The following is a 55,967-nucleotide window of genomic DNA, read 5'->3' on the forward strand; positions in this document are numbered from 1 at the left end:
ATTCTTTTAAGAAATCCACGACTTCCCCCCCTTATCTCATCATCATAGTTAAATTTCCTGCTGCCACAATGACCGTAATACTTAAAAAGAACATAAGTGAGACAATCCCTAGGGCTGCAAATACATAGATGACACTTTTACTGATAATATCAAGGCATTTTATAACTGGACCGCCCCCTAATGGCTGTAGAATGGCAGCTGCAAATTTATAAATAAACGAAATCATTAATATTTTTAATGCCGGAAACGCCACGATGATTAACAAAATCGCGACACCTGCAATACCAACTGTATTTTTTAACAACACAGAAGCACTAACAACCGTATCCGTTGCATCTGTAAACATTCTTCCGATAACAGGAATAAAATTGCCAGTAACGAATTTAGCCGTTCTGATTGCCACTCCATCAGTAACTGCCGCTGATGCTCCTTGTACCGAAATCACACCAAGAAATACGGTTAAGAAAAGTCCCATTAACCCGATGCTCCAATTTCGTAACAGCGCTGCTAACTGCGACACCTTGTATTGTTCAGACATTGTACTGACAATACTCAGTAAAGTAGCTAAAAAGAGGAGCGGCAGAATAATATATTGCATAATTAATCCGCTTGAATTCATTAAAAATAGGATGACGGGGTGAAAAAAGGCAGCAGAGACAACTCCTCCTGACGCTGCAATTAAAGCGAGCAGAAGAGGAACAAGGGCCAGGACGAAGGAGATCATCGTTCCAATCGCTTCATTTGTGTAGCTGATGGCGATATGGAAACTATTTAGAGCTAAAATAACTAGGACCATATAGATGATTGAATATGCTACTTTACTAATCGTGCTCTTCTCAAAGGCATTTTGCATCGACTGTAGAAACATGCTGAAAATGGTTAACATGATTAAAGAACCCAACAATTTTCCATTCGCAATAAACTCATGAAAAGCGAATTTAAGTATTCCTTGTCCCCATTGTTTAAAAGAAAATTTTTTATCTCCTTTTACAAAATCATAGAGACTGCCCTTTTGACTCTCCGGCAGGAAGCCGCCATATTTATTGGTAATATCCTCCCAATATTGTTGAAGCTCACTTATATCCAGTGACTCTAACTGTTGGTTTACCAAATCCTGAGCCGAGAGTGTTTCTTGAGTGTCTTTAGATTCTTCCGCAGCTTGTACACTTGGAATATAAAAAAACAAGAATAAGAGAATCATAATAGGAATAAACTGCAGCTTTTGCTTCATTACTACACCTCTTTTAGGAGCTGTCCTCAACTTGGAATAAGTTTTATAATGGTTTCGATTAATACGGTTAAAATAGGGATGGCCATGGCTAGAATGATAATTTTTCCGGCTAATTCTATCTTGGAAGCAATTGCCCCTTGACCGGCATCCTTTGTAATTTGGGTGGCAAATTCTGCAATATAAGCAATTCCAATGATCTTTAGGATCGTCTCGACATAAACCATATTTACCTTTGCATTTACGGCCAGCTTTTCAAGCATATGAATAATCTCAAATATTTTATCGACTAAAAAGAGAAAAATCACACAGCCTACAAAAACAACTAAGAGAAAAGCAAAATTAGGTTTTTGCTCTTTGATAATTAAGGCAAGAAATGTGGCGATCAGGGCTACACCGACTATTTTGATGATTTCAATGGCTGAGCCCCCCTTTCTATTGAAACAAGAATACAGATTTTATTTTTTGGAAAAGATCATCCACAATGGTGGCTACCTGGAACAAGATATAGATAAACCCAAATAACGTAACCCATTGGGCATATTCTTTTTTGCCTACCTGATCCAAGACTGTGTGCAAAAAGGCAACAACGATTCCTACCCCAGCAATTTTAAAGATAATATCCACTTCTAAACCCATTGCATTTCCCCCTAAAATAATAAGATAATCAGTAACAATCCGGATAAGAATCCCAAACTCTTGAGCATCTTTTCATATTTTGCCTGGCGATCGACAGCATCAGCTTCTTCTCTTTCAAGATGGGAAAGCGTAAGCAAAATATGCTTTTGCTGGGAAATGCGATCATGACGGCCTAATGTTTCCCCAAATTGCTTCATTATTTCGAATTCTCCCTGTTTTAAAGCAGTTAACTTCCAAATCTCTTGTAAACTAGTTTCCCAGGCATCTTTTACCGTTGTTTCTGTTTTCGTTAATCTACTCGCAAAGGTTTCAAAGAACTTTGACAGCGGATTAGTAAGCTGGTCGGCTAATCTCCTTGCCGCCTCATGTAGCGGTGTATGGCTGTACATAATTTCAGCCTCGAGTGATTGCAGTGCTGAGCGTAATGCCCGTAACTGCTTAGGGCGGTCACTAAAATTTCGTGCCGCTTCAAACCCTGTCCAGGTGGTCGCAACAATAATAATAATGGCACCGATTAACTTAATCATTTTATGTCACTCTCACTTTTTGCGGCATTTCATTGCCATGGGCATCCAGGATGCGGGTTATCGTTCCAGGTCCCGATGCCCTGCTCAGAATTACAAACCGTTCAAATATCTTTTGGTCCATGATTTCCATTAAAGATGGACGCTTTCTAATTTCTTCTATATTTGATCCATGGGTAGTCATCATTAGTTTTATTCCTGCATGTACCGCCTCTTGAATGGCCTCTGCATCTTCTCGGCGGCCGATCTCGTCAACAATCAATACATCCGGACTCATCGAACGGATCATCATCATCATTCCCTCAGCTTTCGGACAAGCGTCTAAGACATCAAGGCGATGGCCAAAGGTTAACTGTGGCACTCCATTAACACAGCCCGCAATCTCACTTCGCTCATCAACAATTCCCACTTTACTTGCTTTATTACCGGTTGGATGATTACCAGATGAAATGATCCTCGCAATATCTCTTAGCAGTGTGGTTTTTCCTGTTTGCGGCGGTCCAATAATCATGGTGTGCATCCAATCTTCTCGAAAAATATAGGGAACAATCGCCTCTGCTATTCCGACCTTTTCTCTGGCAATTCTAATGTTGAATGAGGAGATATCTCTTATCGCCTTGACCTTTCCTGCTTCGAGAATGACCTTTCCTGCTAGTCCAATACGATGTCCCCCGGATATAGTAATATAACCGCGTTTAAGTTCTTCTTCCAATGTATAAATGGAGAATTGACTTATTTTATTCAGTAGATTTAGGGCATCCTCAGGCTGAATAATATACGATAAAAACCTCGGAGCACCCTTTAGGGTGATTTCGATTGGACGATTAATCCGGATGCGGATTTCCTCTACTTCTTCTTTTTGATTAGGAGGGATTTGGCTGATTAGGCTGGCAAGATTTTTGGGTAAAAAGGTGAGAATCGATTCCACGTATACGTCCTCCTCAAATTTCCTTTCTCATTATTTAAAATGTATGCCTGCTTGGACACAATATGACATGCACGTCTGTTAATTTCATTCTATTTTTTGGTTATTGTTAATAGAACAAAATACTGCTTTTACTAGACTTGTAAGATTAGAGGAACATTATCCGGGGACAGCCATATTTTATATAGAAAAAGCGTAAGCGCCCGTTTAGTGAAGTCCAATAGTCGCTGGCTACTGGAACTGGACAATTCTCAATGTCATATCCATAAGAAAAGTATGAAGGGAGGAAGAGTAAAATGTATCCATATCCTGTACCAACTCGAAATGGACTGCATCCTAAAGGTCATTTAATAAAAGTGATTGGCGAAGGGGAACTGCTCCTATCACCCGATTCAGCTTCGGTGACCTTAGGAGTAATAACAGAAATGAAAGAACTTATACCCGCTCAGCAGCAAAATTCTGTTGAGGTGACAAAAGTGATTAATGCGCTTAAGACACTGGGTATCCCCCAAAATTCAATCCAAACATCTGATTATCGAATTGACACTGAGTACGATTATGAACAAGGGAAACAACTTTTTCGTGGTTACAAAGTTACACATCTTTTAAATGTTAAGATAGACGATCTATCTTTAGTAGGAAAAGTAGTGGACACTGCGGTTCAAAACGGGGTGAATTATGTTTCAAACATCCAATTTACCCTAAAAAATAAAGAAGGTTTTTATTTACAAGCCCTGGCTCTTGCACTTAACAATGCAAGTGAAAAAGCGAAAACGATTGCGACAACACTTCATGTCACTTTAAATCCGACACCTAGTTCAGTAGTTGAGAGCGGTTCTACCGTGCAACCTATTCATTATCCAGCTGAAACCTTAGCAAAAGGGTTTAGTTCGACTCAACTTGAGCCTGGGCAGCTAAAAGTTAAGGCCGTAATATCAGCAGAATTTCACTATCATACCACCGTATGACAGAAAACAAAAAAGGACTGAACCATATAGGTCTCAATCCTTTTTTGTAAGTATAAATTATTTATTATATTTCTTTGCCCAGTTATATAATTGCATCTCCGTAACAGGGCCATTAAAATGCTCTCTGATGATTCCTTGTTTATCAATGACAAAGGTCTCAGGCTGTCCTGTTACATTATACATTTTCGAAACCTTGGCATTATAGTCAAATAAATAGTTCATTCCTTCGTGGTTGTTTTTGGTCGACTTTTTTATCCGATCAATTGTTTCGCCGCGGTTTATCATAAGAAATGGATATTTGTCTCCATAATCCTTTTGAAATGCTGCCAGCTCTGGGAATTCTTCTTTACAAGGTTCACACCAGCTCGCAAAATAATTGATGATAACCACTTTTCCTTTGTATTCAGAAAGTTTCGCAGTACCCCCCTCATATTTTGGCAGTTCGAAGTTATAAGCCTGATCGCCAACATCGGTGTTTTTACCTTTTGTAACCAAACTATAACCAAAAAAACCAAACATACCTACAATTAGAATTAATACGAGTAATTTGATGACTCGCTGGTTCATCATGCTTCCCCCTGACACCGATAGGCTTTTTAAAAAGGGCTTGGAAATGCTTCACAGGCCCTTCATAAAATCACTTATCCAGTTCCTTTAAAAACTCAATTTCCTTTTTAAGTTTTGTGTGTCTTTTTCCTAGAATTAACATGTAAGCAAAAATAACCAACCAAGCAACAGAATAAGCACCGTACATATATTCATAACCCATAATTCATTCCTCCTATTTTTCCATGTCTGCTCTTAATTTTTCTTTATAACGTTCAACCTTAATTTTCATATTTTCGAAGGTAACACCTTTTTGTAGAAGGTAACAATAAAGAATGGTGAATGCTGCAAGAGACACAAACAATGCCGTCAGCATCGTGCCCTCAATTCCTCCACCTTGTTGTAAAGGTCCACTCCCAAAAACAATTGGATGGAATTTTGTCTGCCACCAGCGAATAGCAAAGAATACAATCGGAACGTCTGCAAAACCTATAATTCCAAATACAGCAGCAAGTCTTGCTTTTTTATCCCAAACACCATCCATTTGGCGTATCATAATGTAGGCAATGTAGATAAAAAATAGGATTAACGTGGTGATTAACCTTGGTTCCCAAACCCACCAGGTATTCCATGATGATTTCGCCCAAATTGGTCCTGTTGTTAACACAATAATCGTAAAAACAATACCAATCTCTGCAGACACATATGCATAAGTATCTAAAATTCTTTTTCGCTTAATCAAGAATAAAATACTAAATACAAATGTAACGAAAAAGGCCATAAATGCCAGCCATGCTGAGCTTACATGGAAATAAAAGATTTTTTGTGCTGCGCCCATTGTTTGTTCTTCCGCAGCATAAATAAAAATAAAATAGAGAGCAATTAACATGGAGACAACTGTCCCGCCAAACAAAATACTCGATATATTGTTTGGCTTCGTTTTGGTCAAATCAGCTCCAGGAAGTACAGCTTTCTCTCGTTCGAGATTCATACTCATCACTTAAACCTCCAGCACATAATCTATTAATAAGAAACAAACAACAAAGAAGATCATATCGTAGGCAGTAACGAGTTGGATCCAAGCTATTGCACTTGAAATTTTCTCCATATTCGTTAAGATAATCTTTGTTGCTTGTACGACACCAATTAAGATTGGTGTTGTGATTGGGAAGAGCAATAATGGCAGCAGCATTTCACTGCTTTTGGAATTTGCTGCAAGAGCGGCTAAAAATGTCCCAATTGCGATAAAGCCAAAACTCCCTAAAAAGACGACTAAGATGAAAAAAGGGAGACTGCCAAGAAATTTAAAATCAAACAGCAAAAACAGAAAGGGTATTGAAACGATTTCAACCACTAACATCATCGTGAAATTTGCTAGGAATTTACCTAAATAGATACTTGCCGCTTCCATTGGGGCTACCAGCAAACCCTGCATGGTATCATTTCGCTGCTCGGAAATAAAAGATCGATTAAGTCCAAGAATCCCGGCAAATACGATAATGACCCAAATAACTCCTGGAATGACAGCCTTTGTTGTATTGTTAGCAGGGTCAAAGGCAAAACTGAAAACTACAATAACAAGTCCTGCAAAAATAATTTGTGTTGTCAGAATTTGTTTTGTTTTTAACTCTGAATATAAATCCTTCTTTGCTAAGAAGAGGGCTGTTCGGAAAAGGTTCATGATACACCCTCCACTAGAAGTTCATATTTTTCTGTAACAAAACCAAGATTGTGATTTTGAATCCTAAAGTCATCAACAATTTTTCCATTCTTCACAATGATTACACGGTCACAAATTTCTGCTGCTTGTTTAAAATCATGAGTAACCATTAGTGTTGTAGTACCTTTATCTTTCATAGATAAGATGACATTGTTTAAAATAGATATGGCCCCTTGGTCCAATCCAGTGTGAGGTTCATCTAAAAGAAGGATCTCTGGATCATGGATAATAGCCCTTGCAATCGCAATCCGTTGAATCATGCCGCGGGAAAAATTTTTGACTGGCTCGTTCAAGAAAAAGGATAATCCAACATCTTTTACAAGCTTCCTCGCTTTTTGTTCGACATCTTGCACCCCGTATATATCCCCAAAGAATACGAGATTCTCTAGCGGAGAGTAATGATCATAAAGTAAGCTGGAATGGGGTAAATATCCCAATAATTTTTTTATTTCTATTTGGTTTTTTCGGAGTGCCAAGCCATTAATCAAGACATGACCGGATGTCGGTTTAATTAAAGTAGCTAGTACCTTTAGAAGAGTACTCTTCCCCGCACCGTTTGGCCCTAAAATCGCAATAGTTTCCCCTTTTTTTATTGAGAGGTCTACGCCACGTAAGATCAGCTTATTATCAGCTTGTTTCGTCAACTTTTTTAATTCAATCATCGTGCAGTCCCTCCCATCCCAGCTGTTACTCAATAATACTGCGTAAATTTAGCTTAACTTGTACTAGATGTTGTTTGTAGGCAGCAAGCTTCGCATGATACTCATCTTCTGAGAGGTTACCATCACCAAAAGTTTCTTCTAGTTCAATAATCTTTTCCATAATTGCTTTTTGTTTTGCCATTAATTGTTTGAATGCTTTTTCTTCTTTATCAGCCCCTAGTCTTTCCTCTTCCAATCTAGCTTTTCTCTTAAAGTAGATAAAATAAGAAATACCTGCAATAATGATCGCTCCAATAATAATTAGAAAGATGTGTGGATTAAAACTGTGTAATGGCGATTGTGCCCACATCCTAAGATGTCCAGGGTTATGAAATGCTGGTGCGGTATGTGTTACACCGGTAGTGCTTTCTTTATCAGTAGTTGTTGCAGATTGTTTTGTTTCCTCTAATGGCGGTTGAACATCTTTCTTATAGACTAGCGTAAATGCCTGGTTTTCCTTCAAACCTTCGATGCTGTATCCAAAATAGTTTTGGTCATCAAATTTAAATAGACCTTGGCTAGTAGCTTCTGCACCAGTAACTACAACACTGCCCATGCCTTCTGGTACAAGAATTTGCATCATTCCAACAGGGTAATTCATTGTTAATTTAATTTTTTTCCCTTTTGGAATTCGATAACTGTATGGGAGCACAGTTGTTTGATTTGCTGGAACTGGGGTTGTGGTAATAAACCCCTTATCTACTTGTTTATAGGCGATTTTACTATCTAAAAAATTAAGATCCTTGGCGTTTTCCGGCAGCGTCACTTTTAAAACAGCGTTACTCTTTCCATCACCTTTAAATTCCACGGAAGATGTATTCGTATAATTGACCATATTCATCATATTGGTTGACCCATCTTCTGCCGGGCTTACCACAAGGTAGTGCAAGTCAATGGATATTTTTGTATCTGTTGCTGCTAATCCATGAAATGGTACTAGCAGCAGAAGTCCAAGGAAGAATATGGTGATTTTTTTGATCACTTTCCTTCCCCCTCTTTCTTTGCATAGAAATTCATTTGTGCCTCAATTTCTTTTTCTACTTCTGCCATTAAGTCTTTATCAATATTTGTAGCTATTATTTGTTGTTCTTCTTCCTTCATAATTTTGGCAACTTCTGTTTCATATTGTTTTTTTAAGTTTTTATAATCAGCGTGTGAGATTTTATCCATCTTGTACTCAAACTCAATTTCATTGAGTGTGGTTAATAGGGCCTGTTTCGTTGTGACTAAATCTTGGTCCTTTGAACCAATTTGGATAAACGTATCCAACTTAAAAAATGGAGCCAAGATTAAAAACAAAGCTATTAACGCCAAAGCTGAAGTGAAAATCATTGAAATGATTGAGATATCATGCATTTTTTTCACATCCTAAAGATACTTTTTGCGTTCTTCATCGATCATCGAGGTAAGGATTTCTCCCTCTACTTCATCCGCAGTGCTTTCGTAAACATTGATTTCAACTTCGGTACCTTTTTTCTTTACCCACTTACGGATAATAATGAATACAGCCACTGCTGCTAATCCTAATACGACAAACGGAAGAACCCAAGCTGTTAAACTAAAACCGCTTTTCTCAGGGGATGTTAAGATTTCTTCACCATAAATATTGACATAATATTGACGAATTTTATCCTTGTCCCAGCCTTTATTCATCATCTCAACTAAGTCTTTCTTAAACTCAGTCGTAAGATTACATGTATTAGGATCACATTCATAATGATCCTGACCACAGCCGCACGTACAGGCAAATTGCTGGGCAACAGCTTTAAACTCTGCCGATTTATAATCAATCTCCTTTGCTTCCGCTCGAATGAATGAACCCTGAAAAATAATTGCAATTAAAAGGAGCCCAAGATATAGTTTATTTCTCATTTTATGATACCTCTTTGCGTACTCCTGTGTATCTCGGAGTGACATTTCCATATTTTCCGTTCCATACTGCAAATAGCGCACCAATTACAATCATAAAGGAACCTACCCATAACCAATCCATCATTGGATTAACTTTGACAACAAAGGTTGATTTCCCATCATCTTCCCAAGCGCTTAATACAATATATAAGTCCTCCTTCAGAGAAGAAATAATCGCTACCTCTGATGATGGTTGTTCCCAGTTACCATAAAACACCTTTTCCGGCTGAAAGGTACCAAGTTTTTTACCATTGTTAAATACAGTAACGTCGGCATAGACGATATCGTTAATTCCCTCTTTCTTTTGATCCAGGCGATCATAATTGATCCGGTAATCCCTTAGTTCAATGGATTGCCCTAGAGCAACAGTTTTCATTGTTTCCACATCATAGTTTTGTGAACCGATAATCCCCATCGTAATGAAGGCAATGCCGAGGTGAACAATATATCCTCCATAGCGGCGGCGGTTACGGATCATTAACCGATATAAAGCAACTATTGGCGATTCTTTTGTCATCTTTCTTCTAGCTTTTACACCTCTATAAAACTCTAAGAAATGGGTAGTTAATAATAGAATAATCACTCCGTAACCGATGACAGCCCATGCCTTTTGGATGCCTAATACAACCATTAAAGTCATTCCAATTACGGCAAGAATCGCTGGAATCATGAAGTTCTTTCTAAGATTTTTCACAGTAGATTTCTGCCATGCAAGAAGTGGACAGACAGCCATCACAAACATCATCGACAATAGGATTGGTGCTTCTACCTTGTTAAAGAATGGCATCCCTACTGTTACTTTCGTACCACGGACAACTTCAGAAACAAGCGGAAAAATAGTTCCCCAAAATACTGCGAATGCCGCTCCAACTAGTAATAGATTATTCACTAAGAAACTGCTTTCTTTTGAGATAAAAGAATTAAATTCCCCGGCACTGCGTTTAAGCAGGTTATAGCGGCTCATTAATACATATAAGGATAGAATGACAGCTACACCCATGAAGATTAGGAAATATAAACCTAGATTTGAGTTTGCAAAAGCATGAACAGAAGTTAAAACACCACTGCGCACGAGGAATGTACCAAATAATGTCATCGCATAAGAAACAATAATTAGGCTAATGTTCCATATTTTTAGCATGTTTTTTCGCTCTTGAATCATGACCGAATGTAAAAATGCTGTTGCTGTTAACCATGGCATAAATGACGCATTTTCTACCGGGTCCCAAGCCCAGTAACCGCCCCAGCCAAGCTCTACATAAGCCCATTGTCCACCAAAGATATTTCCAAGGCTTAAGAATAACCAGGCAACAATTGTCCAACGTCTTGTCATCTTTATCCAGAAATCATCTACGTTTTTTAAGATTAATGCCGCCATCGCAAAGGCAAATGGAACGGCGAGACCTACATAGCCCAAGTATAATGTGACTGGATGAATAATCATCCCCGGGTTTTGCAGCATTGGATTTAGACCTTTTCCTTCTGTCGGTACAGTATCCAATAAGACGAAAGGTTTGGCGACGAATCCTAAGATGAAGAAGAAGAAAACAGCATTGGCCATTAAAATGGCCGAGATGTAAGGAACCATTGGGTTTCCTTTCATCTTTCTGGAATACGCAATCATGAGCATGTAAAGAGTTAAGAAAAATGTCCATAATAACAATGATCCTGCATTACCAGCCCATAAAGCAGTAAGTTTATAAATAATTGGCAGTTCACTGCTGGTGTAATCGGTAACGTATTCATATTGAAATTGAGAAGTTGCTAAAAGGTAGAACAATGAAAGCATTGCCATTGCTGCACAAACAAATAATGCGATCATCCCGCCTTTTCCACTGTTCACGAGTTTTTGATTTTTTGTGCTAATCCCTAAGGTTATAATGAGGAGCGAATAGACGGCAATGGCTAAACCTATATAAATCGTTGCGTTGGCAAATAAATACATTTCGTCACCTTCTTACGTTGACTATTATTTTTCTTTTACTGGTTGATCTAGCAGTTGTTTATGTTTTTCTGGATCATAGTTTTTCATATCTTTTCCTTCATATTTAGAAGGACATCTAGTTTTGACCGATTCTGCTTCAAACGTATTCTTTTTAGTTGGGGCCCCTTGAAGGATGGTAATTACCCCTTCAGAGAAGTTGTCTGGTTTTGTACCGTGATAGATAACATGCATGACGCTGCCGTGATTATCTTTTACGTCAAATTTCAGTTGAATTTTGTCCGGATTCCATTTAATCGTATCTTCCATTAATAATCCTTCAACGGTTACAAAATCGTCTTTATGCTGGTTCTGGGTGGCCAAAAGTTCTTTCATGGTCAGCTCCACACCACTAGAACCTGGAGTCGCAGCCATCAACAAGAATACTATTGCACCGGCAATAATAAAGCCGCCTAACATCACTAGCGTATTTTTTTTCATTCAACTCACCCCATTAGATTAATTTTTTCATTTCTTCCTCGTACATTTCTTGATCAATTTTGCCAGTTAACAGCTTTTTACGAAGTTCCTTCTTTTCTTCGGCATTAATTGTTTTTTGATCTTTTTTCCCAGCTGGATGCTTTGAGGCCTGCTGTTTATGTTTAGCCCCTTTTGCTGGCGAACGCCGTCCTGATTGAACATTACCTTTTAATCCTAAATAAACGAAGATGCCTGCGATGATTAAAGCTAGTCCAATGACCGATGCTCCGCCAATACCAATAAGCGGCTTATCTGTGCTGCTGCTTGATGTTCCCTTTTTTACTTGGTCAGTTGCCGTTACACCACTATGGTTTTCATCATTTGGCGGCTGCTGTTTATTAATGGCCTCCATTGTTGATTCAGTTCCATCCTTTTTGTACGAAAAGGAAAAGTTAAGATTTTCTTTTGCCTTTACATTCTTGTATTGGTAGTAATACAATTCTTCGCCATACTCACTCTTCGTGTTGTTAACTGTTTTTGGTTCTAGCTTTATATTTTTCGCATCCATTGGAGCGTAAAAAATGACATCTAATTGGTCAATTCCAGCGTTATTTATCAGCTGATATGTAAAGTTTTTTTGGTCCTTTACTTCTATAGTTTTAGTGTAGTATTCAATTACAAATTGATAGGTTTCGTTATTCTTAATTGCCTTTGCCGGCTTCCATGAAACAATTCCCTTTTTCTTATCTACATCATATGGACGTTGAACCTCTGGTTTATTTTCTTCTGGAAACTCTGCAACTAGATAGGCTTCAAATCCCTTTTCCATAGCAGGAACAGGAATTTCGATTTTCCCATTATAGTCTTGGCCACTTTTATTTGTAATGGTTCCGTACTCGCCTACTAATAATGAGGGAACATCCCGTGATCCCCAGTCTTCTGGGTAATCAAACTCCGGCATCATTTGTACCTGCATTTCCTTAAACGGAAATTTCTCTGCTTGAAATACAGTTGCAGCACTAGTTTTAGTACCTATAAAACTAGTTAAAAATGATGCAATAACAAACATTGCTAACCACTTTTTCTTTAGCATAATAATCCTCCTTGGCTTCCGAACACTCTCACTTAAACACTCAATTTTCACTATAGTCCTCTTTGAAATAAATATATCCGTTCTACTACCTTGAAAGTCGAATGACTCTTGAACATTTTGTTAAAGGGCGGAAACGTTTGAGTTTTTGACAAAAAACCACCACAAAATGTTCACATTTTTAAAATTACATTGATTTATTTGAGTAATTTGTCGGATTCCGAAATAGTATTATTAGTAAAAAAAACCTGCACCCTAAAATAACAGGAAACAGGTTTTTACAAAAATCTATTATTTAATCTATTTCTTTTCTTCCAAAGAACGGATATAGCTAACAATATCTGAAATATCCTGTTTCTTTAATTGACGGACACCGTCAAGACCCTTTAAAGACGGACCCATTCTTGTCTCTTCACGGCCATATGCTGTACTAATCCAAATTTGCTTATCAGTTGTATACTCTAGATAGTCACGATGCGAAAGAGCTGTTCCCATTCGCAGCATTCCTTTACCTGCTTCCATATGACAGTTCTGACAATATAAAGTGTACAGTTTTTTTCCATTGGCTGGATCCCCAGCAATGGTTTTGGGGACATTAAAATCAATATTTTCCGTTTGCGAATTACGGATAAAGGCTACAATATTTTTTAATTCCTTCTCTGATAATCTAGGTCCATAGGCTGGCATACCAGTTCCTACTCTTCCATATTTTATATAATTATATAAATTCTTATCCGTTACAGAATTTAAGAAATTTTGATTATTTAAAGCGGTTCCAGCTTTTATCCCTTCACCTTTTCCAGTATCACCATGACAAACCAGACAGTTTTTATTGTATACCCTTTCACCGGCTGCAATCGCCTGTGAATTCTTGTGACCAAATATATTATTGTTACTGATGCAAACAACAATACCTATTATCACCAAAATATAAAATCCAATTAATATTTTTTTCATGGGTTACCCCTACTTTGGCTGAGGTGTTGGGGTTGGTTCCCCAAGATCTTCATACTTTTCAGTTATCAATTGATAAATTTTATCAGGACTTTTACCGTTTAGATGCATTTCTATTGCCTCCCGGGCAATATTAACACAAGTATCTCACGATATGCCATGTGAATCCCATTGTTGTACAGCATTATCTTCACCAACACTCTTAACAAAGCAATCTAAATTGCTCTTATGTCCATCTGCCACACAACCACAATAACATGGTACTTGAGCAACCACATCTGGATATGTTGAAGCCATTATATAAGTTTCTTGAACTTTTTCAGAAGAATTTAATACAAAATCAGGGAGTGGATTATGTTTTTTATCAAGTTTCCAACTTTGGTCATCAAGCTTTGAGCTGCATCCTGCAGCTATAATGGCTAATAGAATGAAAAGGAAGAAGAAAGTTGTCATTCGTTTCATCTATTGATTCACCCCTTTCCTAATATTCTTATACTAGTTCATTTTATCAAACAGACGTTTCCTAACTTACTCTTAATTCTTACTATTTAGTGAAGTTTTTAAGTTTTGGCTCTGTTAAATTTGGCTGTTGATTTCCGCTCCAGGCGCTCAGCGAACCCGCGGGCGTGCCGGGGAGCCTCCTCGGCGCATTAGCGCCTGTGGGGTCTCCCCTGCCCCGTACTCCCGCAGGAGTCGAGCGCCTTCCGCTCCAATCAACAGAGTTTAAAAAAACAACAATATCGTTTAACAGAGCCTAAGTTTTATAAAATTAATAAGTTTATTAATAAACAAGAAGGCGTCACAAAAAAACCTTAGATCCGTTTTCCGGTCTAAGGTTTCTTTATTATAGCTTATGCACGAGAAACATAACTTGCTTCTGTTGTATTAATGATGAGCTTATCTCCTTGGTTTATAAAGAAAGGCACTTGAACAATAAGACCCGTTTCAAGTGTAGCAGGTTTTGTACCGCCAGAAGCTGTATCCCCTTTAATGCCAGGTTCTGTTTCGGTAACTTCTAATTCAACCGTGTTTGGCAATTCTACACCAAGTGTTTCATATTGGAACATCATGATGTGAACTTCCATATTTTCTTTTAAGAACTTTAATTCATATTCAATGTTTGCTGCTGGAAGTTCCACTTGTTCGTAAGATTCCATATCCATGAACACGTGAGAATCACCGCTTGCATAAAGATATTGCATTTTACGATTGTCAATCTGTGCTTTTTCTACCTTTTCACCTGCACGGAAGGTTTTTTCTTGTATGGCTCCATTACGCAAGTTACGAAGCTTTGAACGAACAAATGCAGCACCTTTTCCTGGCTTTACGTGTTGAAAGTCTAGAACGCGCCATAGGCCGCCATCGACCTCAATGGTTAATCCCGTTTTAAAATCGTTAACAGATATCATGTGTAAATCCTCCTAAAATCTTACAATATAATTAAATCCTTTGTAGAGTGGGTTAGAGCTTCATTATGAGTGTCCGTAATTAATGTATCGTCTTCAATCCGAACGCCGCCAAGACCTGGGATGTAGATACCCGGTTCACAAGTTACCACCATGCCAGACTCTAAAATGATATCAGACCTCATTGATAAACCAGGGCCTTCATGAATTTCAAGTCCAATCCCGTGGCCAGTTGAGTGACCAAAGTATTCACCATAGCCCATTTCTGTTATGTAGTCTCTTGTAATTGCATCTGCTTCTTTTCCTGTAATACCAGGTTTAAATCCAGCCATCCCACGCAGCTGTGCTTCTAGGACAATTTGGTAAATTTCCTTCAGCTTGGGATCTGGTTCACCAACGGCAACTGTCCGGGTTATGTCGGAAACATAGCCATTATAATAGCAGCCATAGTCCATTGTTACAATATCCCCTGCTTCAATTACTTTATCGCTTGCAACACCGTGTGGCAGGGCGGAACGATGACCAGACGCAACGATGGTATCAAAGGATGAGGAAGCAGCACCAGCCTTTCTCATAAAAAACTCAAGCTCATTTGATACTTCTAATTCGGTTTTACCTGGGCTGATAAAATCCAAAATATGTTTAAATGCAGCATCAGCGATATCTGCTGCTACCTTTAATATCTTAATCTCTGCGTCTGTCTTAATCAAGCGTAACTTTTCAATTACACCGGAAATTGGGACTAGGTCAGATTCTATTTCTTTGTCATATACTTTATAGGAAGAATATGTTAGGAAATCTTCTTCAAAACCAAGCTTTTTAATGCCTAAATTTTTAACTTGCTGAGCAACTTCTTCCGAAACAGAACCAGAATATTTGATAATCTCAAATCCTTGGCATTGTTCAGATGCTTGTTCAATATAGCGGAAGTCTGTAATGAACTGAGCTTTGTCTTCGCTGATTAAAACTACACCTGCTGTCCCTGTAAAATTGGATATGTAGCGGCGATTGTAAGGGCTGGTAATCAACATTCCATCAATGCCATTTGCAGAAAAAGCTGATCGTAACTTCTCTAATTTTTCCATTGTATCTCCACTCTCCCTAATAATGGTTACAGATAAAAATATTTTATCATAACCTTTAATTATTCGACTAATTAGAACTTAGGTTGAAGCCTCTTTGTCTTGCACTTTAGTAATTTCATATTCATAATTAATGGAATATCCGATAAAAGTTCCATATAACATATATAAACAAATAGAAGTTATAATGGTGTCCCTTCCTAACTCTGTAAATGGTTTAATTCCTGGGAAAATGGGATTAAGAACAAAAAATACCAATAAAAATAAAACAATGCCAAATCCAATCCCAAACCATATGCCCTTTAGTTTTCTTAGGACAACATAATAAATGAAAGCAGATATAATTGAAACAATCACCAAAAATATCAACGAGATTACTTTACCAAGCCAGCCGTACTTCCAATCACCCAATGCCCATGGTTCCAGTATGACATTGGGGCTAACTTCTGTAAAATTTAAAAAATAAGCAACGTACCCAATGACACCCCAAAAAAATCCTCCAAACAAACCAGTCCAAAAAACCATCATTAAAAAAGACATTGGTTTTGGATAATGATCCATATGCTTTTCATTTGACATTATGACTACCTCCATTCTTGCTTTAACCTTGCTTTTTTATGTAATTCTTACTAATTTCAACATTATTATGCCCTTAGAAAATCAATCCTTACATAGAAAAAATTTTTTTCTGTTTTTATATGGAAATATTATGTCATCCTAGAGGTTTTTTCACTTTTCTAGTAGAATAAAATTAAGTACATACAGATTTATCATTTCTGCTATTGTGCAACTAAGTTAATAGGTTGGTGTTTAAACCCATGTCTAATTCTCAAAAACCGGTATATGGCGGCCAAGCAGTCGTTGAAGGTGTAATGTTTGGCGGGAAACATCATTACGTTACCGCTATCCGCAGGAAAGATCGTTCTGTAGAATACTTTCACTTGCCACGGAAAACCAATCCTTCTTTATCTATTTTAAAAAGGATTCCGTTTCTTCGTGGTATCATTTCAATCATTGAAGCTAGTGCGAATGGCTCAAAACATTTGAACTTTTCCACTGAAAGATATGATGTTGATCCTGAAGATGATGATACAATTAAAGAAAAAGAAGTTTCAAAATTAACGATGTATTTAGGGGTAGCCGTTATAGGAGTCATTTCGTTTTTATTTGGGAAATTTGCTTTTACATTAATTCCAGTTTTTTTAGCTGTCCTGACGAAACCAATTTTCCCATCAGATTTTGCTCAAGTACTTGTTGAAGGCTTCTTTAAGCTCTTACTGCTCCTATCATATATATATTTTGTTTCACTAACTCCTCTTATAAAAAGAGTGTTTCAATATCATGGTGCTGAGCATAAAGTAATAAACACCTTTGAAGCGGGGGTAGAATTAACAGTTGAAAATGTGCAGGCCCAATCTCGGCTGCACTATCGCTGTGGCAGCAGTTTCATTTTATTTACGGTCATTGTCGGCGTTTTTGTGTATTTACTTGTTCCAACAACACCGCTTTGGTTGAGGGTTGTTGACCGTATTCTTTTAATACCTGTGGTGTTAGGGATTGCCTTTGAGGTCCTACAGGTAACCAACAAATTGAGAGATATTCCAGTATTAAAGTATCTGGGTCTGCCTGGACTTTGGCTTCAATTGTTAACGACAAAAGAACCAAGTAATGACCAAGTAGAAGTCGCCATTCTCTCTTTCCAAGAATTATTAAAGAGAGAGCAAGAAACAGAGTTTGATTCAAAAAATGAAGAAATTGTCTAAATCTTTATACCTATGTGTTTAAAAGAATAAAAAAATGCTTAAGATGCTCTTAGGGAGGTGGCTTTCTTGAAAAATCGGACATCAACGATTATTGTTGGGGTACTTATTATTCTTGCATTACTAGGACTTGTCAGTTCATTTACAGCAAATCCTGCCGGTTTCATTCAGGGAATAGCTGTCGTCGCATTGATCGGTTTAGTCATTTATTTCCTTTTTCGAAGGTTTTCAAATTCGAGCCCTCAGAAAAAAGAGCAGCGGGCATTTCTTAAGGCAGCTAAAAAATCAAAAAAACGATTACAGCAAAAGAGTGGAGATTCTACTGCTAAGACCTCCTCTCTGGGGACTTTAACTTCATTAAAGAAAAGCACCAAGACAAAAAAGAAATCACCTGCTCATTTGACCGTTATCGACGGCAAAAAGGGTAAAAAGAAAAATCGAGCGTCTTTTTAGACACTCGATTTTTTATTAGAAAAGTTTCAGCTCCTTGAACAGGGAAAAAAGTAGTTCATTTTTTCCTAGGCGCTGAAGCAAGCTATATAACACACCTTTAATAACTCCATCGGTTCAAAAACTTCTTTGCATGTTCCCTGCCGATCTCAAATAACTTTTGTTTCTTTTCATTTGTAAGGTTAAATTCGGTTAAAGAAACACCCTCTGCTTTAATAAATATAATATTTTCGACATGCTTTTTAGAAATATATCTTTGATCATGAGCGTCTTTCATCGTTTCAAATAAGGCCCCGAATAATTGAATACCGTTTTTGATTTGATGTTTTTCATGTTCATATTCGCTTGGATTTAACTTTATGCCCAGAACAGGCCTGACCTTTTTTACATTTTCTTTATCAAAGAGCCACATAGGAAAATTACTTAACACTCCCCCATCCACTATAACATTCACTCCATCTATTGACCGCAATTTAACTGGTTCAAAAAAATACGGAATACTGCAGCTCATTCTGATGGCCTTTGCAATTGAAAAAGAACCAGGGTTTATTCCGAACTTTTCTAAGTCATCGGGCAATACCACCATTTGTCCGTTCGAAAGATCCGAAGCAATTAATCTTAGTGTATCCGGAGGGAGATCTGAAAATGTCCTCAACCCTTTTGCTTCGAGTTTCTCCTTCAACCATCTTTCAAGTTCATTTCCTTTATATAGGCCTAATTTCCAATAAACGAGCAGCCATTTAGCGATTGAAAAAGGAATTATGCTTTTTCGGGAATCAAGTAATTTAGGCAGATCAAATTCATCCACCAATTCATATATTTCTTTACTTGTATAACCTGCCACCACTAACGCGGCAATAATTGAACCTGCACTTGTTCCCGCGACCCTAACAAACTTAAATCCTCTGCTTTCGAGTTCCTCATAGGCTCCTATGAGGGCGAACCCTTTAATTCCCCCTCCAGAAAAAACGCCGTCTATATTCATGGGCAGCCACTCCTAAAGATGAACTTGTTACATCTTTAGTCAGCATGATTCGAATATAGTACGGCGGACAAGTAAAAAATTTAAGTAAAATATTGGACTCGCGACTTAGGGAAAAATTCCTGGACATATTCTCGGATGGTACTTTCAAGGTCCTTTGCCTCTTCGGTTGGGTAGACATATTTACCAATACCGTACCTTCCCCATTTATACTTTCTTTTTTCTTCATTCATTTCAAGCTTTGTTTTTGGGTAACGTTTGGCAATAACATTTTTTGCTGGTTTCGTAAAACGATGCTGAATTAATTCAAAAGTAAGATCTGGGATGTCTACACCTGTAAGTTCCTCGCTTAGCCGCTCAAATAATTCTCGATATCCTTCCTTCCATTCGTCATGCATGTAGATAGGCGCAACGATAAAACCCAATGGATATCCGGCATTAGCGACTTTACGGGCAGCTTTTAATCGTTCTTCAAAGGAAGAGGTTCCGGGCTCAAAGTTCTTAATCACGTAACGAGAGTTAACGCTAAACCTGAATCTTGTTTTTCCATTATGCTTAGCATCGAGAAGATGGTCGACGTGATGAAATTTTGTCACAAAACGAAGCTGACCGTATTCGGATTGTCCAAAGAATTCAATTGCTTTCTTTAAAGAATGGGTTAGATGATCTAATCCGACAATGTCGGATGTACAGGCCGCTTCAAAGCGTGTAATTTCGGGTTTACGTTCATCCATATATTTCTGTGCCTGCTCAAAGATTTCATCTAAATTAACATAAGTCCTGATGTAGGGCTTACTTCCAAGGGTTGTCTGCAAGTAACAATAATGGCAGTGGCCCATACATCCGGTTGCGAGCGGAATAGCATACTCAGCAGATGGTTTAGACGTTTCGAATTTTAAAGTTCTCCTGATTCCTACAACCAAAGTTGATTTGGCATTGCGGTATTGCTGCAGTTCGTTATCACCGGGTATTCCTCTAACTTGATTATGTGAAGTGGTTTCGCGAATCTCGAGACCTAATTTGGTGAACTTTTCTTTTAGCTCCCTGCCAAGGGGGTATTCTAATGCTTTGGGCTCGATATAGACAAGCTGTGGCATAAAAGGGTCCATAACTAACTCCCTCTTTTCTGTTTGTTTTTTAGTAGTATGAGTTGTGTGAGGGAAGATAATAAATAATAATGGAGAGAAGTTTTTCCATCTATAAAGCGCAAAAAAAGAGCATCGGATTACCGATACTCTTCCTTCATTTATACTTAGATACGTTTTGCACCAATATATTTTGGTTTCCAATATGTGTTGCTTGTATAGGTGATAATGACACCCTTAGATGAAGAGGCCATAATCATTTTACCTGAACCAATATAAATCGCTACGTGTGTTGGTCTGCTTGCCTTAGTAGGGGCAAAGAACATTAAATCTCCAACCTGTGGTGAACTTACGCGATATCCTTTTGTATAGAACATGTCCGCTGCGGTGCGTGGCAATGGTACTCCAGCCTTACCAAAAGAATATTTTACAAGTCCAGAACAGTCAAAACCTATAGGAGTTATTCCGCCCCATCTATATGGAACACCAAGGTTTGCTTTCGCTACTGAAATTGCTTTTGTATGATAATATGCCGCTTCTGCTTTATCACCCGAGGTTGCAAATAAAGACGTAGTTATTGTAGCTGTGATTACAAATGCTGCAATTATTTTCTTTATCATTTTGTTATTCCCCCTTGGGTGATTTGATACCTTTACTATACTAGGAAAGGATAACAGGCACGTCACAGCTATATTACAATATGGTTACAAAGTTATTTTGAAATAATTTCTGAATAAAAAAAGAGAATGGAAGCTAATTCCATCCTCTAAAAAGTTATTATAAACCACACTTTAATTGTGCATTACAGTTTGTACATGTGTTGCAGCCGCCAATTTCTTTAACTTTTCCTTTGCGGCAGACTGGGCATGTATTACCGACCTCAGAACCGATGGTTACGTCTGTTGAGCGAAGGTCACTGATTGTGTCTACAAGAACCACGTGTTGATGTGGTTTTTCATCAAACATAGATAATTGTTCATTTGTATTTTCTTCTGCTTTAAGCGTTAATACTTGTGAATCACGTGAACCGTCAACATATACTGTACCGCCTTTCGCACCGCCGCGATATAGACGCTCGTATACTTTTTCTACTTGTTCTACGCTGTATCCTTTTGGTGCGTTAACGGTTTTACTGATGGAGCTGTCAATCCAACGCTGGATGACACATTGTACATCTGCATGGGCCTCTGGTGCAAGCTCCATGGCCGCAACGAACCAGTTTGGCAGGTTGTTAGCGTCTGCTTCAGGGTGCTGATCTAGATATTCTTGAACGATATCGGCTTTAACTTCAATAAATTTGCCAAGACGTCCACTGCGGAAGTAAGAGAATGAGAAATAAGGCTCTAATCCTGTCGAAACTCCGACCATGGTCCCAGTAGATCCAGTTGGAGCCACTGTTAGCAAATGTGAATTTCTGATTCCTTTTTCGAGTATAGATTCGCGAACATCTTCAGGCATTTTTTTCATAAAACCAGTGTTAATGAATGCCTGTCTTAAACGGTTTGTTTCATCAGGTGTTTCACCTGTTAAGAATGGGAAGCTGCCCTTCTCTGTTGCTAATTCAACAGATGTTCTGTAAGCAGTTGTTGCAATCGCTTCGAATACTTTATCAACTAGCTTATTACCTTCTGGTGAACCATACTCCGTTTCACAGTAGATTAACAGATCATGTAATCCCATGACTCCAAGGCCTACACGGCGCTCACCAAGAGCTTGTTTTTTGTTTTCTTCTAAGAAGTATGGGGTAGCGTTAATAACGTTATCCTGCATACGTACACCGACCGCTACAGTTTGTTTTAGTTTTTCAAAATCAACTGTTTTAGATTCCTTATCTGCCATTTCAGCAAGGTTTACTGCTGCAAGGTTACATACGGAAAATGGTGCAAGTGGTTGTTCTCCACATGGATTAGTTGCGACAACTTGTTGTCCATATGCTTTAGCATTTGTCATGTCGTTGGCATTATCAATGAAGAATATACCTGGTTCTGCAGAGTAGGTAGCGCAGATGTTAATTAAATTCCAAAGTTCTTTTGCCTTAATTTTTTTATAGACACGAACTTTGTATCCAAGTTTTTCCCACTCACGCACGTCACCGACTTTGTGCCATTCTTCATTATAAATGTTCATTTCTTCATGATTGTAGTGTTCAACATATGGGAATCGGAGTTCATATTCACCATCGTTTTCTACAGCTTCCATAAATTCCTTTGTTAAACATACGGAAATATTTGCACCGGTTAGGAACTCAGAATTATGAACAGTGTAATTTCCACCAGTTAGAAGCTTTTCCTCAGCATGAGCAATGCTATGTTCATCAAAACCACCAAATCCAGGAATTGTTTTATAATTTACAATCCCTTGGTACATCGCAGTTTCTTGAGGAGTTAAAGGTGTAAACTTAAGTTTATCCTTTGCGTGTTTTTTAATGGTTTCATCGTTTGTATTTTCAATTAAGAATCGTAGGATTCTCGGATTCTGCATTTTTGAAATAATAAATTCAATAATGTCTGGATGCCACGCTCATACCGTCCCTTTCAGGATATTTTCTCTGCTTGTCTGCAGACGGTCTAGACTATATCATCACCCTCAGTATTCACTGTTAGGGGCCGGGCGCTTAATGAGAGTTTATTGTTGGGACTCACTCTCTAGTCGTTGAACCTTCGCCATTAACTATGCCCAATGACGCTTGGCTGCGGATTGTCCAATACTTGCAATTTTTAAAGCTTTCACGTCCACCGTTTCCAGTCACGTTGTAGCTTGCAAGTCTCTAAGGATTTCCCCGCAATTCACCCGATTTTCTAGTCATTCATCTCTGAATGACGCGGACTAGTGCATCTTTAATTAATCCGCCAACATTATCATTTGTGCTCCACGCTTTTTGTTACACTCAAACCTGTTGAGTGGCCAGGTCATTTCTGCCTAGCTCTCATCCTTTCAAATGAGATCAGACTATATCATCAAGGAAGAAAACTTTTCTAATTTTCGTTTTAACTTTATATCTCCATGTTTATACATTTCTTCGTAAATCAATCGGATATCACAAATGCTGCTAATGTATAAATCTGAACATCCTTGTTTCTCAGTGATAGAATTAACATTTTTTGCGAACCCTCTTGATTTTAGATAAAACAAGATTGATTTTAGCATTTCAACATTGCCCGTAAATCCCATCCTGGCTTTTAGGTAACCATTTCTCATATATACTCTAATATGACCATCCGCATCAAAAAAACCTCTTAAAAAAGCCCAATCTAGAGTATCACAATTAAAAGATAACCATTTTTCTTTACCAGTTTTTCGGGGGTCGATTCCAAGTTTTATTAAATCGTTACACATCTTAGTTGAATTTATTGTTAAAGAATATTTATTTTGTTCATTCTCTTTATTTTTCTTTCGGAATTTCACCGCGTTCATTATGTGGTTTAATAAATCTTAGCTCATCATTCCAACGTTTGATAGTTCCACGATTTAATTTCAACTGGATGGCAATATCTACTTGGCTAAAACCTTTATTATGGAGATATACAATTTGTTCAATTAGTTCTTCCTTGTCTCGTGCCCCATAAGAACGTCTCCGTATGTTATGGTTTACTCCTCCCATTTCATCCATTTTCAATCACGCCTTTTTTATTTAGGTATTAGGTAAGAATTAGGGAGTTTCAATAGTCGTTGAACGTTCGTCTCCGTTTCCAGAGACGCTTCGCTGCTGATTGCCCAATCCTTATCATTTTCAAACCATCACGCTCACCGTTGCCAGTCACGTTGTGGTTGATAAAGCTCTAAGGGTGTTCCAGCAATTCACGAGATTTTAATCCCGCCGATGGTGTTAGTTAACGGGATCCACCTTGTTCAACAAGATGAGTCAATTTAGCAATATCATCCAACCATGATACTGAACCAGATGATTTACCGTTTACGCCTCTTGCTAATGTATTGCGCGGTCTTAACGTTGAACCATTTGTTCCAACACCGCCGCCTCGGCTCATGATTTCCATGACCTGCTTACGGTGGTCTGAGATTCCTTCACGTGAATCCGGTACAAACGGCATGACATAACAATTGAAATACGTAACATCCGTATTGGCCCCTGCACCATAAAGAACCCGGCCCGCAGGAATAAAGTTCAGGTTTACCAACTCTTGATAAAACTTCTCTGTCCATTCTAAGCGTTTCTCTTCCGTTTCTTCTACCGCAGCAAGACCAGTAGCATTTCGCTTCGCAATCTGCTCATAGAAGAGTTCTAATGGCTTCTCAATCACATCAAGAGACCTGATGATGGTTCCTGTTGATGCTTCTTCAGGATCATCAAGCACTCCCCTAAATTCCTCTTCAACCAAAACTTTCGCTTTTTTCTTTTCCCAATCAATCTCCAAAATCGTACCTAGACCACGTGCCGGAAATTTTGGATCCTCTTTAATGGTTAAAACTACAAAGTCGCCAGCTGTTAGAGTAATTTTTGCTGTGTCTTTAAAGGTGTAACGATCAAGCATAACCAATCTTGAAACACCTTTATGAGTTATTTTCATATCTGGGGTAACCGGATGTACTTGGGGGAATAGGCGGATATCCTCATTCAACCTTTCAAAATCAATATTCATTTTTTGTCTAAAAACTACAGACATGAGAACAACTCCTTTATATAAATCTCTATATTATGCTAGATTCTAGTAGGATCGCTATATCTAGTTGACTTAATAAATTTAAGTTACCATAGTTACACATTATAAATCAACATATAGTACCGAAAATATTTTCGACACTACTATATATTGTATGACCAGCAAATAACATTCATTTTGTCAAACGCAAAAAAAACTAGAATTAGAAGTAAACAAAAGATATTAGCCGAATTTCGGCAAATAACAAGATATTTTAACAAATTTCGAGGCTTGCCTCTTTTTTTTTAAAAGTAATAGCCAAAAAGAAAAAGCGGCATGCGCCGCTCCTTAGCTCATCTTTTAAAATTCCATTCATCACTTTCGTAACGCTCTTTTGCAATCTTCTCCACATAAGCAAGCTCTTCATCTGTTAATTGGTATGGTTCCAGTTCAATATTTAACCCTTCAGCAAACCCTTTATAAAAAGCCTCTTTGGCTTCATCAAGTGTTATTCTGCGGGGACTTATTGCGTTAATAGCAACCGCCTTATCCTTAAATGCCTTCTTCATCCGTTCCTTCACTCGATCATTAGGATATTTAAATAAACTGAATAGCTTGTCCTCATCCAAATCCAGAAGAATAGAACCGTGTTGGAGGATCACACCCTTTTGTCTAGTTTGTGCACTTCCTGCCACCTTCCTGCCTTCGACAACTAATTCATACCAGCTCGGGGCATCAAAACAGACAGCTGAGCGGGGATTTTTTAATGCATCTCTTTCTTCCGCTGTCTTTGGAACCGCAAAATAAGCCTCAAGTCCTAAATGGTGGAAACCTTTTAAAATTCCTTCAGAAATAACACGATAGGCCTCTGTAACCGTTTTAGGCATCTCTGGATGATCTTCCGAAACAATGACACTATATGTAAGTTCATGCTCATGGAGAACACCGCGGCCGCCTGTTGGTCTTCTAACAAACCCTAATTGATGCTCTTTAACGGCATCCATATCAATTTCTTTCTCCACCTTTTGGAAATAACCTACAGACAAAGTGGGCGGATTCCACCCATAAAATCGAATAACTGGAGGAAATTCACCTTCACTATGCCAATCAAGTAAAGCTTCATCCAAAGCCATATTAAAAGATGGTGAACCATTACCAGAATCGATAAATCGCCAAGTTTCTTTTTTCATATTAAAACCTCATTTAACTATAATTATTACACATTTTAGTCTACCAAAATCTGATTGGAATTCAAAATGAGATGTTTCTGGTATAATTTTATTAGGCACCGTAAAAAAGTTTTTCCTTTTCATCTTTATCTTTAATGGAATGACTTATATAATAAATACTAGTGCAGTAAAGCTTGAAAGGAGCAATAGAAGTTGAATTCACTTTATACTTTATTGATTATTGTTTTAGCCGTTATTATCTACTCCGTTTTTACCTACTTTTATCAAAAGAGGATAGTTAAAACGGTATCAGAAGAAGAATTCCGTGCAGGATATCGAAAGGCACAACTAATAGATGTTCGTGAACCGAACGAGTTCGAGGGCGGCCATATTTTAGGAGCACGCAATATCCCAATGTCTCAAATGAAAATGCGCATGAAGGAAATCCGCCAAGATATGCCTGTATATTTGTATTGCCAAAGCGGCATGCGCAGTGCACGTGCAGCACAATTTCTACACCGTAGAGGTTATAGGGACTTAACCCAGCTTGAAGGCGGATTTAAAAAATGGACTGGTAAAGTAAAAACAAAGAAATAATCGGCTAAGGGTTCCGGATCTACTTCCGGAACCCTATTTATTTTTAAAAAAGGTAAGGCCAGATTCGATGGATCTGACCTTACATTATTAAGCCTTTTGATATTTTAATACAGGTTTACGAGCTGCTAAAGTTTCATCCATTCGCCCCACAACGGTTGTGTGTGGTGCCTCCTGAACGATTTCAGGATTTTCTTCCGCCTCTTTGGCAATTTGAATCATCTTATCGATGAAGGAATCAAGCGTTTCTTTTGATTCTGTTTCTGTCGGCTCAATCATAATACATTCCTCGACATTTAACGGGAAATAAATGGTTGGTGGATGATAGCCAAAATCAAGCAGACGTTTGGCTATATCAAGCGTCCGTACCCCTAATTTTTTCTGACGTTTACCGCTTAGCACAAACTCATGTTTACAATGTTTATCGAAAGGCAAATCATAATACTCCGCCAGTCTTCTCATCATATAGTTGGCATTTAGGACCGCATACTCCGTTACCGCTTTTAGGCCATCAGGTCCCATGGAACGAATATACGTATAAGCCCTAACGTTGATGCCGAAATTTCCGTAGAACGGCTTTACACGTCCAATTGATTGCGGACGATCATAGTCTAAAATATATTCATCTCCGCGCTTGGTAATAATAGGTTTTGGCAAAAACGGAATTAAATCTGCTTTCACCCCAACAGGACCGGAACCAGGACCGCCTCCGCCGTGAGGACCTGTAAAAGTTTTATGAAGATTTAAGTGGACAACGTCAAAACCCATATCACCAGGTCTAGCCTTCGAGAGAACCGCGTTTAGATTGGCACCGTCATAATACAGCTTGCCGCCTGCATTATGAACAATGTCAGCCATTTCAAGGATTTGCTCTTCAAATAAGCCAAGCGTATTTGGATTAGTTAACATCAATGCAGCTGTGTCATCACCTACAACACGTCTTAAATCATCCAGGTCGACAAGGCCTTGATTAGTCGATTTAACCGTAATGGTTTCAAAACCAGCTATCGTTGCTGAAGCAGGATTAGTACCATGAGCAGAATCCGGAACGATTACTTTGGTCCTTTTATTGTCACCATTTGCTTCATGGTAAGAACGGATGAGCATTAATCCTGTCCATTCACCATGTGCCCCTGCCGCAGATTGTAAGGTGACTTCGTCCATACCGGTAATTTCAATTAAATGCTGCTGAAGGTCATATAAAAGCGCGAGCGCCCCTTGAACAGAGCTTTCATCCTGTAGTGGATGAACATGAGCAAAACCATTGAACCTGGCCACATTTTCATTGATTTTTGGATTATATTTCATTGTACATGAGCCAAGTGGATAAAATCCCGAATCCAGGCCATGGTTTCTTTTTGAAAGTGCTGTATAGTGCCGCATGATATCAAGTTCGGAAACCTCTGGGAGTACTGGCTCTACTTCACGCAGGTACCCCTCTGGCAGGAGAGTGCTGACATCTAATTCTGGTACATCCATTTCCGGTAGGCTATAACCGATTCGGCCGGGAGTGCTACGTTCAAAAATCAGTGCTTGGTCTTGGTTATGCATGCAAATCCCCCAATTCTTTCACAAAAGTATCAATCTCATCCTTTGTTCTTTGTTCAGTTACCGCAATCAACATATGATTAGATAGCTCTGAATAATCGCGTCCTAAATCGTAACCGCCGATGATTCCTTTTAGAAACAAAGTTTGATTGATTTCTTTAATAGGTTTATTTAATTTAACAACAAATTCATTAAAAGAGAACCCATCAAATACAACTTCGATGCCAGCTGCTTTAAAAGCAGTTTTAGCATAATGTGCTTTCTGTAAATTGGCTGCTGCCATCTCATGGACACCTTTTTTACCTAAAGCAGTCATGGCAACTGATGCAGCAAGGGCATTAAGTGCTTGGTTTGAACAGATATTGGAAGTTGCCTTTTCACGGCGAATATGCTGTTCACGGGCTTGGAGTGTTAACACAAAACCACGGCGTCCTTGGTCATCAACAGTCTGACCAACTAGTCGCCCCGGGACCTTACGCATTAATTTGTTGGTAACCGCAAAATATCCGCAGTGCGGGCCCCCGAATGCTGCTGGGATACCAAATGGCTGGGCGTCGCCAATAACGATATCAGCACCGAACTTACCAGGAGGAGTTAATACACCTAAAGATAACGGATTGCTGTTAACAACAAACAGGCCTTTATACGTATGAATAATTTCCTCAACTTCTTTTAAAGGCTCAATTCGGCCAAAGAAGTTTGGATATTGAACGATTACAGCCGCAACGTCCTCGTTGACTAAGCTCTTTAGGGCTTCAGCATCTGTTACACCTTCTTTGATAGGAGCTTCAATTACCTCAAGATTCTGTCCTTTTGCATATGTTTTAAGGACCTCCCGATACTCAGGATGAACAGCGCTCGAAACTACAATCTTTTTCCGTTTTGTATGTCCTGCACTTAGCATCGCCGCTTCTGCAAGGGCGGTGCCTCCGTCATACATGGAGGAATTGGCAACATCCATACCGGTTAATTCACAAATCATCGTTTGAAATTCAAAGATTGCTTGAAGTTCACCTTGGGATATTTCCGGCTGATAAGGTGTATAAGCCGTATAAAATTCAGAACGAGAAATAACATGGTCCACGATAACAGGCATATAATGGTCATAAACACCTGCACCTAGAAAAGATACATTTCGTTTGAGGTCAGCATTTTTGTCAGCTAACTTAAACAGTTCCTTCATAAGTGAAGTCTCAGACTTAGCCTCTTTAATCTTGTACTCGCCATTGAATCTTACTTTTTCGGGGATATCGCTAAACAGCTCATCTATGGAAGAAACACCAATGGTTTCGAGCATAGCCGTCCTATCTTGTTCAGTCATGGGTAAATAGCGATGTTTCATAAATCTAACTCCCTTCGTTAGTTCTTTTCTCTTTTATAAAAAGGTGTTGGAACTACATTAGCTTTTAACCGTTTACCACGAATTTCCACTTCTACCTCTGTTTCTAGTGCGGCAAATTCGGTCTTAATAAGAGCAAGACCAATATTTCGCTTTAAAGAAGGCGACTGTGTACCGGTTGTCACTTCTCCGATAAGCTCTTCTCCTTTATAAACAGAATATCCATGTCGAGGGATACCACGGTCAATCATTTCGATTCCTACTAATTTCCTTGGTAAGACATTTTCCTTCTGTTTTCGTAATGCTTCCTTCCCAATGAAGTCAGCTTCCTTATTTAACTTCACGGCAAAGGAGATTCCTGCTTCAAGGGGAGAGATCTCAGGCGAAAGCTCTTGCCCATAAAGTGCCAGCACAGATTCAAAACGAAGGGTATCACGTGCACCTAATCCGCATGGAAGAATACCCTCCTCTGTTCCTGCCTCTAAAATGGCCTTCCAAAGGTCAACCGCATCGGCTGCATCACAGTAAACCTCAAAACCGTCTTCACCGGTATATCCTGTTCTTGATACTAGTACCTTCTTACCGTTTAGAATTACTTCTTGCATAAATTTGAAAAAGCCAATTTGACTTAAGTCTGTATCTCCTGCAAGCTTTTGCAGGACCTTTTCTGCAAGCGGACCTTGAAGCGCAAGCTGGGCTGTCTTTTCAGACAAGTTATCAAGGAAAACATCCCCCTCAACGTGATCCAGAAGCCATTTATAGTCCTTTTCTATATTGGAAGCATTAACAACTAGTAAATAATGATGGTCCTCGATTTTATATACGAGCAGATCATCCACCGTTCCGCCGTTTTCATAACACATTGCCGTGTATTGAGCACCGCCATTTTTAATTTTTGAAATATCATTGGTCATCATTTTTTGTAAAAATTGTAAACTGTCTTTCCCTTTTACTTCCACTTCCCCCATATGGGAGACATCAAACAGACCTGCTTTTGTACGGACCGCTTCATGCTCTTCCTTTATGCTGGAAAATTGGACAGGCAGCTCCCACCCGCCAAAATCGATGGTTTTCCCGCCGTGTTCTTTATACACTGCAAAAAGTGGAGTACGTTTTAATTCAGTCATCCCTTAATCCCCCTCATTTGATCCACATTTTTATAGGTTCAACAATTCTATAAAAGTTATTTCCCTAAACTTTTGTGAAACAATTCGACTTTTTTTAAAACATAAAAAAGGACAGAAAACCTCCTTAATAAATTAAGTAGGTCTCTGTCCTTGCACCTGAAAGTTTACCCTTAAGCGGTTTTCCCCTTTGGTGGCTGCAACAAACACTAGCAGCGCTCTCCAGAGCTGCGTCAAACAAGAGTTCTTTTGCCTGAGAGATTCACATTTTCTGCTTGCTCCTTCGGCGCTACTCTTCGTAGTCTCTCCCCTTGCTATCATTCGCATTATAATATTTTTCAATTTGGTAATACTAATTATACTTAAAAAAATAAATTACTTTATTAAAATATTTAAAACATTCTAAGCTATTATCATCCTACCATTAAACTACAACATTGAGCAATCATTTTATAAGAAAACGATAGGCAGCAGACGGTCTTAATAATTGGCAAACAGATGATATTACAATGTATGAAAAGGAGCTGTAATAATGTCGGTTGAAATTGAATTTGATTCCTCGTGGCAGGATGATTTTTTACATAGAATTGACAACGATGGTCCGTGGGGGAACTGGGAGCTTTTTAAATTAGCAATCGATGTTGAAAAACATTTGGTCATCCCGGAGTTTGAAGGCTTACAAGCTCCAAATCATCTTCCTAATTTAACACCTCTTCCACATCAGCTTGAAACAGCGAAACAGGTGATTGAAAACATGAATGGTAAAGCTATTCTAGCTGATGAAGTGGGGCTTGGAAAGACAATTGAAGCTGGGCTGATTTTAAAAGAATACATGATTCGCGGTTTAGTAAAAAAGGTATTAATACTCGTTCCTGCATCTTTGGTTACCCAGTGGGCGATTGAGCTAAATAGCAAATTTTTTATCCCGGCCGTTACCCAAAGGAAAAGCTATGTCTGGGAACAGTGCGATGTCGTTGTTTCTTCAATTGATACAGCGAAACGAAATCCTCATCGGGACATTATCAACAAACTGGACTACGATCTCATTATCATTGATGAGGCACATAAACTTAAAAATAACAAAACGAAAAACTACGAATTTGTTCAAAACCTTAAAAAGAAATTTTGTTTATTATTAACCGCCACACCGATCCAAAACCGAATCGAGGAGATCTTTAATCTCGTTTCACTCCTAAAGCCTGGGCATCTGGGCAGTGAGACGGCCTTCTATGAAAAATATAAAAGAGATGCCCGCTCGTTAAATGATGATGAGCATTTAAAAGAATTAGTGAATAAGGTTATGATTCGAAATCGCCGCGCTGACACTGGTATTGAATGGACAAAAAGACAAGTTGAAACCATACCAATTGAATTCTCTTCTGCTGAGAAGAATCTGTATGATTCTATTTCGGTGCTGAAAAGTGAAGGTGATTGGGTTCAAACCAGTGCTTTTTCGGTGATGACCTTACAGCGTGAGGCTTGCTCAAGCAGAGAGGCTGTTTTTTATACCCTTAAAAACATGCTGCAAAAGAAAGAGAATCCAACTCCTGCTTTTGAAGAACAAATCGAGTTTTTAATTAAGAAAGTTGAAGCTGTTCAGCAAAATTCAAAGGCAGAAAAAGCTCTTGAATTAATTCAGCAGGTAAATGATAAGGTGATTATATTCACTGAATATCGTGCTACCCAGATGTATCTTCAGTGGTATTTAAAGCAGCACGGAATCAGCTCTGTCCCCTTTCGCGGAGGTTTCAAACGTGGAAAAAAGGACTGGATGAGGGAATTGTTTCAAAAACATGCACAAGTCCTTATTGCTACTGAGGCCGGCGGTGAGGGAATCAATCTGCAGTTCTGTAATCATATCATTAATTTTGATTTGCCATGGAATCCGATGCGGCTTGAACAACGGATTGGTCGGATTCATCGTCTTGGTCAAGAAAAGGATGTCATGATTTATAATTTCGCCATCAAGGGTACAGTTGAAGAGCATATTTTAAAGTTGCTTTACGAAAAAATCCACCTTTTTGAAAAAGTTATCGGTGAATTGGACGATATCCTAACAAAGCTAGAATTTGGTAATATTGAAGACCATCTTATTGATATTTTTGGCCAGTCTAGTTCTGAGGGTGAAATGCGAATTAAAATGGAGAATTTATCATCTATGATTGAATTTGCGCAATCAATGAAGGAGGATGAATCACATGCAGCAGCAGGAAATTCATGATTTTCTTCTTACCTATTTTCAAGCAAACGATTGCCCCATTATTGAGAATAATCCTGGATATTTAATCGTCCAGTTAACCGTTGAGCTTGATAAAGAATTAATGAATCGGCCCTTTTACTGGCACTATCTCGAAAAAACAGGCGGCATCCCAAATCCTATGAGGTTAACATTTATCACTGATCAAAAAAAAGCACCGGAAAATATGAAGGGAGAAATTATCCATTTTGGTTCACCCCGGCTTCACCAAATATTCGATTCCACCAAAAAGTTGGCAAGTTATATCCGCTTATATGAAAATCATCAGCACATCCAAAGCCAAACGGCCTTGTTTCCGTGGTTGTGTATGAATGTAAAAATCTCATATCAATGTGACCGAAAACGAGATATCTTTAAGTCCATTGGTTTACAGCTTATAAACGGACAAATGGTTGAAGATTTTCACGAACGGTTACAAAAAGTCCCATTAACGCCAAAGATACCAGACTATTCTTTTACATTATCACCGCTGGTTAAACCCAAAAGCGGGATGATAAGGGTTGAAAACTATTTAAAATCTGTGATCTCAGAGGATGATCATTCCTGGGCTGACGAGGCACGAAAACGGTGGGAACAGGACTTACGGTTACTAAATCATTTTTATGAAGATGAGGAAGAAGAAAATGAGAACTATGAAACCGAAAAAACGGCCCTGCAAGAACAATATGAACCGAAAATTAACATTTCCTTTATCAACGGCGGCCTCTTCTACCTAACCGAAAAAGCAATATAAAAACACTTTATACCTTGTTTAGGCATTTAACAGTGACAGGCACCATGTGAATATTTCACATGGTGCCTGTCACTATAAAATCACAAAAAAATTTATATATTTATTAAAAAAAAAGAAGGATAAGCATAAACCCTGTCGAATTATGATTATGAAAAAGTAAAAAGGTGGTGGTACCAATTGTCAGTTCAATTGAAATACTAGCTAATCGAATCATTAAAGATGCCGTCCGAAATCAAGCAACAGATATTCACATTATTCCTCGAAAGAATGACACACTTGTTCAAATCCGTTTAACAAACAAACTCATTCCCAGATTGTCCCTCCCAAAAGATGAATGCGACAAATTAATCTCACATTTTAAATTCACCGCGAATATGGACATTGGGGAAAGAAGACGACCTCAAAGCGGAGCCGTTTTTTGTGAAGTAGACGGACAATTAATGGGCCTTAGGCTTTCCACACTCCCTTCAAACAATAGAGAGAGCCTTGTCATCCGGCTTTTGCCGCAACAGGAGCAAATCCCCTTCCATCAGCTCTCATTATTCCCTTCTATGACAAGAAAGCTATTAGCCCTGCTCAAACATGCACACGGATTAATCATTTTTACAGGTCCTACCGGATCTGGTAAGACCACAACGCTTTATTCCCTGCTAAACGAAACAGCCCATCTCTTTCATCGCAATGTTATCACACTTGAAGATCCTATCGAAAAAAACTATGACTCTGTACTGCAAGTTCAAGTAAACGAAAAAGCTGGCGTGACCTATGCAGCCGGACTAAAAGCGATACTCCGGCATGACCCCGATATCATCATGGTTGGTGAAATCAGGGATGCTGAAACCGCTAAAATTGCTGTGAGAGCAGCGCTTACCGGGCATTTAGTTTTATCCACAATGCATACACGTGACGCAAAAGGGGCCGTTTACCGTCTCCGTGAATTTGGTGTGAACTGGCTAGAAGTCGAGCAAACCTTGATTGCTGTTACAGCGCAAAGATTAGTAGAACTAACCTGTCCCTATTGTGAAGGAGAATGTTCACCGTTATGCCATTCCTATAGCCGTTGGAAGAGAGCAAGTGTTTTTGAACTCCTATCCGGCCGAAACTTAAACAATGTCATGAAAGCAGCCAAAGGTGAAATATTAAAAACCCATTATCGGACATTAAAAGAAGTGATTAACAAGGGCATTGCTCTAGGTTACATTCAAGAATCCGAATACGAACGGCTGGTGTATGAAAATGAGCCGTCATAAATGGCGTGTAAATGAACAAGCCAATTTCTTAAAAAGAACAGGGGACTTACTTTTACGGGGTTACCCAATTGCGGAAGCAATTGAGTCCATAGCATTGCAATTGCCATCCAATCGAAAGGAGGAATTATATGGTTGTTTAGTAGAGTTAAAGCAAGGCTCACCCTTTCATGTCGTATTGAGCAACCTGGGTTTTCAGAAAGATTTGATCGGTTATGTCTATTTTGCAGAACAGCATGGCAGTTTTGCTGAAGCACTCCTGGAGGGTAGTGAACTAGCTCTATTAAAAGATAAAGATTTACAAAAGCTTTTAAAACTTCTGCAATATCCATTATTATTAATGTTTATCACTGGGTTTCTATTTATTTTTATTGAAAACACCTTATTGCCTAGATTTACAACGCTGTTTGCTTCGCTTGGACTTAAGGAAAATTTCTTTACTAAAGTCCTATATGCGTTTGACCATTATTTTCCGACAGCTATTGGGACTGTTCTTATCATCCTCTTCTTGACGGCCGTCTATTATTTTTTTGGATTTCGTAAACTCTCGATCCTCAAGCAACGGGTCCAGCTTGTTCGCATCCCCATTGCCGGCAGCATCCTCAAATTATTGTTTACACACTACTTTTCCATTCAATTAAGTTTCCTACTATCCGGTGGCATATCCGTCTCTGAAGCCCTTTCACTTTTTGAAAATAATCAAAAACAGCTATTTTACAGTCAAGTAGCCGCGGACATTAAAGCCAAACTTGTAACCGGAGAAAAATTAGAAACTATTATTGCTTCCTTTTCATTCTTCGAGAAAGAATTCCCCATGATTATCAAACATGGCCAAGAAAATGGAAGATTAGAGCAAGAATTACTTTTTTTAAGTAAGCATTGTGTCAGCAGTATGGAGGAAAAGATTGAAAAGAGTTTAAAAACTATCCAGCCTATTCTGTACATATTTATAGGTTGTTTAGTGGTTTCTATGTATTTAGCGATTCTGTTACCAATGTTCCATCTACTTGATGGAATCTAAAAATGGAGGTTACTTAAAATGATGAAAAATGAAAAAGGATTTACATTGATCGAAATGATGATTGTTATGTTAATTATTTCTGTTTTGCTGATGATTACTATTCCGAACGTAGCCAAACACAATTCAAATATCAACAATAAAGGGTGTGAAGCCTACGTGAAGATGGTCCAAGCTCAAGTTCAATCCTACCAAATGGAAAAAAATAAAATTCCAACGCTCGGGGAATTACAAACAGCAGGCTATTTAAGGGACGTCAAGGGCTGTCCGAATGGTCAAGAAGTGGTCATCGATTCGGAAGGTAATGTTACTGCTGCAGAAAAAACAGAATAATAACCAAAATGAGCAGATATCAAAAAGGCTTTACATTGGTTGAGTCATTACTAGTTCTCTCAATATTCATGATTATTTCTTCCATCACAGCGTTTACTTTACAGCCGCAACAGTATGTATTGGAAGATGAAGCCTTCATTTCACAATTAAGGTCGGATCTCCTCTACACACAACAATATGCTATTTCTCACCAGTATGAAGTATCCATAGTGATAAAGCCCGATCAATACAAATACTATGTAATTGGAAAGGCAAATCGTCCGCCTATTGTAGAGCGGAATTACTCCACCAATATTACTATTACTGAAGGATCGGTCCCCCTCTATTTCAAATTCCTGCCTGATGGTAATGTCAATAAATTTGGCTCCTTTTTTATCCAAACTAAGAAAAAAAATTATCGGGTGACCTTTTTAATTGGGGAGGGACGGTTTTATGTTACGGAGCAATAAGGGTTATTTCCTTCTGGAATTACTGCTGTCACTTTCTACCATGTTAATGATCTGTCTATTCTTACTCCCCTTGTTAATGGAGTTGAGAGACCAAACCAGAAAATTAGAAATAGAGCGAACAGCACAAAGATTTCTGTATCAAGAACTGAAAGCAAAAATAATTGATAGCCGGACATTGTCCAATTACACCCTTATTCAAAATAATATTGAATATAAAATTATTTGGGCGAATACTAATCCGGCCGATCAAAAGGAGGTGTGTGTAAAGGTTGAAAAGAATTCATTTCATCCGGAGGCAAATATTTGTGGTGTCCTCGAATGATAGAGCCTTTACCTTAATTGAGGTATTGATTGCTTTTTCGATTTTTTCCACGATTGTATTCTTTATGGCACCTATTTTTCAAATCCTCCTTAACCAAAAAAGTACCCAAATAGATTTGCAGGGAATGGAATGGGAAGTTTTTTGCAGTCAAGTAACAAAAGAAATTGCCACAGTTTCTCGTGCTGAGGTTCTTTCAGGACGTTTGATTTTAACAAAAGGTTCAGAAACCATTCAATATGAAAAGTATGGTTCGAACCTTAGACGAAGAGTAAATTCCACCGGACATGAAATCATTCTCCAAAATGTTTCACAATATTCATTTTCAATCGTAAACAATGCCGTGAAAATTACCGTTGTGGATTTATGGGGAAAAGAATATTCAGTTATTGCCTTCTCCTTCCTAAAATGGACTACAAGTACATGAAGAAGCATGAAAATGGTTTTACCTATCCTCTAACCTTATGCACCTTACTCCTATTCCTGATCTTTTTCTCAATGAATATTGAACAATTACTATCAGAACGGAAAATGGCAGGTGAAACTACGGAAATTCTTAAGCAGGAATATTATTTCTTGTCTTCTGCCAAAAAAGTGGAATCGCTATACCAATCCGGTGGTATCATGCCTGCTAAAGGGACAATTGTGTATGTAAATGGAACAATGGATTACCGGGCAGAGACTCCTACTGCCTATATACAAATTGTGGATTTCACACTCGTTCTTCATTCTCGTGAACCTATAGCGGGTTATGGGTACTTTGATACGCGTTCAAAAACTATGATTAAATGGGAAGAAGCCAAATAAACAGTATGAATTTATAAAAAATGGACATAATGTAGGTGTAAAAAGGCAGGTGTGTCCATGAAAACAAATGATTATGTTAAATATATGACCCAAACAATTGTAAAATATGTTGATCAGCCAAAGGAAGAACGGAAACGAAACCGGATTGAGAAGAAGCAAACGAAAGCCGATTTTTGGTACCGTTGGTTTGGTATCCTCCCCTATATACTTTATTCTGAAATAAAGAAAAAACGAAGATTTAAGTAGCGATATTTATGTATCGCTACTTTTTTGTTAAATATACCCCAAATTCTTCTATTGACAAACAAAGAAACTTCTTTAAATCAGAAACTTTATCTAAAAAAAGACAGGAATTGTGAACATTTTCTAAACATATAGTGTTAACATTGTTAACTTCATTCCTTTGTTATTTCGCCTGTATTATAATGGAATAAATTATGGGGGTTCGAGGTGAACAGTGATGGAACAAACATTAAAAATAACAAACGTTTTGTCAGATCCAACACGGTACTACATTTATCAATATATTACCAAACGCCATCAAGAAGTTACAGTTCAAGAGGTAGCTGAAAATTTTAATATCCATCCAAATGTGGCAAGACTACATCTTTCCAAGTTAGAAGATGTGAATATGTTAGCATCTGAAACAAAGAAAACGGGAAAAGGCGGCAGACCAAGCCGACTATACCGCTTGTCTGAGGATGTTATCCAACTGCATTTCCCATACCGGGACTACATGCTATTATCAAAAGTGGCCATGCAGACGATGATTTCGCTTGGTGAAGCTGGTAAAGAAGCACTATTTATCACCGGTAAACGATTTGGAACTGAAATTATTGAACAAGAAATGGCAAAGAGGGCACTTGGCGAAGCACTGACATTTGATCAAAAGCTGACGATTTTAAAAAGTGCTGCAACCCTTGCTGGATTTTATCCAGAGTTTGAAGCTAACGGTGACCAATCTAAAATTCACTTCCAAATCTTCAATTGTCCTTTTAAAGAAGTTGCAGAGGAACATACTGAAACCGTTTGTAATATGCACCATGAATTTTTAAAAGGCATGTTCGGTGCATTATTTGAATCAGTTGAATTAATTGAAAAAGAAAACATGATTTCAGGCTGTGAAACGTGTTCTTATCAAGTACTTGTGACAAACTAATTCGAGTCCGATGTTTACATTATGCCTCCTTTTACTTTATAATATTATATTGATGGTACCGTAGGATAAAAGGGGGTATACATATGGATCGCATGTTCAGAGTTTGTGGTTTTTGGACTGGTATTTTTACCGTAATGCTCTATCTGGGTGATTTGGATAGAACAGCAATGCTATTCTTGGCTCAAACAGGATTTTTCGTTCTGCTTAGCTACCTAAAGCTTTCCGAACGTATGTATTTGTATGTTTTCGGAGCATATTTAACTATCTTCTTCGTCGGCTTTACATATTGGACAACGTTCATGATGCCGCTTGGCGCAGGAGAGTAATAAGAGCGAAGCGCCAATAATGTATTCTGACGCTGCAGAACAAAAAAAACGCCGGAGCACCGGTGTTTTTTTTATTCTACAAACACGTCATCTTCCTTTAATTGAAGACCTTTTTGCTGAATCACGATATGAAAATAAGTGCTCAGCCCTGACGGCAAAATTAAACTGCGAATGGCACGGTTTCTTTTGCTTACCTCGGAAAAAGGATTAGGATCATAATGCTCCTCTAACTCCTTCAAAATTCCTGCCTTTAACAGAAATTCATCCTGCCTAAGTTTGGTTAGCAACTCCAGCTGATGATTCAATCCTTTTTGAACGAGTTGATCAAAGTGGATATGGGTGGTTATGTCCATCTCACCTGGATGCTGCAAAACATCGTCTATCATCATATGTTGGTGGTACCCTCTTAAACTCCCCATTTTATGCTGAGGATGTGTCCACTCTTCATTGGTGTAACCATAATCAGCAGTCACAACTATTCCTTTAATTAAGACCTTTGAAATATCCTCTATCATTTTATCCATCGCGATGGGAATCTCAATCCGTTGTTTTTCTTTTATGACCAGTTTACTTTCTGCAAGAAATGAAAGGATAGCCTGGTTGGTTAATGCTTCCCTTTGTTCAAAAAGTTGTCCGTCATGTGTCATCCCCACCATCACTTCCACAAACTCGCCGTTTATTTTTTCAATAACATGAACCGGAAGAGCGTCAAAAAGTTCATTTGAAAAAACCATGCCAGAAAAGGGTTCAACCTGCCCGAGATTCTCCATTTGAACAATTGAAAAGGGCTGAAGTAATTCACGCTGCCGCTTTCGATGGTAGGGGCTACTTTCCACTATAATATAGTTAAGTGGCGTTCCAATCGAATCATACCACTCTTGTAAAAAGGCATTCGCAAAACGCCCTGTTCCAGCTCCTATCTCACAAAAAACTGGCGGCAATTTAGTTTTTTCACAAATAGTAGAAAACCACTTAGCCAGAAGTCTGCCGTATACATCAGAAATATTACTGGTAGTAATAAAATCCCCATGTTTTCCGATTTTAGGTTTGTCCTTCATATAATAGCCTAATTCTGGATGATAAAGGACGGCTGATATATAATCGGCATAAGAAATAAGCCCCTTAGGTGAATTAGAGATTATGCGCTTTAAGTAGGTAATCATAATAACTCCCTTTTAGTTGGGTCTTTCTTTAGTATTCTAAAATCCATTTAAAAATGGGTTACTATCCATTTCCTCGCCAATGGTTGTCACAGGTCCATGGCCTGAAAGGACATAGGTTTCTTCCGGCAAACTAAGCAGCTTGTCATGGATACTTTTCAATAGCTGTCCAGAATTCCCACCAGGTAAATCAGTACGGCCGATTCCCCCCTGAAATAAAGCATCACCGGAAATAACAACATCATTTTCTTCAAAGTAATAAGAAACACTGCCGGGTGAATGACCAGGAGTATGGAAAACATGGAACGAAAATTCGCCTATCTTCATGTTCCCCTCATTATGTATAATATGATCGGCTTGATTCACCACGATTGGTTCAATTTGCATAAATAATTGCGAACCATTTAACCTAGGATCTTCAAGCCATTTTTCTTCCTGTTTGTGAATATAAACAGGAATTTTATAAGTTTCCCTGACAACATCTATTGCCCCAATATGATCAAAATGAGCGTGAGTTAAAAGAATAGCAATTGGCTTTAATTTTCTTTGACTCAATAAGTGAATTAATTTTTTCCCTTCCTCGCCCGGGTCAATAATCAAACATGTTTTATCAGGATTTTCAACAATGTAGCAATTCGTTTGCAGGGGCCCTAAAGGGATTTGTTGCCATTTCATAAATTTGTTCCTCCCATACATAAATACATCAGGTTTATTTTACACTAAAGAACATAGGAGAGAAAGCGTGCTATTAATAGTGCTGTATATTTGCCCTCGACAAATTGGTGAAAAAAATATAAAATAGGAAACGAATGTATATAATATAGTTACATAATTTTTGGAAATGGCTTTTACGAAAAAGGGGGAACTAAAAATGGGTTTAGTGATTATTTTTGCTCTTGTAACAATCCTTGCAGCCTATGCCGGTTATAGCTCACTGAAAAATAAGAACTTCCTGGCCGCTTTTTGGGGGGTTGCTTCATTCCTAGTTTTCGGCTGGTTCACAGTGATGACTATAATTGAATCCGGTTTTCCAACTGGAACACACTAATACGAAAAGCGCAAGGCGCCCGCCTATCGGCGACAAGCACAAGACGAGCCGGCCGAAAGGTTGTTCTTTAACCTTTTGGACGGATTGACTTGTGACCTCGAGCCGATGGCGCCTGGAGCCGGACAATTCTCTAAGTCGAAATTAATACTTTTCTTACCTTAAGCAAAAGACTGTCCTCTGACAGTCTTTTTTGCATTCCTTATTTATCCGCATTTTCTTTCAACAGGCTATTAACCCGTTCAACCTTATAATCCATGCTTCGCTTCACATCTCTGCGATCATCAATTCGAATTGTAGTCGCAACCCGCTTAATGCCTTCAGAGAAAGGAACCTCATGCATGGCCTGGATGACTTCAAAAAGAACCGGCAATTCTCCTTCAATAATCGTATTCATCGGTGTTAATTGGAAATTAATTTTCCCTTCCGCTTCATAGCTTCTTAATACCTTTTGAACACTTGCTACATATTTACTTACACTTGGCGTTTCAGTCCCAATCGGTATAACTGTTACATCTACAATTGCCATTAGAGTATCACCATCACTTTAACATTTTTTATATTCCTTTGTGATTTTACCATATCAATCAACAAAGGAAAAAAGAATGACCTTTTGATTGTCATTCCTTTATTAATTCATAGCTTTTCTTTTTGTTTAAATCAATGATCTTTTCATAGTTATTCCCTATCAGAGCTGTGTCCCCAGATGGTGAAATCGAGATAGGGACATTGTCCAAGTCTCCTAGAATCAGTTTACTGCTGCCCTTCTTTAGGTCATAGCTAATAAGTTGGAATCCATCTGTATATGTATCCATTTCACCACTCTCTAACGGTCTGAAGGTGAGAAATTGTTTCTTCTGTTCGCTATAATCATAAAAAGGAACCAGCCAATCTGAAAACTTGGTTAACTGCGGTATAGAAAAGCTAAACAGCCTTTTCTTCTCTTTGTCATAGAATGAATAGTCGGCAATAGATGAGTCCCCCTTATTTACAGTAACCGTCATGAGCAGATTACGATAGGCTGCAAATTGAATTAAATTAGAAAAAACAGTCTTGTCGCCTTCACTTCCTAATTGTTTAAATATTAGCGGGGCAACTAATGAGGGACTAGTTTGATTCCAATTCAAGTAGGCAATTTCATCCTTCCTAATCCATTTAATAAATGGCTGCGGAAGATTGAGTTCAGTTGTACTATCATCCCTCGAATCTAGTATAAGTAATTGAAAGCTCCAGTCTTCTGCGAATTTTGTAACCAGAACCTTTGACTCATTATAGGGATTCCACTCAAACCCTAGATCATAGGACGGAAATGTATTTTTTAAAAGTTCAGTCCCTTTAGCATCAATGATCGTAACCACTCCCTCATAGGAGGACGGTGAGGTATGGACCAATAGATATTTCTTTGATGGGCTTATTTGAACATTGACAATCGGATTCTCAGTTTTATAAATCAACTTACTTTTTCCTGTTAACAGATTATAAAGAAATAGATTGGAGGTTTGGTTTAAGTTGGTTACATAGAAAATTTGTTGGTTAGTATACCAGCCTGCTACCTTATAAAATTCACCCTGACCTGCAGGAATCGTTATTGGCAGTTTCCATTCGGCACTGAGTGATGCAGCAGGTACCTTTGTCTTTTCATTATTAAGAGGAAGTTTTTGTTTAGGCAGATCCTTAACGGCACATGCACCTAAAAAGAGAGACGACAAAATAAAGATTAGCAAAATAAGTGTACTGTTCGCTTGGTTTAATTTGTTCAAATGAATCAAGTCGTCTCCTCCTATCCCTATCATGGTTACGACGGTTGATTAACAAAATATTTCAAACATGCTCCACCTAACTTAAATAGGAAAAAAAGCCGCAGATTGCCCGGCTTTTTTAATCGATGGTTGTCAGTGGACGGTCTTTAAGGCCCCATCATTATCTAAATTTTCTCATACTAGTTCCACTCTATTTTAATAACAGTAGGGTGATATTACAAGTAAGAAACCAGGAAAATTTAATAAGCTAATGCAGCAAAAAATATTCCTTCAGCATGTTTAAGTATTTCTGGAAATTGAGAAAGCGGTAACGGATTAATTCCCTTCCCCAGCTCTAGAGTAAACCCGGGCCTATGAAATTCCTGAATAAACCAATCCTTATATCCTGCATGACTGTTTACATAGCGGATCGCACGGTACCCACTCACTTTTTCAAATTCTTTCGCAAGTAATTCAGACTCAGCAGGTTCAAGTCCTTCATACCCCCAATAAAATTCCTCTCCTTGGGTATGAAAGGCAAGAATGAGGTCAAAGTCATTTTTATGGGCTAAATCCGCCATAGCGGCTGCCTCAGGTTCTGTTAATGGATCGTCTCCTGGAAAGTCACGGGAGGCCGGTGCCTTTGGCTTCTTATTTTTTCTGCATAGCTCCCAGTTAGCTGGAAATTGGTTGTTTAAATCGATGCCTCTTATATTTGCTTTCCAATGGATAAAGTCATCACTGCCTTCATTAATTTTTGTAAGATCTTCTCGTAAATGTGCAGGCGGCCCGTTTAACACCAAATCTACTCCATCAGGATTAACCATTGGTACAAGGGATAACTCAACGTTCTCATAAAGAGCTAATGCCTTCCTCCCTCTAACGGGTTGATTATTTGTGATTGATATCAAATACCGGTTTAGTAAACTCATGAGGACCATTGTAGTAATCCATTCATTGGCATGGAAGGAAGCATTCATATGTATTTTCTTATCTCCCTTTCCAATCCTGATTTCATGAATGGGGTTTCCTAAAACACTCGTACCAATGTTTGTTACTTCCATAAAGGGATAAACTCGCTTAAGATTTTTCATTAATTTTGCCAGTCTCTTATAATCTAACGGGGTTTTTTCTTGTACAAGGGGAACGACTATTTTTTCGGGGACAAAAACCTGCTCACCAATAACCAGTTGGGTTGGATCTATGGTTTGATTTAGTAGAAAGAGGGAGTCCAGCTCTATTCCTCTTAATACAGAAATTTTTCCAAACGTATCTCCCTCTTTTATAGTATAGGGAACTGAAACATATCCAGGTAAATGAATTTTATCTGCTGGTTTCATATCCATTGGATTTACGTGTGAGTTGGAATCCAATATTAGCTGGAGTGGGATTTTAAATAACTTGCTTAAATATGATAGAGTATCCTCAGGTCGTACACTTATCTCCATATACTCTCCTCCCATCATATAGAATATATGTAAATCTTCATCAAAAAATGATAAAAACCCGTAATTCTACGGGTTTTTAAATGATTATTGATTTAATTTATTTTTTATTAACCAGGCGGCACCTAAAACACCTGCATCATTTCCTAATGTGGCAATATCTATTTCAGTAGAATTTCTAACTGCAGGGAAGGCAAATTTCTCGAAGTTCTCTTTTACTGAATCTAGTAAAATATCCCCTGCTTTCGATACGCCTCCACCTAAAACAATTTTATCAGGATTTAGTGTGTTGCCGATATTTGCTAAAGCTAATCCTAAATGGAAGGATACTTCATTTAATACCTTTTGGGCCAATTGATCGTTATCGCGGGCTGCATCAAAAATATCCTTAGCAGTGATCCTAAACAGTTCTCCTAATTTACTTGATGAGCTGCTGTTTTTAACGGCCTCCTCGGCTAACCGAACAATCCCTGTAGCAGAGGCAACGGTTTCAAGACATCCTGTTTTTCCACAATTACAAGGCGCTCCGCCAGATGGAATGACTGTGATATGACCAATCTCACCGGCTGCACCGTTAATACCCTGGATAATATTTCCATTAGCAATAACCCCGCCGCCGACACCAGTCCCTAGTGTAACACAGACGAGATCTCTTGCCCCATTCCCAGCACCGCTCCACATTTCCCCTAAGGCCGCACAGTTTGCATCGTTTTCAACAGCTGCAGGAAGTGAAGTTGCTTCTTCCAGGCTATCCTTGAGTGGGTAGTTATCCTTCCAGCCTAAATTTACGACATTTAAGATAATCCCTGTCTCATAGTCTACAGGTCCAGGTGCACCCATACCAATCCCCATTAACTTTTCTTTGGTTTCACCAATCTGAGACAACTTCTCTTCAATTGCCTTAGCAATATTGGAAGTAATATTTTGACCTTCATTCGAATTATCTGTTGGGATTTCCCACTTATGTACAATATCACCGGAGTTTGTAATAAAGGCTATTTTAGTAGTTGTGCCGCCGAGGTCGATACCTGCTATCCATTTATCTGCCAACGTAAATTCCCCTACCTTTGGTTACTTTTTTCTTTTTGAATCTGGATTTCGTGTCTTAATAATAACAAAGCAGACTGATATTCTCTTGGTTCAATTAATTGTGCCTGATATAAGTCTTTTAACTCTGCTTCCATTAGCTCAAGGTCACCAATTCGATCACCAACATAAATAATGGTTCCAAATTGTTTCAAAAATTGCTGAATATCATAGATTGTCTTCATCTAGAGACCCCTGCCTCCTTCATTTTGAATGGAGAGTATATTCTTATACTAATTAAAAGTATACCTCACGAACGCTCTCGAAGCTATCCTTCTTTTCCTGTGGATTGTGCTTGATTAATGTAATTAAGCAATTTTGAAAAGTCTTGATCACTTGGATTCAGCTTCACAGCTTTTTCCGCATTCTGTTTGGCTTGTTTAAAATTATTCTCATTGAAATTTATGATAGCTAAATAATAGTATGCTGTCGATAATTTGGAATCATATTCAATAGCTTTATGCAGATGTGTTTTTGCATCCGATAATAGGTTTTGTTTGTATTCAACAAAGCCTAAAATTAAATATGTTTTTTCAGTCGGATTACTGGTTTTCTGTTCAAAATCTTTTAATACCTTATAAGCATCTTTATAATTTCCTTTATTCACATACTCTTGTGCCAACATTACAACCGAATCCTCATAGACTGTGCTTGAAGTTGAATGGTATCCATAAAACAATGATCCGCCAACAATGGTTACGGACAAGAAGAAGAAGAAAAGTTGTAATAACCATTTTTTATTTTTTGGAAAGTGCATCATTCCTGCAGCTAAAAATCCTCCTGCTAATCCACCTAGATGGCCATAGTTATCGATTCCTGAAGATGTAAAGCTAAATACAAGGTTAATTCCGAGTACCACAATTAAATTTAATCCTATTGACCGCGAAAATAATTTGGGGTAAATCGTACCAAAATATAATAATGCACCAAAACAGCCATAAATAGCCCCACTTGCCCCAACTGATACGATTGGACTAAAAAGAAAACTTGAAATAAAACCAGTAACACCAGCAAATAGATAAATAAAAAGGAACCGAATATTGCCAAATATTCGTTCAACTGTTAAACCTAAAAAATATAATGCTAGTGTATTCATTACTAAATGTAAAAAGCCACTATGCAGAAAAATGGGTGTAATCAATCTCCACCACTCACCTTGATAGATCAGGGCGTTTACTTTGGCACCATACTTTATTAATGTGGATGTATTAGTGCTTCCCCCGTGTATTTCCATCCAGAGGAAAACAGCAAGTTGAATGACGATAAAAACATATGTAAGCAACGGCTTTCCATTAAACAGAATCTCTTGTTCGGCTTTAACCTTTTTAACGTTAAGATTTAATGCCGACTTCTTTAATTCCTCCACCTCTTGTTCTGAATAATCATCCTGGAATTCAAAATGAATATCCGAACTAAGATTTTCGGAAATGTTTCTAAATCCTGATTCAAGTTTACCGTTTGCCAAAATAATAGAGGTGACGGTCGTTTTATTTTCTTGTGGAAAAACAAAAGGTTTTGCAAGACGATATTCATACTCATCCACCGGCGGAAACTGACTGACATAAATATTCATTACATTAAGTTCACTCTTACCGATTTGTTTACGCACTCTTTCCCCGTTTGAAGCTGTATATTCAATATCTCTCTGCATGGCATTACTCCAATTTAAATCATGGAGCAGCATTCGAATAATAGGAGCTTTTTTATTTTCTAACTTTTCAAGCCACAATTCTTTTTGATTTTCAAATAATTGTATAACCCGATAACCCTGATCAGAAATGAAAGAATATGCCACCCTCCAAAAGATGTAACCTGCTTTATTGTTCATTTCTCCCCTACTTTCTATTTCAGCTAAAAGTATATCGTTAGTTATGGCCATTGCCAGTAAATTTACACCTTAAGCTAAACTTGATCTTAGTATTAATCTGTATTTATTTCTCTCCGTTCCTTTCATTATAAACGAAATGATCCATCAACAATGGCTCTAAACCACTGACAAAATAAATTTAAAAAATTGGACAAAAAACAGAAAACCATCTGTGGTTTTCACCTAGCAGATGGTCCTCCAAAAACGGATGACATTAATTTTTGTCTTACCCCAGGGAAGCTCATGATAGAGCCTACAGCAAGCCTTCGCATCCAGCCTGTCCCGATCAGGGCATTGATAATTCTGTACCTGTAGCGGAACACAACATAACCAATTGAACCTATCATAAAAATCGATGTTAATAGACGAGACATCATCATCCCTCCTACTTACTATTCTGTGATAGCTGCAAGAGATTTATCCATTATTCATAAAGAAAAGAAACGAATAAGAAACTCGTCTCTTTTATCATTAACATTTAGAATTTCTTAAACACAGGTTCCATTGTCTTTTTTAACACTTGAACAGAATTTGTAAACTTTGCTTTTTCTTCCTCATTAAGATCAAGTTCAACAATTTCCCTGACTCCATTTCGATTAACAACAGCAGGAACACCGATATAGATATCATTGTGACCGTATTCCCCGTCCAAGTAGGCGGAAACTGTTAGTACAGAGTTTTCATTTCGTAAAATGGCTTTTGTTAAGCGGACTAACCCCATGGCAATTCCGTAATATGTAGCACCTTTGCGTTCAATGATGTGATAGGCGGCATCACGTACATTTAAGAAAATTTGATTTAAATCATCCGGATTAAAGTCTGCTTTATTTTTAGTCCATTCAGAAATGGTTGTTCCAGCGATATCAGCATGACTCCAAACAGGAAGTTCTGTATCTCCATGTTCTCCAATAATATAAGCATGTACATTCCTAGTATCAACGTCAAAATGTTCACCCAGTAAATAACGGAAACGGGCCGTATCTAAGATCGTTCCTGAGCCAATAACGCGCCCTCTTGGGAGACCAGAGAATTTCCAGACAGCATATGTTAAAATATCCACCGGATTAGTGGCAACTAAAAATATTCCATTAAATCCGCTGTCCATAATTTGATCAACTATACCTTTAAAAATTTTCGTATTTTTTTCGACTAGGTCGAGTCTAGTCTCTCCTGGTTTTTGATTCGCCCCAGCCGTAATAACGACTAGATCCGCTACACCACAATCCTTGTAATCCCCATACCAAATTTTCGTCCTAGATGGAGCAAAAGGCATTCCATGATTTAAGTCCATGGCATCCCCTTCCGCCTTCTCCTTATTTAAATCAACTAATACTAACTCTTCCGTAATGCCTTGATTTAAAAGGGCAAACGCATAGCTTGACCCAACGAAACCTGTTCCAATCAGTACAACCCGATTAACGCGTCTTAACATTCTCATTCCTCCCATTTTGTTTTAGCCATTGATACTGTGTAAACATTATATGAATATCAAAAAAGTCTTAAAATTACGATTGATAACAATGAAGCTATAAAACCCGACAGAAAATTCACCATATCATTATCCACTAAGGTGAGTCCTTTTATTCGAGTTGTGGGCATATGACAATGGCTCTTTTTTTCAGTAGTAATTCCACAATGTCCACATACATAAACTTGTTGGTAAAATGCCCCAAATAACGTATCAATGACATTTCCGATATAGCCAAATAAAAATACAATCAACATTAAATAGATATCTAATTGGAAAAGAAAATAACCTAGGATGGAGATGAAGAAAGAGCCGACAGCAGCCGCTGCACTGCCTAAACCACTAATTGCACCTGAAGTTCCTCTTTCAATTCGTTTAAATGTTCGTATGTATATAGGGTTCTTCTTGCTTAAACTGCCAATTTCCGATGCCCATGTATCAGAATTGGCGCTTGCTAAACAAACCATAAAGCCGATCGACCAAGCCCGTTCAGGCAGGAATAAATAAAGGAGACTAAAAAGAGCAGCAGCCCCCCCGTTCGCTAGGACCTGAAACCAATCTCTTGTTGCTCCTTTTGCCAATTTTTCTTCCATAGTTTTTTTTACATTTCTCTTATATTTTGACCAAAAGTTGGAAGATACAAAAAAAGCACCAAGCAATTCAAGTCCATTTAGACCCATACCGGCATAAACAGAAATCCCAACCAGCATAGCTGCAAAAGCACCGGTTAATGTAAGGGATTTTTGAAAATATCCAGCCATCGCCCCAATTATTATCACAAGATTAATAAACAAGTCTTCTAGCATTTCGTTATGATGACCTCACCATTTGTAATAATTTTAGAAACAGGAATATCATGATCTTCAATTGGAAGATGAGAAATGATTTGTTGATTAAAGGCTAGCGATAGAGTTTTACCGGAAAAATCAGCTAAGAAACGATCATAGTATCCGCCGCCAAATCCTAACCGATAGCCTGACCTAGTATATCCGAGGCCTGGTACAATTATTAAATCAATCATTTCAGCATTAATTTCGGCAGTCAGTTCTTCTATTGGTTCTAATAACCCATAATAGACCGATTCAAGCTGGGAAAATTCCGTAAGTGTTCTAAATGATAACCTTTTGTCAGTTGGACTGCATCTTGGTATAACTACTTGTTTCCCTTCTTCCCAAGCTTTTCGAATGATTTGATATGTATCTACTTCAGGCTGTCTTGAAACATAAATTCCGATGATTTTTGCCTTCTTCCAATCATCATCAGCATATAAAGTTCTGGCGATCTTATAGGAATAATCCTCATAAAGGGGTCTTGACAGCGTTGAAAGTGTTTCTTTAACCTGTTTACGTATCTTATTCTTATCAGTCATAAAATTGGCTCTCCTTACTATTTGATGGCAACAAAAAAAGCAGCAGGAAGCCCCACTGCTTATTTTGTTTCACGATGTGCTGTTGTACGCTTTTCTCTTGGGCAATATTTCTTAAGCTCAAGACGATCTGGGTTGTTACGTTTATTTTTTGTTGAAATATAGTTACGATCTCCACACTCAGTGCAAGCTAACGTAATATTTACACGCATGTCAATTTCCCTCCAAACGATTAAGCTGTTCGTTCATACGACTTTTCTATAATATCATTTTTCATTAGGAAATGCTAGTGTGTTTTTTAAGAAGTGCTTTTTCTAATAAAATCAGTTCGTTTTTGCTTGAACCGCTTATCGTCCAAGTATCCATTTTTCTAGTTTGATGTGGTCCAATAGACGTTGTCATCTTAAATATACTAGCTGCAGGCCCTTTTGCCATTGGTTGATATTTTAAGCTTCCTTTTTCAATGGAACTCCAAATCCGGTCCGTATATGCGTTCCGCATAGGCACAGCTGTGTATTCTTTCATACTTGCATGATTACAGTGTCCATTCACAAGGTAAACCTGTGTTTTCGCATGATGAATAATATGATTTTCAACTGGTGACAGGAATGTTAAGTTGTCTTGTCCAACATTTAAAAAATGGTGCATTGCTAAAAAATGAATCTGTTTCGTTTTTTGACTGTGATTGTTTACAGAAACATTTGATAGACAAATTTTAGAATGTATTTGTTCTTGCTTTACTTTGATCACTAACTCTTCATCGTAAATCACTTTTTCCATGGTGTCTTGGAGCCAAAAGTATTTCCCATTAACCCAAATTCCCGGAATTAAATGAAGTGAGTCCATCGCTAATTCAAGATTAGGGGCAATTTTCCCTTTTTGCAGTTCAGTAGTTAAATTCATCATCATGCACACCTTATTTTTCATTTTTTGGCACTGACTGTTGCTCCTTCTCATTTACTCGTTGGCTTAATAACGTATCTTCCATAATCCTAACTGTTTCTGAAGCGATTCGTTTCCAGCCATATAGACGTTGAACAATTTGCTTACCCCTGCTGCCAATCTCTTTCGCTTTCTCTGGTTGATTGAATAAAAACTCAATTTGTTCGATTAGACTTTGTGGATTTCCTGGGACCATCAACATCCCCGTTTGGAGATGCTTAATAATTCCTTTCATTCCACCAATATTAGAGACTATGGTTGGTTTTCCGAGAACCATTGTTTCTAATACAACAATTCCGAATGGTTCGTAAAGGCTTGGTATCACAGCTAGCTCACAGCCTTGAATTAAGGCATTTCTTTGTTCATCCGTTACGAAGCCAATAAAGGTTACGTGTTCCTCCAAACCAAGCTCTGAAACCTGTTTTTGATACTCCTTCTGCATCGGCCCTTTTCCGGCAATGACAAAAACGAAGTCTTGTTTCTTTTTTTCTTTTGCAATCGCTGCTGCCTCGATGATCGTTTCGAATCCTTTTTCTTCAACTATCCTTCCAATTGAAAAGATATATTTTTTATCCTTTAGTACTGGCATTACCTCTGCAATTTGCCGATTTACTGTCAATGGTTCAATTCCATTTGGAATGACAGCCATCCTCTCAACATGCAGGGTAAAAACCTTTTTTAGTTCTTCCTTCATATATTCGCTGCAGACAATAATTTGGTCAGACTCTAAAATTAATTGCTGTTCTTTTTCATGGATGAACTGCTGGATCTCGGTATAGATTCCATTATTTCTTCCATGCTCTGTCGCATGGATTGTGGTTAGTAGTGGAATGCCTAATAATTCCTTTAGGGAAATCCCTGCTGCTCCGACAAGCCAATCATGAGCATGAATAATATCGAAGTCTACTTCTTCTGCTAGTTGTTCTGCCTTAAAGGCCATTGCTAAATTTAAGCCGGCAATCCACGACAGAAAATGATCGTCATTCGCATTAATTGGCCTTACACGGTGGACATTTATTCCATGCATCATTTCAAATGTTGGAAGACTAGTTTTCCCTGCTGTTAGGACATGAACTTCATGTCCATTTTCCGCCAAATGAGTTGATAATCCTACTACATGTCTTGATAGTCCTCCAACAATATTAGGCGGGAATTCCCAGGAAAGAATTAATATTTTTAACTTCCAAGGAGCTTGGCTTTTTACATCTAAGTCAACTGGTCCTAGCTGTCGTTTATCCATTGTGCTCCCCCAAGTTGTTCGATTTCACATAATAACTGTAAGTACTCACTTGCTCAACCCATTTAGGAGATTCTTCTTCATATCGGTGGAATTGCAATAATTCCTGCTGAAAAGTATTACCGCTTAGTATTTCAGGTGAAGGCATTTGAATACAATTCGAACGATAAAGCGGAAAAAATTGATTGTCAGAGAGGTGTACTCCTAATTCGGAAACATAGCTCCGATTTTCTGACAATCCTTTAATAAACCAGTGTCCACTTTGGTAAGGAACGGTTATTTCATTATAATGGTGAGCATTTTTACCATTAAACAAAATATTCGTTACGTCATAAATTCTAGTAACAGTGACAAGTTCTTCAAACTTTCGATTAAAAAATTGTTCAATGATTTTTTTCGGTAACTCGGAAATGTCCCAGAAAAGAATTATTTTGCGAGGTGTAATAAGCCTTGCCTTTAGCTCTCCCTTTTGTGGAATTAATTCTAGTGAAATAGAGTCATCTGAGGAATTTGAATCCTTAGTAGATTGCCTATTAAGTTCATCCGTTATTTCATTATTATTTTCTTCAATCCATTTATTCCAGCGGTATTGAACTTTACCAACTGTCGTATTTAATTCTGAGGCGATTTTACGAAATGATAATCCATCTCCTCTTAGTTTGATAATTTCCTCAATCATTTTTTTCCTCCGTTCTGTAAACAATCAATATATGCAACCATCGCAAAATAATTCTTAATAATTTATAATTTAATGGTATCACCAGATTAGAAAGCATACAATAAACGCATTTTGTCGTTTTTTGGTTATCCTATATAGCAAGCTTTGTTTACGATAATTAAATTTTTTTTAGATACTAATTAACCATCGTTTTTTACATGTATCAACAAATTTCTAAACTGGATATGATTATCTTTTCGACAGCATTATCTATAAAATAAAAGAGGAGGCTGCACAATTTAAGCAGCCTCCTCTTTTTTAAGCATTTAAGTTTATTCGTTTTCCTGTAACAAGATAAATTACATTCTCGGCAATATTCGTTGAATGGTCAGCGATTCTTTCAACATTTCTACAAACAAATGCTAACTGAATAATTTGGTTGGTTGAATTTAGATTTTGCGGAATATATCCCATTAATTCTTGGATTAACTGGCCAAACATTTGATCCACCTGGTCATCTTTTTTTGCACATTCTTGTGCCAGAGAAACATCCTCGGTGGTAAAAGCTTCAATCGACTCAGAAACCATCTCCAAAGCGATTCCCATCATATTTGGTATATCAATAATCTCCTTAATATGCTTTTCATTACCTATATGAATGGTGGATTTGGCGATATTTACGGCAATATCAGCCAATCTTTCAATTTCTGATGATACCTTTAATGCAGCGCTTATTTTTCTAAGGTCAGTAGCTACAGGTGATTCTCTTGCAATTAATAATAATGCTTTATCATTTATTTCTTGTTCCAATTTATTAATTTCATCATCCCCCATAAGAACAGCCTTTGCCTTATCGAGGTCTTGATTGACTAAAGAGAGCATAGCATCTTTAATAGCCATTTCCGCTTTTTTAGCCATGGATAATAACATTTTATTTAATTGCATTAAATTATGATCAAAATTAGACCTTGTAGTCATTCTGTCCACCCCATCATCCGAATCTTCCGGTAATATACCCTTCCGTACGTGAGTCCGCAGGGTTTGAAAATATAGCAGCAGTAGCATCTAATTCAATAAGTTCTCCCATTAAGAAGAAGGCTGTTTTTTCTGACACCCGTGATGCCTGCTGCATGTTGTGAGTAACAATAACGATTGTATATTTCTCTTTTAGCTCTAAGATCAATTCTTCTATCTTCAAAGTGGAGATTGGATCTAGTGCAGAGGTTGGTTCATCCATCAGTAATACCTCAGGTTTGGTCGCTAAAGCCCTGGCGATACATAATCTTTGCTGCTGCCCACCAGATAACCCTAAAGCAGGTGCGTGTAATCGGTCCTTCACTTCATCCCATAATGCTACGTCCATTAATGATTTTGTGACAATTTCATCAAGATGTACCTTCTTTTTAATCCCATGGATTCTTGGTCCGTAGGCTATATTATCATAAATAGACTGTGGAAAAGGGTTTCCCTTTTGGAAGACCATCCCCACATGTTTGCGAAGGTCAACAAGGTCCACTTTCTCATCTAGTATGTTTTTACCATTTAGATTAATTTCGCCTGTCATTTTGACATTTGGTATCATATTAATCATTAAATTAAGTGTTTTAATAAAGGTTGACTTACCACATCCTGATGGTCCTATGATCGCTGTAACTTCTTTTTTATTAATGGAAAAATTTATATCCTTTAAGGCATGATGGTCTCCATACCATAAATTTAAATCTTTTATATCAAATATTTGTCTTGTTAATGTTGAAGTTGCCATGACTTCGCCCCCTTATCCGAATCTTCCTGAAATATACTCTTCGGTCTTTTTTACGGAAGGATTGGTAAAGATTTTTTCAGTAGAATCATATTCGATTAAATCTCCATTTAAAAAGAAGGCTGTCTTATCAGAAATACGGGAAGCCTGCTGCATATTATGGGTAACAATAATGATGGAATAATCCTTTTTCAAATCAACGATCAATTCTTCCACCTTCGCATTGGATATCGGGTCTAATGCTGACGATGGCTCATCTAGGAGCATAACCGCCGGCTTCATCGCAATAGTCCTAGCTATGCAAAGACGCTGTTGCTGTCCGCCTGATAGTGAAAGTGCAGATTTATAGAGCCGGTCCTTTACTTCATCCCACAAAGCTGCCTTTTCAAGACTTTCCTGTACGAGATCATCAAGCAGGCTTTTCTTCTTAATACCACTAAACTTCAAAGCATGAGTAATATTTTCATAGATTGATTTTGGAAATGGATTTGGCTTTTGAAATACCATACCAATTTCCTTTCTCAATGCGACCACATTTATTTGCCCGGATAAGATATTTAGATCTTCATAAAGAATTTCTCCCTCAGCCCTAGCCCCAGGAATTAAATCATTCATTCGATTGATACTGCGTAAAAACGTTGACTTACCACAACCAGACGGACCAATTAATGCAGTTACAGCATTTTTCTCTATATCCATTGAGATACCATTTACGGCACGTTTTTCCCCATAAAATATTTCTAAATTATTAACCTTTAAAATATTTTCCATTTGGAATGGGACGGTTGATTGAAATGTTT

67 protein-coding genes, 2 pseudogenes and 1 riboswitch (1 of these 70 only partly in view) are annotated in these 55,967 nt (G+C 38.0%); of the genes and pseudogenes, 17 read left to right on the forward strand and 52 right to left on the reverse strand.

The window, feature by feature from the left end:
• The 6 genes in view from spoIIIAF to spoIIIAA are tightly spaced (at most 26 nt apart) and all read right to left on the reverse strand, a layout consistent with a single transcriptional unit that may run on beyond the window.
• Positions 1-19: the start of a stage III sporulation protein AF gene (gene spoIIIAF / locus AAHB15_RS19725; protein ID WP_251562168.1), read on the reverse strand. Its footprint begins 611 nt before the window's first position; 19 of the gene's 630 nt are visible here — the first part of the coding sequence; it begins with the start codon at positions 17-19; its stop codon lies beyond the left edge, outside the window.
• A 12-nt stretch (positions 20-31) separates the two neighbouring features.
• On the reverse strand, positions 32-1,231 hold the full coding sequence (spoIIIAE, locus tag AAHB15_RS19730) for a stage III sporulation protein AE (protein ID WP_342043137.1): 1,200 nt from the start codon (positions 1,229-1,231) through the stop codon (positions 32-34).
• Positions 1,232-1,257: 26 nt separating this feature from the next.
• Positions 1,258-1,647: a stage III sporulation protein AD gene (gene spoIIIAD, locus AAHB15_RS19735; protein ID WP_172800905.1), complete on the reverse strand. Its 390-nt coding sequence runs from the start codon at positions 1,645-1,647 to the stop codon at positions 1,258-1,260.
• A gap of 16 nt (positions 1,648-1,663) precedes the next feature.
• A complete protein-coding gene (gene spoIIIAC / locus AAHB15_RS19740) occupies positions 1,664-1,867 on the reverse strand; it encodes a stage III sporulation protein AC (RefSeq protein ID WP_026572556.1) in 204 nt (67 codons plus the stop codon).
• Positions 1,868-1,878: 11 nt separating this feature from the next.
• Positions 1,879-2,394 (reverse strand): stage III sporulation protein SpoIIIAB, encoded by a 516-nt coding sequence (gene spoIIIAB, locus AAHB15_RS19745; RefSeq protein WP_098530062.1) that lies wholly within the window; start codon positions 2,392-2,394, stop codon positions 1,879-1,881.
• Between the two features lies 1 nt (position 2,395).
• Positions 2,396-3,319 (reverse strand): stage III sporulation protein AA, encoded by a 924-nt coding sequence (gene spoIIIAA, locus AAHB15_RS19750; protein ID WP_335572958.1) that lies wholly within the window; start codon positions 3,317-3,319, stop codon positions 2,396-2,398.
• A gap of 293 nt (positions 3,320-3,612) precedes the next feature.
• Between spoIIIAA and AAHB15_RS19755 the strand changes: the two genes are divergently transcribed.
• Positions 3,613-4,284, forward strand: coding sequence for an SIMPL domain-containing protein (locus tag AAHB15_RS19755; RefSeq protein WP_342043138.1), 672 nt, complete (start codon positions 3,613-3,615; stop codon positions 4,282-4,284).
• Between the two features lie 57 nt (positions 4,285-4,341).
• Here AAHB15_RS19755 and AAHB15_RS19760 read toward each other — a convergent pair whose 3' ends face one another.
• The 16 genes from AAHB15_RS19760 to AAHB15_RS19835 all read right to left on the reverse strand — a co-directional run bounded on the left by AAHB15_RS19760 (position 4,342) and on the right by AAHB15_RS19835 (position 16,674).
• The gene (locus tag AAHB15_RS19760) at positions 4,342-4,854 is read right to left on the reverse strand and encodes a TlpA family protein disulfide reductase (protein WP_342043139.1); all 513 of its coding nucleotides are present in this window, start codon (positions 4,852-4,854) and stop codon (positions 4,342-4,344) included.
• A gap of 67 nt (positions 4,855-4,921) precedes the next feature.
• Positions 4,922-5,053 carry a CcmD family protein gene (locus AAHB15_RS19765; RefSeq protein WP_144563104.1) on the reverse strand — a complete coding sequence of 44 codons (132 nt, stop codon included), beginning with the start codon at positions 5,051-5,053 and terminating at the stop codon, positions 4,922-4,924.
• 12 nt (positions 5,054-5,065) lie between these two features.
• Complete coding sequence (locus AAHB15_RS19770; protein WP_342043140.1) at positions 5,066-5,827, reverse strand: cytochrome c biogenesis protein; 762 nt, start codon at positions 5,825-5,827, stop codon at positions 5,066-5,068.
• A 3-nt stretch (positions 5,828-5,830) separates the two neighbouring features.
• Entirely contained in the window at positions 5,831-6,511 is a 681-nt protein-coding gene (locus AAHB15_RS19775; protein ID WP_335572954.1) for a heme exporter protein CcmB, read from the reverse strand.
• The gene (locus tag AAHB15_RS19780; RefSeq protein WP_335572953.1) at positions 6,508-7,212 is read right to left on the reverse strand and encodes an ABC transporter ATP-binding protein; all 705 of its coding nucleotides are present in this window, start codon (positions 7,210-7,212) and stop codon (positions 6,508-6,510) included. Before AAHB15_RS19780 ends, AAHB15_RS19775 begins: the two co-directional genes overlap by 4 nt.
• A 25-nt stretch (positions 7,213-7,237) precedes the next feature.
• Entirely contained in the window at positions 7,238-8,233 is a 996-nt protein-coding gene (locus AAHB15_RS19785) for a hypothetical protein (protein ID WP_335572952.1), read from the reverse strand.
• Positions 8,230-8,607, reverse strand: coding sequence for a hypothetical protein (locus AAHB15_RS19790; protein WP_342043141.1), 378 nt, complete (start codon positions 8,605-8,607; stop codon positions 8,230-8,232). The genes AAHB15_RS19785 and AAHB15_RS19790 overlap by 4 nt, the downstream gene beginning before the upstream one ends.
• A 12-nt stretch (positions 8,608-8,619) precedes the next feature.
• Entirely contained in the window at positions 8,620-9,123 is a 504-nt protein-coding gene (locus AAHB15_RS19795) for a cytochrome c-type biogenesis protein (RefSeq protein ID WP_335572950.1), read from the reverse strand.
• A 1-nt stretch (position 9,124) separates the two neighbouring features.
• Positions 9,125-11,107: a heme lyase CcmF/NrfE family subunit gene (locus AAHB15_RS19800; protein WP_342043142.1), complete on the reverse strand. Its 1,983-nt coding sequence runs from the start codon at positions 11,105-11,107 to the stop codon at positions 9,125-9,127.
• A gap of 24 nt (positions 11,108-11,131) precedes the next feature.
• Positions 11,132-11,584, reverse strand: coding sequence for a cytochrome c maturation protein CcmE (locus tag AAHB15_RS19805; RefSeq protein ID WP_098530050.1), 453 nt, complete (start codon positions 11,582-11,584; stop codon positions 11,132-11,134).
• A gap of 13 nt (positions 11,585-11,597) precedes the next feature.
• Positions 11,598-12,656 carry a hypothetical protein gene (locus AAHB15_RS19810; RefSeq protein ID WP_342043143.1) on the reverse strand — a complete coding sequence of 353 codons (1,059 nt, stop codon included), beginning with the start codon at positions 12,654-12,656 and terminating at the stop codon, positions 11,598-11,600.
• Between the two features lie 297 nt (positions 12,657-12,953).
• On the reverse strand, positions 12,954-13,610 hold the full coding sequence (locus tag AAHB15_RS19815; protein ID WP_342043144.1) for a c-type cytochrome: 657 nt from the start codon (positions 13,608-13,610) through the stop codon (positions 12,954-12,956).
• 9 nt (positions 13,611-13,619) lie between these two features.
• Positions 13,620-14,069, reverse strand: coding sequence for a PCYCGC motif-containing (lipo)protein (locus tag AAHB15_RS19820; RefSeq protein WP_342043145.1), 450 nt, complete (start codon positions 14,067-14,069; stop codon positions 13,620-13,622).
• A 389-nt stretch (positions 14,070-14,458) separates the two neighbouring features.
• On the reverse strand, positions 14,459-15,016 hold the full coding sequence (efp, locus tag AAHB15_RS19825) for an elongation factor P (protein WP_098530045.1): 558 nt from the start codon (positions 15,014-15,016) through the stop codon (positions 14,459-14,461).
• Positions 15,017-15,036: 20 nt separating this feature from the next.
• Positions 15,037-16,098, reverse strand: a complete 1,062-nt coding sequence (locus AAHB15_RS19830; protein WP_342043146.1) for a M24 family metallopeptidase — start codon at positions 16,096-16,098, stop codon at positions 15,037-15,039.
• 78 nt (positions 16,099-16,176) lie between these two features.
• A complete protein-coding gene (locus tag AAHB15_RS19835; protein WP_335572945.1) occupies positions 16,177-16,674 on the reverse strand; it encodes a YqhR family membrane protein in 498 nt (165 codons plus the stop codon).
• 239 nt (positions 16,675-16,913) lie between these two features.
• On the opposite strand from AAHB15_RS19835, the gene AAHB15_RS19840 reads away from it, so the two are divergent.
• Both AAHB15_RS19840 and AAHB15_RS19845 read left to right on the forward strand, forming a co-directional pair.
• Complete coding sequence (locus tag AAHB15_RS19840; protein ID WP_098530042.1) at positions 16,914-17,858, forward strand: DUF1385 domain-containing protein; 945 nt, start codon at positions 16,914-16,916, stop codon at positions 17,856-17,858.
• A 57-nt stretch (positions 17,859-17,915) separates the two neighbouring features.
• Positions 17,916-18,308: an SA1362 family protein gene (locus AAHB15_RS19845; protein WP_306418546.1), complete on the forward strand. Its 393-nt coding sequence runs from the start codon at positions 17,916-17,918 to the stop codon at positions 18,306-18,308.
• A gap of 97 nt (positions 18,309-18,405) precedes the next feature.
• Here AAHB15_RS19845 and AAHB15_RS19850 read toward each other — a convergent pair whose 3' ends face one another.
• The 8 genes and pseudogenes from AAHB15_RS19850 to AAHB15_RS19885 all read right to left on the reverse strand — a co-directional run bounded on the left by AAHB15_RS19850 (position 18,406) and on the right by AAHB15_RS19885 (position 26,160).
• Positions 18,406-19,290 (reverse strand): patatin-like phospholipase family protein, encoded by an 885-nt coding sequence (locus tag AAHB15_RS19850; RefSeq protein ID WP_098530040.1) that lies wholly within the window; start codon positions 19,288-19,290, stop codon positions 18,406-18,408.
• A gap of 80 nt (positions 19,291-19,370) precedes the next feature.
• On the reverse strand, positions 19,371-20,396 hold the full coding sequence (gene splB, locus AAHB15_RS19855) for a spore photoproduct lyase (RefSeq protein WP_335572943.1): 1,026 nt from the start codon (positions 20,394-20,396) through the stop codon (positions 19,371-19,373).
• Positions 20,397-20,539: 143 nt separating this feature from the next.
• Complete coding sequence (locus AAHB15_RS19860) at positions 20,540-20,992, reverse strand: C40 family peptidase (protein WP_335572942.1); 453 nt, start codon at positions 20,990-20,992, stop codon at positions 20,540-20,542.
• A gap of 157 nt (positions 20,993-21,149) precedes the next feature.
• Positions 21,150-22,889: pseudogene (locus tag AAHB15_RS19865) on the reverse strand (vitamin B12-dependent ribonucleotide reductase); the annotation flags it as partial.
• Positions 22,890-23,321: 432 nt separating this feature from the next.
• Entirely contained in the window at positions 23,322-23,777 is a 456-nt protein-coding gene (locus AAHB15_RS19870) for an LAGLIDADG family homing endonuclease (RefSeq protein WP_342043147.1), read from the reverse strand.
• On the reverse strand, positions 23,755-23,982 hold the full coding sequence (locus AAHB15_RS19875) for a hypothetical protein (RefSeq protein ID WP_335572940.1): 228 nt from the start codon (positions 23,980-23,982) through the stop codon (positions 23,755-23,757). The genes AAHB15_RS19870 and AAHB15_RS19875 overlap by 23 nt, the downstream gene beginning before the upstream one ends.
• Positions 23,983-24,205: 223 nt before the next feature.
• A pseudogene (locus tag AAHB15_RS19880) lies at positions 24,206-24,994 on the reverse strand (ribonucleotide reductase N-terminal alpha domain-containing protein); the annotation flags it as partial.
• Between the two features lie 329 nt (positions 24,995-25,323).
• A complete protein-coding gene (locus AAHB15_RS19885; RefSeq protein ID WP_342043148.1) occupies positions 25,324-26,160 on the reverse strand; it encodes a lipoate--protein ligase family protein in 837 nt (278 codons plus the stop codon).
• Positions 26,161-26,352: 192 nt separating this feature from the next.
• On the opposite strand from AAHB15_RS19885, the gene AAHB15_RS19890 reads away from it, so the two are divergent.
• Complete coding sequence (locus AAHB15_RS19890) at positions 26,353-26,736, forward strand: rhodanese-like domain-containing protein (RefSeq protein WP_098530034.1); 384 nt, start codon at positions 26,353-26,355, stop codon at positions 26,734-26,736.
• A gap of 87 nt (positions 26,737-26,823) precedes the next feature.
• Here the strand turns inward: AAHB15_RS19890 and gcvPB are convergent, their stop codons facing one another.
• The 3 genes from gcvPB to gcvT are packed head-to-tail and all read right to left on the reverse strand — an operon-like array spanning position 26,824 to position 30,747.
• Complete coding sequence (gcvPB, locus tag AAHB15_RS19895; protein ID WP_342043149.1) at positions 26,824-28,284, reverse strand: aminomethyl-transferring glycine dehydrogenase subunit GcvPB; 1,461 nt, start codon at positions 28,282-28,284, stop codon at positions 26,824-26,826.
• Positions 28,277-29,623 (reverse strand): aminomethyl-transferring glycine dehydrogenase subunit GcvPA, encoded by a 1,347-nt coding sequence (gene gcvPA, locus AAHB15_RS19900; protein WP_342043150.1) that lies wholly within the window; start codon positions 29,621-29,623, stop codon positions 28,277-28,279. The genes gcvPB and gcvPA overlap by 8 nt, the downstream gene beginning before the upstream one ends.
• A 17-nt stretch (positions 29,624-29,640) precedes the next feature.
• Positions 29,641-30,747 (reverse strand): glycine cleavage system aminomethyltransferase GcvT, encoded by a 1,107-nt coding sequence (gene gcvT, locus AAHB15_RS19905; RefSeq protein WP_342043151.1) that lies wholly within the window; start codon positions 30,745-30,747, stop codon positions 29,641-29,643.
• Between the two features lie 228 nt (positions 30,748-30,975).
• A riboswitch (glycine riboswitch) is annotated at positions 30,976-31,065 on the reverse strand.
• A 211-nt stretch (positions 31,066-31,276) separates the two neighbouring features.
• On the opposite strand from gcvT, the gene AAHB15_RS19910 reads away from it, so the two are divergent.
• The 12 genes from AAHB15_RS19910 to AAHB15_RS19965 all read left to right on the forward strand — a co-directional run bounded on the left by AAHB15_RS19910 (position 31,277) and on the right by AAHB15_RS19965 (position 39,392).
• Positions 31,277-32,965: a DEAD/DEAH box helicase gene (locus tag AAHB15_RS19910; RefSeq protein WP_342043152.1), complete on the forward strand. Its 1,689-nt coding sequence runs from the start codon at positions 31,277-31,279 to the stop codon at positions 32,963-32,965.
• Positions 32,943-33,734, forward strand: coding sequence for a YqhG family protein (locus AAHB15_RS19915; protein ID WP_335572935.1), 792 nt, complete (start codon positions 32,943-32,945; stop codon positions 33,732-33,734). The genes AAHB15_RS19910 and AAHB15_RS19915 overlap by 23 nt, the downstream gene beginning before the upstream one ends.
• 164 nt (positions 33,735-33,898) lie before the next feature.
• Positions 33,899-34,984 carry a competence type IV pilus ATPase ComGA gene (gene comGA, locus AAHB15_RS19920; RefSeq protein WP_335575156.1) on the forward strand — a complete coding sequence of 362 codons (1,086 nt, stop codon included), beginning with the start codon at positions 33,899-33,901 and terminating at the stop codon, positions 34,982-34,984.
• On the forward strand, positions 34,971-36,002 hold the full coding sequence (gene comGB, locus AAHB15_RS19925; RefSeq protein ID WP_342043153.1) for a competence type IV pilus assembly protein ComGB: 1,032 nt from the start codon (positions 34,971-34,973) through the stop codon (positions 36,000-36,002). The genes comGA and comGB overlap by 14 nt, the downstream gene beginning before the upstream one ends.
• Positions 36,003-36,020: 18 nt before the next feature.
• Positions 36,021-36,332: a competence type IV pilus major pilin ComGC gene (comGC, locus tag AAHB15_RS19930; protein ID WP_335575154.1), complete on the forward strand. Its 312-nt coding sequence runs from the start codon at positions 36,021-36,023 to the stop codon at positions 36,330-36,332.
• A gap of 8 nt (positions 36,333-36,340) precedes the next feature.
• The gene (comGD, locus tag AAHB15_RS19935) at positions 36,341-36,781 is read left to right on the forward strand and encodes a competence type IV pilus minor pilin ComGD (RefSeq protein ID WP_342043154.1); all 441 of its coding nucleotides are present in this window, start codon (positions 36,341-36,343) and stop codon (positions 36,779-36,781) included.
• The gene (comGE, locus tag AAHB15_RS19940) at positions 36,765-37,103 is read left to right on the forward strand and encodes a competence type IV pilus minor pilin ComGE (RefSeq protein WP_335575152.1); all 339 of its coding nucleotides are present in this window, start codon (positions 36,765-36,767) and stop codon (positions 37,101-37,103) included. The genes comGD and comGE overlap by 17 nt, the downstream gene beginning before the upstream one ends.
• Entirely contained in the window at positions 37,087-37,527 is a 441-nt protein-coding gene (comGF, locus tag AAHB15_RS19945; protein ID WP_335575151.1) for a competence type IV pilus minor pilin ComGF, read from the forward strand. Before comGE ends, comGF begins: the two co-directional genes overlap by 17 nt.
• Positions 37,524-37,907, forward strand: coding sequence for a competence type IV pilus minor pilin ComGG (comGG, locus tag AAHB15_RS19950; RefSeq protein WP_342043155.1), 384 nt, complete (start codon positions 37,524-37,526; stop codon positions 37,905-37,907). Before comGF ends, comGG begins: the two co-directional genes overlap by 4 nt.
• Positions 37,908-37,964: 57 nt before the next feature.
• A complete protein-coding gene (locus AAHB15_RS19955) occupies positions 37,965-38,153 on the forward strand; it encodes a YqzE family protein (RefSeq protein WP_098530008.1) in 189 nt (62 codons plus the stop codon).
• A 214-nt stretch (positions 38,154-38,367) separates the two neighbouring features.
• A complete protein-coding gene (locus AAHB15_RS19960) occupies positions 38,368-39,066 on the forward strand; it encodes a helix-turn-helix transcriptional regulator (RefSeq protein ID WP_098530005.1) in 699 nt (232 codons plus the stop codon).
• 83 nt (positions 39,067-39,149) lie between these two features.
• On the forward strand, positions 39,150-39,392 hold the full coding sequence (locus tag AAHB15_RS19965; RefSeq protein ID WP_098530004.1) for a DUF2626 domain-containing protein: 243 nt from the start codon (positions 39,150-39,152) through the stop codon (positions 39,390-39,392).
• A gap of 71 nt (positions 39,393-39,463) precedes the next feature.
• On the opposite strand, the gene AAHB15_RS19970 is transcribed toward AAHB15_RS19965, so the two are convergent.
• Together AAHB15_RS19970 and AAHB15_RS19975 are read right to left on the reverse strand one after the other, a co-directional pair.
• Positions 39,464-40,555: a class I SAM-dependent methyltransferase gene (locus tag AAHB15_RS19970; protein WP_335575149.1), complete on the reverse strand. Its 1,092-nt coding sequence runs from the start codon at positions 40,553-40,555 to the stop codon at positions 39,464-39,466.
• A 36-nt stretch (positions 40,556-40,591) separates the two neighbouring features.
• On the reverse strand, positions 40,592-41,227 hold the full coding sequence (locus tag AAHB15_RS19975) for an MBL fold metallo-hydrolase (protein ID WP_335575148.1): 636 nt from the start codon (positions 41,225-41,227) through the stop codon (positions 40,592-40,594).
• A gap of 196 nt (positions 41,228-41,423) precedes the next feature.
• Here AAHB15_RS19975 and AAHB15_RS19980 point away from each other — a divergent pair, with 196 nt between their 5' ends.
• On the forward strand, positions 41,424-41,600 hold the full coding sequence (locus tag AAHB15_RS19980) for a DUF2759 domain-containing protein (protein ID WP_098530001.1): 177 nt from the start codon (positions 41,424-41,426) through the stop codon (positions 41,598-41,600).
• A gap of 199 nt (positions 41,601-41,799) precedes the next feature.
• On the opposite strand, the gene AAHB15_RS19985 is transcribed toward AAHB15_RS19980, so the two are convergent.
• The 17 genes from AAHB15_RS19985 to pstB (AAHB15_RS20065) all read right to left on the reverse strand — a co-directional run bounded on the left by AAHB15_RS19985 (position 41,800) and on the right by pstB (AAHB15_RS20065) (position 55,938).
• Complete coding sequence (locus tag AAHB15_RS19985) at positions 41,800-42,126, reverse strand: MTH1187 family thiamine-binding protein (protein WP_335575147.1); 327 nt, start codon at positions 42,124-42,126, stop codon at positions 41,800-41,802.
• Positions 42,127-42,217: 91 nt separating this feature from the next.
• Positions 42,218-43,366: a YqgU-like beta propeller domain-containing protein gene (locus AAHB15_RS19990; RefSeq protein WP_342043156.1), complete on the reverse strand. Its 1,149-nt coding sequence runs from the start codon at positions 43,364-43,366 to the stop codon at positions 42,218-42,220.
• Between the two features lie 230 nt (positions 43,367-43,596).
• On the reverse strand, positions 43,597-44,784 hold the full coding sequence (locus AAHB15_RS19995) for a M14 family metallopeptidase (protein WP_335575145.1): 1,188 nt from the start codon (positions 44,782-44,784) through the stop codon (positions 43,597-43,599).
• A gap of 84 nt (positions 44,785-44,868) precedes the next feature.
• On the reverse strand, positions 44,869-45,831 hold the full coding sequence (locus AAHB15_RS20000; RefSeq protein ID WP_342043157.1) for an ROK family glucokinase: 963 nt from the start codon (positions 45,829-45,831) through the stop codon (positions 44,869-44,871).
• Positions 45,832-45,842: 11 nt separating this feature from the next.
• Positions 45,843-46,052, reverse strand: coding sequence for a YqgQ family protein (locus AAHB15_RS20005; RefSeq protein ID WP_335575143.1), 210 nt, complete (start codon positions 46,050-46,052; stop codon positions 45,843-45,845).
• An 83-nt stretch (positions 46,053-46,135) separates the two neighbouring features.
• On the reverse strand, positions 46,136-47,695 hold the full coding sequence (locus AAHB15_RS20010) for a rhomboid family intramembrane serine protease (RefSeq protein WP_342043158.1): 1,560 nt from the start codon (positions 47,693-47,695) through the stop codon (positions 46,136-46,138).
• A gap of 218 nt (positions 47,696-47,913) precedes the next feature.
• Positions 47,914-48,108 (reverse strand): hypothetical protein, encoded by a 195-nt coding sequence (locus tag AAHB15_RS20015; protein ID WP_098529994.1) that lies wholly within the window; start codon positions 48,106-48,108, stop codon positions 47,914-47,916.
• 104 nt (positions 48,109-48,212) lie between these two features.
• A complete protein-coding gene (locus tag AAHB15_RS20020) occupies positions 48,213-49,166 on the reverse strand; it encodes an L-lactate dehydrogenase (RefSeq protein ID WP_335575141.1) in 954 nt (317 codons plus the stop codon).
• 56 nt (positions 49,167-49,222) lie between these two features.
• A complete protein-coding gene (locus tag AAHB15_RS20025; protein ID WP_342043159.1) occupies positions 49,223-50,008 on the reverse strand; it encodes a DUF92 domain-containing protein in 786 nt (261 codons plus the stop codon).
• A complete protein-coding gene (locus AAHB15_RS20030; protein WP_342043160.1) occupies positions 50,002-50,571 on the reverse strand; it encodes a 5-formyltetrahydrofolate cyclo-ligase in 570 nt (189 codons plus the stop codon). The genes AAHB15_RS20025 and AAHB15_RS20030 overlap by 7 nt, the downstream gene beginning before the upstream one ends.
• 59 nt (positions 50,572-50,630) lie before the next feature.
• Complete coding sequence (gene rpmG / locus AAHB15_RS20035; protein ID WP_015594975.1) at positions 50,631-50,780, reverse strand: 50S ribosomal protein L33; 150 nt, start codon at positions 50,778-50,780, stop codon at positions 50,631-50,633.
• Positions 50,781-50,844: 64 nt separating this feature from the next.
• The gene (locus tag AAHB15_RS20040; RefSeq protein WP_342043161.1) at positions 50,845-51,471 is read right to left on the reverse strand and encodes a hypothetical protein; all 627 of its coding nucleotides are present in this window, start codon (positions 51,469-51,471) and stop codon (positions 50,845-50,847) included.
• A gap of 13 nt (positions 51,472-51,484) precedes the next feature.
• The gene (locus tag AAHB15_RS20045) at positions 51,485-52,750 is read right to left on the reverse strand and encodes a glycosyltransferase family 4 protein (protein ID WP_342043162.1); all 1,266 of its coding nucleotides are present in this window, start codon (positions 52,748-52,750) and stop codon (positions 51,485-51,487) included.
• The gene (locus AAHB15_RS20050; RefSeq protein WP_342043163.1) at positions 52,743-53,426 is read right to left on the reverse strand and encodes a DUF4912 domain-containing protein; all 684 of its coding nucleotides are present in this window, start codon (positions 53,424-53,426) and stop codon (positions 52,743-52,745) included. Before AAHB15_RS20050 ends, AAHB15_RS20045 begins: the two co-directional genes overlap by 8 nt.
• 297 nt (positions 53,427-53,723) lie before the next feature.
• Complete coding sequence (phoU, locus tag AAHB15_RS20055) at positions 53,724-54,383, reverse strand: phosphate signaling complex protein PhoU (protein WP_342043164.1); 660 nt, start codon at positions 54,381-54,383, stop codon at positions 53,724-53,726.
• 13 nt (positions 54,384-54,396) lie between these two features.
• Positions 54,397-55,170, reverse strand: a complete 774-nt coding sequence (gene pstB, locus AAHB15_RS20060) for a phosphate ABC transporter ATP-binding protein PstB (RefSeq protein ID WP_342043165.1) — start codon at positions 55,168-55,170, stop codon at positions 54,397-54,399.
• 12 nt (positions 55,171-55,182) lie between these two features.
• The gene (pstB, locus tag AAHB15_RS20065) at positions 55,183-55,938 is read right to left on the reverse strand and encodes a phosphate ABC transporter ATP-binding protein PstB (RefSeq protein WP_335575135.1); all 756 of its coding nucleotides are present in this window, start codon (positions 55,936-55,938) and stop codon (positions 55,183-55,185) included.
• Positions 55,939-55,967: the final 29 nt, after the last annotated feature.

This window comes from Bacillus sp. OTU2372, from assembly GCF_038440275.1.
Lineage (GTDB): Bacteria > Bacillota > Bacilli > Bacillales > Cytobacillaceae > Neobacillus > Neobacillus bataviensis_B.

What these genes read in the sequence shown, in the direction of transcription:
- AAHB15_RS19835 (WP_335572945.1), bottom strand. Translation starts at nt 16,674, where the DNA reads ATGTCAAATGAAAAGCATATGGATCATTATCCAAAACCAATGTCTTTT.
- AAHB15_RS20030 (WP_342043160.1), bottom strand. Translation starts at nt 50,571, where the DNA reads ATGACTGATAAGAATAAGATACGTAAACAGGTTAAAGAAACACTTTCA.
- spoIIIAB (WP_098530062.1), bottom strand. Translation starts at nt 2,394, where the DNA reads ATGATTAAGTTAATCGGTGCCATTATTATTATTGTTGCGACCACCTGG.
- pstB (WP_342043165.1), bottom strand. Translation starts at nt 55,170, where the DNA reads ATGGCAACTTCAACATTAACAAGACAAATATTTGATATAAAAGATTTA.
- AAHB15_RS19830 (WP_342043146.1), bottom strand. Translation starts at nt 16,098, where the DNA reads ATGGAAAAATTAGAGAAGTTACGATCAGCTTTTTCTGCAAATGGCATT.
- pstB (WP_335575135.1), bottom strand. Translation starts at nt 55,938, where the DNA reads ATGGAAAATATTTTAAAGGTTAATAATTTAGAAATATTTTATGGGGAA.
- AAHB15_RS20040 (WP_342043161.1), bottom strand. Translation starts at nt 51,471, where the DNA reads ATGAATTTAACTACTGAACTGCAAAAAGGGAAAATTGCCCCTAATCTT.
- AAHB15_RS20005 (WP_335575143.1), bottom strand. Translation starts at nt 46,052, where the DNA reads ATGAAGACAATCTATGATATTCAGCAATTTTTGAAACAATTTGGAACC.
- comGC (WP_335575154.1), top strand. Translation starts at nt 36,021, where the DNA reads ATGATGAAAAATGAAAAAGGATTTACATTGATCGAAATGATGATTGTT.
- AAHB15_RS20020 (WP_335575141.1), bottom strand. Translation starts at nt 49,166, where the DNA reads ATGTTAAGACGCGTTAATCGGGTTGTACTGATTGGAACAGGTTTCGTT.
- gcvPB (WP_342043149.1), bottom strand. Translation starts at nt 28,284, where the DNA reads ATGCATAACCAAGACCAAGCACTGATTTTTGAACGTAGCACTCCCGGC.
- AAHB15_RS20015 (WP_098529994.1), bottom strand. Translation starts at nt 48,108, where the DNA reads ATGTCTCGTCTATTAACATCGATTTTTATGATAGGTTCAATTGGTTAT.
- AAHB15_RS19765 (WP_144563104.1), bottom strand. Translation starts at nt 5,053, where the DNA reads ATGGGTTATGAATATATGTACGGTGCTTATTCTGTTGCTTGGTTGGTT.
- AAHB15_RS19840 (WP_098530042.1), top strand. Translation starts at nt 16,914, where the DNA reads ATGTCTAATTCTCAAAAACCGGTATATGGCGGCCAAGCAGTCGTTGAA.
- AAHB15_RS20025 (WP_342043159.1), bottom strand. Translation starts at nt 50,008, where the DNA reads ATGCTAGAAGACTTGTTTATTAATCTTGTGATAATAATTGGGGCGATG.
- AAHB15_RS19810 (WP_342043143.1), bottom strand. Translation starts at nt 12,656, where the DNA reads ATGCTAAAGAAAAAGTGGTTAGCAATGTTTGTTATTGCATCATTTTTA.
- AAHB15_RS19760 (WP_342043139.1), bottom strand. Translation starts at nt 4,854, where the DNA reads ATGATGAACCAGCGAGTCATCAAATTACTCGTATTAATTCTAATTGTA.
- AAHB15_RS19975 (WP_335575148.1), bottom strand. Translation starts at nt 41,227, where the DNA reads ATGAAATGGCAACAAATCCCTTTAGGGCCCCTGCAAACGAATTGCTAC.
- AAHB15_RS19805 (WP_098530050.1), bottom strand. Translation starts at nt 11,584, where the DNA reads ATGAAAAAAAATACGCTAGTGATGTTAGGCGGCTTTATTATTGCCGGT.
- phoU (WP_342043164.1), bottom strand. Translation starts at nt 54,383, where the DNA reads ATGACTACAAGGTCTAATTTTGATCATAATTTAATGCAATTAAATAAA.
- AAHB15_RS19960 (WP_098530005.1), top strand. Translation starts at nt 38,368, where the DNA reads ATGGAACAAACATTAAAAATAACAAACGTTTTGTCAGATCCAACACGG.
- AAHB15_RS19910 (WP_342043152.1), top strand. Translation starts at nt 31,277, where the DNA reads ATGTCGGTTGAAATTGAATTTGATTCCTCGTGGCAGGATGATTTTTTA.
- AAHB15_RS19790 (WP_342043141.1), bottom strand. Translation starts at nt 8,607, where the DNA reads ATGCATGATATCTCAATCATTTCAATGATTTTCACTTCAGCTTTGGCG.
- AAHB15_RS19795 (WP_335572950.1), bottom strand. Translation starts at nt 9,123, where the DNA reads ATGAGAAATAAACTATATCTTGGGCTCCTTTTAATTGCAATTATTTTT.
- AAHB15_RS19995 (WP_335575145.1), bottom strand. Translation starts at nt 44,784, where the DNA reads ATGGAGATAAGTGTACGACCTGAGGATACTCTATCATATTTAAGCAAG.
- AAHB15_RS19860 (WP_335572942.1), bottom strand. Translation starts at nt 20,992, where the DNA reads ATGATAAAGAAAATAATTGCAGCATTTGTAATCACAGCTACAATAACT.
- AAHB15_RS19775 (WP_335572954.1), bottom strand. Translation starts at nt 6,511, where the DNA reads ATGAACCTTTTCCGAACAGCCCTCTTCTTAGCAAAGAAGGATTTATAT.
- AAHB15_RS19780 (WP_335572953.1), bottom strand. Translation starts at nt 7,212, where the DNA reads ATGATTGAATTAAAAAAGTTGACGAAACAAGCTGATAATAAGCTGATC.
- AAHB15_RS19770 (WP_342043140.1), bottom strand. Translation starts at nt 5,827, where the DNA reads ATGAGTATGAATCTCGAACGAGAGAAAGCTGTACTTCCTGGAGCTGAT.
- AAHB15_RS19970 (WP_335575149.1), bottom strand. Translation starts at nt 40,555, where the DNA reads ATGATTACCTACTTAAAGCGCATAATCTCTAATTCACCTAAGGGGCTT.
- spoIIIAC (WP_026572556.1), bottom strand. Translation starts at nt 1,867, where the DNA reads ATGGGTTTAGAAGTGGATATTATCTTTAAAATTGCTGGGGTAGGAATC.
- AAHB15_RS19915 (WP_335572935.1), top strand. Translation starts at nt 32,943, where the DNA reads ATGCAGCAGCAGGAAATTCATGATTTTCTTCTTACCTATTTTCAAGCA.
- gcvPA (WP_342043150.1), bottom strand. Translation starts at nt 29,623, where the DNA reads ATGAAACATCGCTATTTACCCATGACTGAACAAGATAGGACGGCTATG.
- AAHB15_RS19985 (WP_335575147.1), bottom strand. Translation starts at nt 42,126, where the DNA reads ATGGCAATTGTAGATGTAACAGTTATACCGATTGGGACTGAAACGCCA.
- comGE (WP_335575152.1), top strand. Translation starts at nt 36,765, where the DNA reads ATGTTACGGAGCAATAAGGGTTATTTCCTTCTGGAATTACTGCTGTCA.
- comGB (WP_342043153.1), top strand. Translation starts at nt 34,971, where the DNA reads ATGAGCCGTCATAAATGGCGTGTAAATGAACAAGCCAATTTCTTAAAA.
- AAHB15_RS19755 (WP_342043138.1), top strand. Translation starts at nt 3,613, where the DNA reads ATGTATCCATATCCTGTACCAACTCGAAATGGACTGCATCCTAAAGGT.
- spoIIIAE (WP_342043137.1), bottom strand. Translation starts at nt 1,231, where the DNA reads ATGAAGCAAAAGCTGCAGTTTATTCCTATTATGATTCTCTTATTCTTG.
- AAHB15_RS19980 (WP_098530001.1), top strand. Translation starts at nt 41,424, where the DNA reads ATGGGTTTAGTGATTATTTTTGCTCTTGTAACAATCCTTGCAGCCTAT.
- AAHB15_RS19850 (WP_098530040.1), bottom strand. Translation starts at nt 19,290, where the DNA reads ATGAATATAGACGGCGTTTTTTCTGGAGGGGGAATTAAAGGGTTCGCC.
- rpmG (WP_015594975.1), bottom strand. Translation starts at nt 50,780, where the DNA reads ATGCGTGTAAATATTACGTTAGCTTGCACTGAGTGTGGAGATCGTAAC.
- AAHB15_RS19875 (WP_335572940.1), bottom strand. Translation starts at nt 23,982, where the DNA reads ATGGATGAAATGGGAGGAGTAAACCATAACATACGGAGACGTTCTTAT.
- AAHB15_RS19800 (WP_342043142.1), bottom strand. Translation starts at nt 11,107, where the DNA reads ATGTATTTATTTGCCAACGCAACGATTTATATAGGTTTAGCCATTGCC.
- comGG (WP_342043155.1), top strand. Translation starts at nt 37,524, where the DNA reads ATGAAGAAGCATGAAAATGGTTTTACCTATCCTCTAACCTTATGCACC.
- gcvT (WP_342043151.1), bottom strand. Translation starts at nt 30,747, where the DNA reads ATGACTGAATTAAAACGTACTCCACTTTTTGCAGTGTATAAAGAACAC.
- comGD (WP_342043154.1), top strand. Translation starts at nt 36,341, where the DNA reads ATGAGCAGATATCAAAAAGGCTTTACATTGGTTGAGTCATTACTAGTT.
- AAHB15_RS19955 (WP_098530008.1), top strand. Translation starts at nt 37,965, where the DNA reads ATGAAAACAAATGATTATGTTAAATATATGACCCAAACAATTGTAAAA.
- AAHB15_RS20050 (WP_342043163.1), bottom strand. Translation starts at nt 53,426, where the DNA reads ATGATTGAGGAAATTATCAAACTAAGAGGAGATGGATTATCATTTCGT.
- AAHB15_RS20045 (WP_342043162.1), bottom strand. Translation starts at nt 52,750, where the DNA reads ATGGATAAACGACAGCTAGGACCAGTTGACTTAGATGTAAAAAGCCAA.
- AAHB15_RS20010 (WP_342043158.1), bottom strand. Translation starts at nt 47,695, where the DNA reads ATGAACAATAAAGCAGGTTACATCTTTTGGAGGGTGGCATATTCTTTC.
- AAHB15_RS19885 (WP_342043148.1), bottom strand. Translation starts at nt 26,160, where the DNA reads ATGAAAAAAGAAACTTGGCGATTTATCGATTCTGGTAATGGTTCACCA.
- AAHB15_RS19965 (WP_098530004.1), top strand. Translation starts at nt 39,150, where the DNA reads ATGGATCGCATGTTCAGAGTTTGTGGTTTTTGGACTGGTATTTTTACC.
- AAHB15_RS19815 (WP_342043144.1), bottom strand. Translation starts at nt 13,610, where the DNA reads ATGAAAAAAATATTAATTGGATTTTATATTTTGGTGATAATAGGTATT.
- efp (WP_098530045.1), bottom strand. Translation starts at nt 15,016, where the DNA reads ATGATATCTGTTAACGATTTTAAAACGGGATTAACCATTGAGGTCGAT.
- splB (WP_335572943.1), bottom strand. Translation starts at nt 20,396, where the DNA reads ATGGACCCTTTTATGCCACAGCTTGTCTATATCGAGCCCAAAGCATTA.